This window comes from Streptomyces sp. NPDC098781 (assembly GCF_044759995.1).
GTDB lineage: Bacteria > Actinomycetota > Actinomycetes > Streptomycetales > Streptomycetaceae > Streptomyces.
Genome location: NZ_JBIWAK010000005.1, coordinates 54587 through 112257, shown reverse-complemented (window position 1 = coordinate 112257; position 57671 = coordinate 54587). Strand labels below are relative to the sequence as shown.

Here is a 57671-nt window from a genome sequence, read left to right as displayed (position 1 = left end):
CGGCCCAGTCGATGAACACCGAACCGAGGACGCCGATCAGCAGCAGCGAGATCAGCGTGCCGAGCACCGCGACCGAGGTACGGGCCGATAGGCCGTGGCACAGATAGAGGGCGATCAGCATGATGGCGCTCGATCCCACCACCGCCACGACCAGCGGGTTCGAACCCTGGAGGATCGCGGGCAGGATGAAGAGAGTGAGCACCATGAAGCTGATGGCCAGCGAGATCAGCGCCATGAGGCCCCGCAGCCGTCCGACGACCACGACGGCGAGTGCGAAGATCCCGGCGAGGACGGTCAACGGAACGCGCCGGTTCACGTCGGTGACCGAGTACTGAAGGTCCTTGGGCGCGGAGGGCTCGTAGGCGACCACGACCTCCTGGCCCTCGTGCAACTGCCGCGACTGGTCCGGCTGCACGATCTCGTTGAACGTACGGCCCTTGTCCTTGCCGGTGTCGACGCGGATCGTCGCCTTCTTGCAGGTGCCGCTCTCCTGTTGCGCGGCGGAGGAACCCTCGGCGGTTGAGGTGTCGCCGGTCGGAGGCACTGCCGCGCCGCCGCCCGCCTCCTTGCAGCTCAGCTCGACCACCTTGGTGACCGTGGCTTGCTGTGTCTGCCGGTCGAAGCCGACGCCGGTGCGTTCGTGCCCCGGGGCACCGCCCGGCCACAGCACCACGAGTCCCACCACCACCGCCGCCGCGAACGGGATCAGAACCGCAGCGATGACTTTGCGCAGATGCCGGGAGACAGGAGCGGCGGGACCGTGGGCGTGACCGTGTGAGTGCCCATCTCCGTGTCCGTGCCCATTCCCCTGCCCGGGGCCGCCACCGTCGCCACCGCCGCCATGCGGCCCGCCTGATCCGCCGCCGGAGCCTGGCCCGTGCCCATGGTCACCCCCGGCGTCGCGATCGGGCTGGTCACCCGGGCCCTGCCTCGCCGAGCCACCAGAGCCCGGCCCATAGCCCGACCCGTAGCCCCCTGAGCCACCCGGACCCGACCCATAACCGTCTGAGCCACCAGAGCCCGACCCATAGCCGTGCGGGCCACCCGAGCGCGGCCCGTAACTTTGCGGACCACCGGAGCCGGGTCCGCCCCCGGAGCCAGGTCCGCCCCCGTACCCCCTGCCAGCTCCGCCCCGGTGGTCCTGCATTCCTGCCGGCCGGGGAATGGGGCCGGTGCCCTGCTCGTCCCAGCCGTCGTTTCCACGCGCGCGATCGTCCTGGCCGCCACCCGCTGGGCCACGGCCGTAACTACCGCCGAATCCGCCTCCGGGGACCCCTGAACCCCGCCCATCCGCACGGCCGTTGCCCTGCACGGGTCCGTTCCCGGGGCCGCTGCGGGGGCCGTTTCCGGCGCCCGAACCGCGACGCGGCTCAGGCGGTGGGTACGGAGGTTCATGCGTCGTGGTCACCGACCGATCATCGCAAGAACGACTGGGGCCCCCTGTTCACCGCGCCCGAATTGACGCTAGCGTGGAGCCACCTTTGTACACGCGGGAGCTCGGAGCACCGGGCTGAGAGGGCGCTGACCTCCGTCCCAGCGATGTTTCACATGAAACATCACCCATCGCGAGTGATGTTTCACACGAAACGTCTGCGGACGGATACGGCTGCGTCGACCGCCGAACCTGTTACCGGGTAATGCCGGCGTAGGGAGTAGGTCTCATGACCATCAAGGACGCGCGCACGCCTGCCTCCAGCCAGGACGAACAGCCCATTCAGGGCGAAAAGTCCACGGAGGCCGGGAAGTCCATCGGCTGGCACAAGGCGTATGTCGAGGGCTCCCGCCCCGATCTGCGGGTGCCGGTCCGCCAGGTGCACCTCACCAACGGGCAGTCGGTCACGCTGTACGACACATCCGGCCCGTACACCGATCCGCTCACCGAGACCGACGTCCGCAGGGGGCTGCCCCCGTTGCGGGAGAACTGGATCATCACCCGCGGCGACACCGAGGAGTACGCGGGCCGTCCCGTCCGTCCGGAGGACGACGGGATCAAGCACACCTCGCCGCGTGGCGGCAATCTGCGCAACCTCGACGCCGTCTTCCCTGGGCGGCCCCGGCTGCCCCGCCGCGGCCGAGAAGGTCAGGCGGTCACACAGCTCGCCTATGCGCGCCGCGGCGAGATCACGCCCGAGATGGAGTTCGTGGCCATCCGGGAGAACGTTTCTCCCGAAGTGGTCCGTGAGGAGATCGCCGCGGGCCGGGCCGTGCTGCCCGCGAACGTCAACCACCCGGAGATCGAGCCGATGATCATCGGCAAGCGGTTCCTGGTGAAGGTCAACGCCAACATCGGCAACTCCGCGGTCACCTCCTCCATCGAGGAGGAGGTCGAGAAGATGACCTGGGCGACCCGTTGGGGCGCGGACACGGTCATGGACCTGTCGACCGGCCGCAACATCCACACCACCCGTGAGTGGGTGCTGCGCAACTCCCCCGTCCCGATCGGCACGGTGCCGCTCTACCAGGCCCTGGAGAAGGTCGACGGCAGGGCCGAGGAACTGACCTGGGAGATCTACAAGGACACGGTCATCGAGCAGGCCGAGCAGGGCGTGGACTACATGACGGTCCACGCGGGCGTGCGGCTGCCGTACGTACCGCTCACCGCCAACCGCAAGACCGGCATCGTCTCGCGCGGCGGCTCGATCATGGCGGCGTGGTGCCTGGCGCACCACAAGGAGTCGTTCCTGTACGAGAACTTCGAGGAACTCTGCGAGATCCTCGCCGCGTACGACGTCACGTACTCCCTGGGCGACGGCCTGCGGCCTGGTTCGATCGCGGACGCCAACGACGAGGCGCAGTTCGCGGAACTGCGGACTCTCGGGGAACTGAACCAGATCGCCAAGCGTTTCAACGTACAGACCATGATCGAGGGCCCGGGTCACGTCCCGATGCACAAGATCAAGGAGAACATCGACCTTCAGCAGGAGATCTGCGATGAAGCTCCGTTCTATACGCTCGGCCCGCTGACCACCGACGTCGCGCCCGCGTACGACCACATCACCTCGGGCATCGGTGCCGCGATGATCGCCTGGTGGGGCACGGCGATGCTCTGCTACGTCACTCCCAAGGAGCACTTGGGCCTGCCCAACCGTGACGACGTCAAGACCGGCGTCATCACCTACAAGATCGCCGCCCATGCCGCCGACCTCGCCAAGGGGCACCCCGGCGCGCAGGGCTGGGACGACGCGCTGTCCGACGCCCGCTTCGAGTTCCGGTGGGAGGACCAGTTCAACCTCGCCCTGGACCCGGACACGGCACGGGAGTTCCACGACGAGACGCTTCCGGCCGAGCCCGCGAAGACGGCTCACTTCTGCTCGATGTGCGGGCCGAAGTTCTGCTCGATGAAGATTAGCCAAAGCATCACAGAGCGGTTCGGCGGTACGGCGGCTGCGGGGGCGACGGCTGAAGAGGTCGCTGAGGGGATGCTCCAGAAGTCGAAGGAGTTCGCGCAGGCGGGCAACAGGGTTTACCTACCCCTCGCGGACTGAGAGGCGACTGGGTGGCTCCGATGGTGAGCGGAGCCACCCAGCCCTCGCTCGTTCTGGGCTTGTGCTGCTCTGCGAAGGACAGCAGGTCGGCTCGTTCTGAAATCCGGCTTGGTGCGTAGCGGTGAGCTCTCGTACGGTCGTGCGCGTGATGAGCATGGTCATTGGCGAGCCGCGCAGGCTCGGGGTTCCCGGACCTGAGGCGAGACTGAGGTTCGAGACGGAACTCCACGAACTGGGGGCGGCGCCGCGGCGGAGGCTGCTGGTGCTCGATGGGAAGCCCGCGTTCGAGCTCTCCATGTGGTGTGGGACGTGTCAGTTCCTGTTCCAGCGGCTCGAGGGTGCCAGCCAGACGCTGTCGTTGGAGGGCATGCGGGAACGCCTCGCCGGCCAGGTCTCAGACCTGGACGACGGCATCCTGGGTGCGTTTGGCTCCCTGCTGCCGGAAGGCGACTACCTTCCCTTGCTGCTCCGTGTCGAGCCACGGTTGGTCACTCCGGGGCAGGAGGGCGACTACTTCAGCACCGAGCAGGTGGCCACTTGGGGGCCTGACCAGTTCTGGGGCCTTCCGGAGCACCCTCGCACGCCGTACTACCGCACGTTCGAGACAGCGGTGGACGACACCGCGCATCTCTATGAGTTCGTCGTACCCATGGTTCCTCCGCTGTGGAACGACCGGGAACGGGTGGCGGAGTACGTCGAGCGGATGCGGGGAGGAACTGTGCCGACGGCAGTCGCGGTTTCGACGCTGGATCTGTGCCGGCCTGCGGTGAGCCTCCACTCGACCGACGAGTACGAGCACTGGGGGCTGACGCATTTCCTGCTCGACGGCCATCACAAGCTGGAGGCGGCAGCATCGGCCGGACGTCCCGTGCAGCTCCTGTCGCTGTTGGCCGTGGGCGAGAGCCTGTCCGGTCCCGATGATCACCACAGGTTGGCGGCCTTGCGATCACAACCCAGCCTGAGCCGTGCTGTTCGGCCGGCGCGGTGACGTGGGTCAGCTTCCGCGTGCCGCCGCGCGCTTTGACCGTCGTAGGCGGCGTGTGGGCACCGATCCACAGATCGATGAAGATCTCCCGGGACATTCGTCGCCACCACGGCGGATCCGCCCAGGAGATCGAGCAGGGCATGGCCGAGAAGTCGAAGGAGTTCGCCGCAGCGGGCAACCGGGTCTGTCTGCCGATCGCGGACTGAATGCACATACGGGTGGCTCCGGCGCTGTACGGAGTCACCCGGCGCCCGCTGGCCCCTCGTCTCGACCGGCGTAGGGCGTGCGGTGCCGACGGCAGACGTGCTGTCCCGAAGTCGGGCGCGGGGCCCGGCTGTTCGGCTTGCGCCTCCCCGGGAGGTTTCCCGGGGTTCCGTCGAGGAGGAGGCCCGCTGGGCCTGCTCACGGCGGGGGCGCAAGCCGAGGGGCTACTCCGGCTGGTGTTCTGGCCCTCCGAAGTCCGGGCTGGTGTAGTCCGGGCTGCTGAAGCTCGGGCGCGGGCCCGTGGCGGAGCCGTCGCCGGGGCTGCTGAAACCGGGACGGTCGTAGCCGAGGTTCGGGATACGGCCGGCCGGTGCGGACGGTGGCGTGCGGTGCAGGGCCGCCGCCGTGCCGGGGTCGGCGAGCGCCTCCCGTAGGAAGGGCAGGACGCCGCGCTCCAGCAGGGCTTCGTGCCAGGCTTCCCTGGCCCGGGCCACCTCTCCGCTCAGTTCGCCGTACGGCCCGGAATCGAAGGCCGGACGGTTGCGCAGGGCGGTGAGCAGGAGCCCCACGGCGGCGAGCAGGATCGCGGCCGCCGCGATGGCGCCGAACACCCATCCGGTGGTCAGCATCGTCTGGGCGAACGCGGGCTCGGGGTCGAACATCTTCAGGATGTAACCGACGAGCAGGAAGATCGCCGCGGCGGTGCCGGCGAGGACGGGTGCGAGGACGGCGAGCACGGCGACGACTCCGGGGCCGGCCGTCTCGGCGACTTCTCCCATGGTGGTGGCGAGCCCCATCGCGCCCGATCCCGACTCGGTGGAGCCGGACTCGCGGGTGGAGGACGGGGTGGACGGCGCCGGCCGGCGCAGTTCCTCGCGGACCTTCACGTAGTGCTGGTACTCGGTCGCGGCGGCCGCCGTGATGAGTGCGGTGGCGTTCAGCGCCATGGTGCGCAGCTGTTCGGGGTTGAGCCGCTGTCCCACAGCGGCCAGTTCCGGGCGGTGTGGTGCGGAGCGCAGCGCCTCGTCGAGGATCCGCTCGTACTCTTGGCGGTCCTCGCTGTGCAGGTGCTGCGGAACGCTGTTCATGTGCATCCCCCGATGCTCCGTAGGGCTTGGGGCTCGCATGCCAACGAGCCGTCGGGCAGAAACGGAGGGGAGCCTGCTACGGATAAGCCGATGGTAGAGCGGTGACGGCACACGGTGACAGGGGGTTTGCCAAAATTGGGCCCTGGCCTGCGCCGTCCTCCGTCGCTGCGAGATGGGGGGACGTCTGCCCGGTGAACGGTCAGTTATCCAGCGGAAGTTGCTGCACCAGCAGCTTTCCGGCCATGGTCACGCCGCCGTCCATCGCGATGGCGAGGCCTTCCGCGTAGAGGTGCGGTCCCTCGACCAGCGGCCCCGCGTTGTCCTCGCTCTCCTCGGAGCCGACCTCGCCCAGCAGATACGGAATGGGGCTGTGGCCGTGAACGATGCGGGTGCCGCCGTACGTATCGAGCAGGGAGCGCACATGGTCGGCGCCGCCCTCGTCGCGGAAGGAGAAGCGCTTGGTGAACTTGCGGAAGAGATCCCAGCACTCGTCGGCGTCGTTGCGTGTGAGCGTCTCGCGGACGGTGTCGTTGACCGCCTCGATCGAGTCGCCGTAGTCGAGATAGGCGGTGGTGTCGGAGTGCACGAGCAGATGGCCGTCGACCTCTTCCATGGCGTCCAGCCGGGACATCCACTGGAGGTGGTGGTCCTGGAGGCGGTCCATGTCGGTCTTCTGGCCGCCGTTGAGCAGCCAGGCCGCCTGGAAGGTGGCGGTGCCGGCGCCGGAGTTGACGGGCGTGTCGCCGAACCGCTTGGCGCCGATCAGCAGCAGTTCGTGGTTGCCCATCAGGGCCTTGCAGTAGCCGCCGGCCGCGGCGGCCTCCGCCGACAGCCGCATCACGAGGTCGATGACGCCGATGCCGTCGGGGCCCCGGTCTGTGAAGTCGCCGAGGAACCACAGCCGGGCGGTGCCCGCGCACCAGCTCCCCGCCGCGTCGATGAGGCCCTTCTCCTGGAGAGCGGCCATCAGCTCGTCGAGATAGCCGTGCACATCGCCGACGACGAACAGCGGACCGGTGCCGTGCGTGGACTGCTGGGCCGGCAGGGTGGCGGGGTCGACCTGGACCTGGACCGTGTCGCCGCGGTTGATCACCGGCAGGTCGCGCTGGGTGGGCGTGTACCCCTCGGGATAGGTGTCGTCGAGGGGCGGGGCGACCTCGCCGGCGTGTGTGCTGTGGGCGTACGGACCGGTCTCGTGGACGTATGCGGGCACCCGGAAGTCGCGCAACGTCGCCGTGCGCTCCACCTCGGGTCCCTGACCGGCCCCCTGAGTCATCAGACCCCTCCACCATCGCGCCGCATCTGCACCGCATCGGACTGCCTGGTCGCAGCGGCCCGCGGTGTCGTGGGCCCATCATAGGAATGCCGATCGCGCCATGTGATGACCCAGGGGTGGTGAATCGGAGCAGGACTGCTGTTCACCGCGGCTTTCGCCCCGATTGGTCAGGGCTTCGACCACTCGACGACCTGGCCCGGCCGGCCCCCCGACCAGCCGTTGCCGGGCGTCGCCGCGCTGCTACCGGTCCTCAGGAGACCGTGGCGGGCTGACGGTCGTACGCGGCGGACGTCGCTGGGACGAGGTACGCACGATCAGCTCGGTCGGTATCACCTGCTCGACCGGCTGGTCCGACTCGACGCCCTCGATGGCGTCGATGAGGAGCTGGACCACAGCCGTGCCGATCCGGCGCGGCTTCAGGGAGAGCGTGGTGATGGGCGGCTCGGTGTTGGCGTACACCGTCGACTCGCTGCAACACACCAGAAGCAGGTCGTCCGGTACGCGCAGACCGTAGCGGCGGGCGGCGGCGAGCAGGTCGGTGCCGTTCGGGTCGAAGAGGCCGTAGACCGCGTCGGGGCGGTCGGGGCGGGCGAGCAGCCGGTCGGCGGCGACGGCGCCCGCGCACGGGTCGTGCGCCGGGTAGGCCTCGTACACCGGGTCCTGTCCGACGCGTTCGCACCAGCGCAGGTACGCCGTGGTGGACAGATGGGTGTACGTGTCCGTCGTGGTGCCCGTCAGCAGGCCGATCCGGCGGGCGCCGGCGTCGGCCAGATGGTCGAGGATGCCCATCACGGCGGCCTCGTGGTCGTTGTCGACCCAGGCGGTGACCGGGAGCGAACCGGCGGGGCGGCCGTCGGAGACGACCGGGAGCCCCTGTCTGACCAGTTCGCTGACGACCGGGTCCTGGTCGGACGGGTCGATGACGACCGTGCCGTCGAGGGCGACGTTGGACCAGACGTCGTGGCGCGAGGTGGCGGGGAGGATCACGAGGGCGTAGCCGCGGGCGAGCGCGGCCGAGGTGGCGGCGCGGGCCATCTCCGCGAAGTACGCGAACTCGGTGAAGGTGAAAGGTTCATCCCCGTAGGTCGTCACGGTCAGGCCGATGAGTCCCGACTTGCCGGTGCGGAGTGTGCGGGCGGCGGCCGAGGGCCGGTAGCCCAGCCGGTCGGCGACCTCGCGGACATGGCGTCGGGTGGCGTCCGGGAGCCGGCCCTTCCCGTTGAGGGCGTCGGAGACGGTCGTGATGGAGACCCCGGCGGCGGCCGCCACGTCTCTGATGCCCGCCCGACCGGGCCGACTGCCTCGACGTGAGGTTTCCGCGCGGCTCACCTGGTGCTTCCCTGCTGCTGTCATGGCGAGCCGATAGTAGGGCTCATGCGGTGGGGTAGTGCGGACGCATATGCAGTCGTTGACAGGCACGTTTCTGCAAGGTCATTGGGTGTCAAACTCCTTTGAAACAAAGGGAGTTGAACGATCCAATAGTAGGACGTGACTTGTCGACGCGCATGGGCCTGCCAAGTGTCCGATGTTTCGAAGAGGTCTCAACTCACCTTCACGGGTGATGCGCGCTACGGCGTGAGCCACCGGCGCGTAGATATATGTGTGGCGCGCCCCCCAATTCGCACGCCTTCGTACGACGATGCCCCTGATGCGGGTGTGACAGCTGAGGTCAGCGGGCGGACAGGCGGCGGCCGTGCGCATCGGACCTTCCTCACCTGTACGCATCGGCGCCGAATCCTCATAAGGTGAGAAGTATTGGAGCCGGCGGTGGTGATGGCCGCCGGTGGTCGCGAGGAGGACTGCGGTGAGCGAGACGAGCCCCAAGCTGCGCGCCGAGCTGGAGGGTATCCCCACCTACAAGCCGGGCAAGCCCGCCGCGGCCGGTGGCCCTGTGGCCTACAAGCTGTCCTCCAACGAGAACCCCTATCCGCCGCTGCCCGGCGTGATGGAGACCGTGACGGCGGTCGCCTCGTCCTTCAATCGCTACCCCGACATGATGTGCACGGGGCTGATGAACGAACTGTCCGAGCGCTTCGGCGTTCCCCTCTCCCACCTGGCCACGGGCACCGGCTCGGTCGGCGTCGCCCAGCAGCTGCTCCAGGCCACCGCCGGACCCGGTGACGAGGTCATCTACCCCTGGCGGTCCTTCGAGGCGTACCCGATCATCACGCAGATCAGCGGAGCCACATCGGTCAAGATCCCGCTGACGTCGGGCGAGGAGCACGACCTGGACGCGATGGCCGCCGCGATCACCGACCGCACCAGGCTGATCTTCGTCTGCAACCCCAACAACCCGACCGGCACGGTCGTGAAGCGGGCCGAGCTGGAGCGGTTCCTCGACCGGGTGCCCAGCGATGTCCTGGTGGTGCTCGACGAGGCGTATCGCGAGTTCATCCGCGATCCCGAGGTGCCGGACGGGGTGGAGTTCTACCGCAAGCGGCCGAATGTCTGCGTCCTGCGGACGTTCTCCAAGGCGTACGGCCTCGCCGGCCTCCGTGTCGGCTTCGCGATCGCCCATGAGCCGGTCGCGGCGGCCCTGCGGAAGACGGCCGTGCCCTTCGGGGTGAGCCAGCTCGCGCAGGAGGCGGCCATTGCCTCGCTGCGTGCCGAGGACGAACTGCTCGGCCGGGTCGGGACGTTGGTGTGTGAGCGCAACCGCGTGGTCGACGGGTTGCGCGCACAGGGCTGGACCGTGCCCGAGACCCAGGCCAACTTCGTGTGGCTGCGGCTGGGGGAGCGCACCGTCACCTTCGCGGAGGCGTGTGAGCAGGCGGGCGTCGTGATCCGGCCGTTCCCGGGTGAGGGTGTGCGGGTCACGGTCGGAGAGGCCGAGGCGAACGACATCTTCCTGAAGGTGGCGGAAGGGTTCCGCAGGGAGTTCTAGCGCTTCGTGGGCGCGCGCGTGAGTGTCGAGGGCACCGAGACACCCAAGGGCGCTCAGGCGTCCACGAGCTCCACGCGCACGGGGTCGCCGTCGCGAACCGTTGCCAGGAGGCGCGGGTCGCCGTCGATGCGGCCCAGGACGTTGCACGGACTCGCGAGGCGGCATTCTCCCTCGCCTCGCGAGATCGGCGTGGGTCCATAGGGGAGCGCGAGCGCATCGCCGTCGGTCCAGAAGGCCACCGTGCCGGGTTCGACGACCTGGCGGGCGTCCGTTTCACGTGAAACGGACACTCCCGTGTCGAAGTACACCTCCTCGCCCCAAGTGTGGGCGGTGGAGCTGAGCGGCAGAGCCTTGATCAGTGCCTCCGTCGTTGGAGTGGTGTCGAGCGACGCGGTGAGGTGGCCCGAGGGCCAGGAGATCCGTATCTGGAGCGATGTCGGTGTCTGCATGCTGGTGATTCAACAATATGTTGAAGTCCGCGCCAAGGGGTTGAATCTAATCGAGGGACCCCCCTTGGGGCCCGGAGAAGGTGTGCTGCATAATTGCTTGTGAATGTGAACGCTTTCACAAGCGTAGGTAAGGAGCGGCGACGTGGACCTGGCTTTGGCGCCGGAGACCTTGGCGCGATGGCAGTTCGGCATCACCACCGTCTACCACTTCCTGTTCGTCCCCCTGACGATCTCGCTGGCCGCCCTCACGGCCGGGTTGCAGACCGCCTGGGTACGCACGGAAAAGGAGAAGTACCTCAGGGCCACGAAGTTCTGGGGCAAGCTCTTCCTGATCAACATCGCGATGGGTGTCGTCACCGGCATCGTGCAGGAGTTCCAGTTCGGCATGAACTGGTCGGACTACTCCCGCTTCGTCGGTGACGTCTTCGGCGCTCCGCTCGCCTTCGAGGCACTGATCGCCTTCTTCTTCGAGTCCACCTTCATCGGCCTGTGGATCTTCGGCTGGGACAAGCTTCCGAAGAAGATCCACCTGGCCTGTATGTGGATGGTCTCCATCGGCACGATCCTGTCGGCGTACTTCATCCTGGCGGCCAACTCCTGGATGCAGCACCCCGTCGGCTACAGGATCAACGAGGCCAAGGGGCGGGCCGAGCTCACCGACTTCTGGCTTGTGCTGACCCAGAACACGGCGCTCGCCCAGGCCTTCCACACCCTCTCGGCGGCCTTCCTCACCGGCGGCGCGTTCATGGTCGGCATCTCGGCCTTCCATCTGCTGCGCAAGAAGCACATCCGGGAGATGAAGACCTCGCTGCGGCTCGGTCTGGTCACCGTGGCGATCGGCGGCCTGCTCACCGCGGTCAGCGGTGACACGCTCGGCAAGATCATGTACGAGCAGCAGCCGATGAAGATGGCCGCGGCCGAGGCACTGTGGGACGGCGAGGAGCCGGCGCCCTTCTCGGTCTTCGCCGTCGGCGATGTCGACAAGGGCCACAACAAGGTCGCCATAGAGATCCCGGGTCTGCTCTCCTTCCTGGCCAAGGACGACTTCAGTTCGTATGTGCCGGGCATCAACGACGTCAACAAGGCCGAGCAGGAGAAGTACGGGCCCGGCGACTACCGGCCCAACATCCCCGTCGCCTACTGGGGCTTCCGCTGGATGATCGGCTTCGGCATGACGTCGTTCGCCATCGGCCTGGTCGGACTCTGGCTGACCCGCAAGAAGTTCATGCTGCCGCAGCATCTGCGGGTCGGTGACGACGAGGTGCCGCATCTTGTGCTGCTCCCGAAGAAGGCGCTCGGCCCCAAGCTGACCAAGTGGTACTGGCGGATCGCCATCTGGACCCTGGCCTTCCCGCTGATCGCCAACTCCTGGGGCTGGATCTTCACCGAGATGGGCCGTCAGCCCTGGGTCGTCTACGGCGTCCTGCGCACCCGTGACGCGGTCTCCCCCGGTGTCTCCCAGGGCGAGGTTCTCACCTCGATGATCGTCTTCACCACGCTGTACGCCGTCCTCGCCGTAGTCGAGGTCAAGCTCCTGGCGAAGTACGTCAAGGCCGGCCCGCCCGAGCTGACGGAGGCCGACCTGAACCCGCCCAAGAAGATCGGCGGCGACTCCGATGACGCCGACAAGCCGATGGCCTTCTCGTACTAGGCCGAGGGAGCTGCTCAGTCATGGAACTTCACGACGTCTGGTTCGTCCTGATCGCCGTCCTGTGGACCGGCTACTTCTTCCTGGAGGGCTTCGACTTCGGGGTCGGGGTGCTCACCAAGCTGCTCGCCCGTAACCGGCCCGAGCGGCGGGTGCTGATCAACACCATCGGCCCGGTCTGGGATGGCAACGAGGTGTGGCTGCTGTCGGCGGGCGGTGCCACCTTCGCCGCCTTCCCCGAGTGGTACGCCACGCTCTTCTCCGGCTTCTATCTGCCGCTGCTGCTCATCCTGGTCTGCCTGATCGTCCGGGGCGTGGCCTTCGAGTACCGGGCGAAGCGCCCCGAGGAGAAGTGGCAGAGCAACTGGGAGCAGGCCATCTTCTGGTGCTCGCTGCTCCCGGCGTTTCTGTGGGGCGTGGCCTTCGGCAACATCGTGCGGGGCGTCAAGCTCGACCAGGACCATGAGTACGTCGGCAGTGTCCTCGACCTGCTCAACCCGTACGCGCTCCTCGGCGGACTGGTGACGCTGACGCTGTTCACCCTCCACGGGACGGTGTTCACCGCGCTCAAGACCGTCGGGGAGATTCGGGAACGAGCACGGAAGTTGGCACTGTGGGTCGGTCTCACCACGGCCGTGCTGGCGTTGATCTTCCTGCTCTGGACCCAGGTCGAGAACGGTGACGGCCAGAGCCTGGTCGCGCTCGTGGTGGCCGTGGCCGCGCTGGTGGCCGCGCTGGTGGCGAACCAGGCCGGGCGCGAGGGATGGGCGTTCGCCTTCTCCGGTGTCACCATCGTGGCCGCCGTGGCGATGCTCTTCCTGACGCTCTTCCCCAACGTCATGCCGTCCTCGCTCAATGACGACTGGAGCCTCACGGTCACCAACGCCTCGTCGAGTCCTTACACCCTGAAGATCATGACCTGGTGCGCGGTGATCGCCACGCCGGTCGTCATGATCTACCAGGGCTGGACCTACTGGGTGTTCCGCAAGCGGATCGGTACGCAGCACATCGCTGCGGACGCCACCGGGAAATCCGCGCACTGAGTCCGCCGCGGCGGGGTGGTTCACGACGTTTCACGTGAAACACCCCGCACTGGACCGAAGGGCCTGTTTCACGTGAAACCGATCGATCCGCGTCTCCTCCGATACGCCCGCGCCACCCGGCTCTTCCTGATCGCGGTCGTCGGCCTGGGCGCCGTCGGTGCGGTGCTGGTCATCGCCCAGGCGATGCTCATCGCGGAGGCCGTGGTGGGCGCGTTCCAGCACGGGATGACCGCCGCTGAACTGCGCACTCCCCTGCTGCTGTTGGCCGCTGTCGCCGTCGGTCGCGCGGTGGTCGCCTGGCTCACCGAACTCGCCGCACATCGCGCGAGCGCGGCGGTGAAGTCCGAGCTGCGGGATCGGCTGCTGGAGCGGGCGGCCGAGCTGGGGCCAGGCTGGCTGAGCGGACAGCGGACCGGATCGTTGGTTGCCCTGGCCACCCGGGGGGTCGACGCGCTCGACGACTACTTCTCCCGCTATCTGCCGCAGCTGGGACTCGCGGTCGTCGTGCCGGTGGCGGTGCTGGCGCGGATCGTGACCGAGGACTGGGTGTCGGCGGCCATCATCGTCGCAACCCTGCCGCTCATTCCGATCTTCATGATGCTGATCGGCTGGGCCACGCAGTCCCGGATGGATCGTCAGTGGCAGCTGCTGTCCAGGCTGTCCGGTCATTTCCTGGACGTGGTCGCGGGCCTGCCGACCCTGAAGGTGTTCGGACGGGCCAAGGCGCAGGCCGAGTCGATCCGGCGGATCACCGGCGAGTACCGCCGGGCCACCATGCGGACCCTGCGGATCGCCTTCATCTCCTCCTTCGCGCTGGAGCTGCTCTCGACACTGTCGGTGGCACTGGTCGCCGTGACGATCGGCATGCGGCTCGTCCACGGCGAGATGCATCTGTACGACGGCCTGGTCGTCCTCGTGCTGGCGCCCGAGGCCTATCTGCCGCTGCGGCAGGTGGGTGCGCAGTACCACGCCGCGGCAGAAGGGCTGTCCGCCGCCGAGGAGATCTTCGAGGTTCTGGAGACCCCCGTGCCCGCGTCGGGCACGGCGCCGGTGCGGACCGGCACCGTTTCCTTCGAAGCGGTCTCGGTCCGCTATCCCGGCCGGACCACCGACGCCGTTACGGACGCGTCCCTCACCGTCGAATCCGGTGAGACGGTCGCCCTCGTGGGGCCGAGCGGCGCGGGCAAGTCGACGCTGCTGAACGTGCTGTTGGGCTTTGTGCGCCCCGCCGAGGGACGCGTCCTGGTCGGGGGAACCGATCTGGCCGAGCTCGACCTGGCGGAGTGGCGCTCGCGTATCGCCTGGGTGCCCCAGCGGCCCCATCTTTACGCGGCGACCATCGCCGAGAACGTACGGCTGGCGCGGCCCGAAGCGGACGACGACGCCGTGCGACGGGCGTTGGCGGATGCCGGAGCCCTGGAGTTCGTGGACGCGCTGCCCGAGGGCGTCGACACCGAGCTGGGCGAGGACGGAGCCGGACTGTCGGCGGGGCAGCGGCAGCGGCTCGCGCTGGCCCGGGCGTTCCTCGCGGACCGGCCGGTGCTGCTGCTCGACGAGCCGACGGCCGCGCTCGACGGGGCCACCGAGGCCGAGGTCGTGGAGGCCGTGCGAAGGCTGGCGGTGGGGCGGACGGTACTGCTGGTCGTGCACCGCCCGGCGTTGCTGGGGGTGGCGGACCGGGTGGTGCGACTCGCCGAGGCCGCGGCTCCTGTCCGGCCGGATGAGCTGCCCAGCACGTCCCCCGAGCGCTCGGCCGAGGGTGCCGTACACGACGGTTCCGGCGCGCTGGACGCCGAGGCCGTGCCGCTCGCAACGGACCGTCGCGGTGTTCTCGCCCGGGTCCGCGCCATGTCCGGTCCGCATCGTGGCCGGCTCGTCCTGGCCCTGCTGCTCGGCAGCCTCGCGCTCGGCAGCGCGGTCGGGCTCATGGCCACCTCCGGGTGGCTCATCTCGCGGGCCTCGCAGCAGCCGCCCGTGCTGTACCTGATGGTGGCCGTGACGGCGACACGGGCGTTCGGCATCGGGCGGGCCGTGTTCCGATACGCCGAGCGGCTCGTGTCGCACGACGCGGTGCTGCGGATGCTGGCCGACACCAGGGTCGCCGTGTACCGGCGACTGGAGCGGCTGGCGCCGGCCGGACTGCGCCGTACACGTCGGGGCGATCTGCTGTCGCGGCTCGTCGCCGATGTGGACGCCCTCCAGGACTACTGGCTGCGGTGGCTGTTGCCCGCGGCGTCCGCGACCGCCGTCTCGGCGGGAGCCGTGGGCTTCACCGCCTGGCTGCTGCCCGAGGCAGGCGCCGTGCTCGCGGTCGGGCTGCTCGCGGCGGGCGTCGGAGTCCCGCTCGTCACGGGCACCGTTGCCCGCCGGGCCGAGCGCAGGCTCGCGCCCGCCCGAGGAGTGCTGGCGACGCGGGTTACGGATCTCCTCAGCGGTACCGCCGAGTTGACCGTGGCCGGTGCCCTGTCCAGCCGTACGGCCGAGGCGCGGCGGGCCGACGGAGCGCTCACTCGGATCGCCTCGCGGGCGGCCACCGCGACCGCCCTCGGCGACGGACTCATCGCGCTGATCTCCGGGCTCACGGTCGCCGGCGCCGCCCTCGTGGGGGCTCAGGCGGTTGCCGACGGTCGGCTGGGCGGGGTGACGATGGCCGTCGTCGTGCTCACCCCGCTGGCCGCTTTCGAGGCCGTGCTGGGGCTGCCGCTCGCCGTGCAGTACCGCCAGCGGGTGCGCAAGAGCGCCGAGCGGGTGCACGAGGTGCTGGACGCGCCCGAGCCCGTGCGGGAACCGGAGCGGCCCCGGCAGGCGCCCGCGTCACCTTTCCCGGTCGCCGTCAGGGGCCTGAGCGCCCGGCACGCCGGTCAGGACCGGGACGCGCTCGACGGCTTGGACCTGACCTTGGCGGAGGGGCGCCGGATCGCTGTCGTGGGACCGTCCGGATCCGGCAAGACGACGCTGGCGCAGGTACTGCTGCGGTTTCTGGACGCGGACGGGGGTTCGTACACGCTGGGCGGCGTGGACGCGGTCGCGCTGGACGGCGACGAGGTGCGGCGGTTCGTGGGGCTGTGCGCGCAAGACGCGCATCTCTTCGACAGTTCCGTGCGCGAGAACCTGCTCCTCGCCAAACGGGAGGCGACCGAGGACGAACTGCGCGACGCGCTGCGGCGTGCCCGGCTGCTCGACTGGGCCGACGGCCTGCCCGACGGGCTGGACACGCTCGTGGGCGAGCACGGGGCACGGCTGTCGGGCGGGCAGCGGCAGCGGCTCGCGCTTGCCCGCGCACTGCTCGCCGACTTCCCCGTCCTGGTGCTCGACGAGCCCGCCGAGCACCTCGATCTGCCCACCGCCGACGCCCTCACCGCCGATCTGCTGGCCGCCACCGAGGGCCGTACGACCCTGCTGATCACGCACCGGCTGGCCGGGCTGGAGGCAGTGGACGAGGTGGTCGTGCTGGACGAGGGGCATGTGGTGCAGCGGGGGACGTTCACGGACCTGGCCGCTGTGGACGGGCCGCTGCGGGGGATGCTGGAGCGGGAGGCCGCGGCGGATCTGCTCGTGGGCGCGCCCTAGCGGCCAAGGCCAAAGCCAGGGACAAGGCCAGGGACAAGGCCAGGGACAAGGCCAGGGCCAAGGCCAGGGCCAGGGACAAGTCCGGGGTCAGGGTCAGGGTCAGGGCCAACGACCGGGCTCCCGCATCGGTGGCCCGGCACGGCCCCGCCGCCGCTCGCGTCAACGTCCGTACTGACCCGTCCGCAGCAACGCGTCCCCCAGGCGTACGACCTGAACAGGACGACGCTCCCGTTCAGGGGCCAGGATCGCTGATATGCGCTCATATCGCCTTCGCCGCCTGGTCGTTCCGGCGCTGTTGTGTGCGCTCGTCCCGCTCATGGCCCAGCCGGCCGGAGCCGTCGGTGACAGCAAGGGCGCCCCGGGCAACGGCACCGGTACCGGCGGTGACATGGGCCTCAGCGCCCAGGTGGCGCAGCTGTACGAGGACGCGGCCAAAGCGACCGCGCGGTACGAGACGGGCCGGCAGGAGGCCGAGGGGCAGCGGGCGCAGGCGCAGCGGATCGAGTCGTTGCTCGACCGTGAGCGGCGGGAGATCGGCGTGCTGCGCGAGGACCTGGGCCGGATCGCGCGCGCCCAGTACCGCACCAGCGGCGGGATGCCGCTCACCGCGCAGATCATCCTCGCGACGAGCCCGGAACAGCTGATGCGCGGTCAGCATGTCTTCTCGCAGACGAATCTGGCCGTCAACAACGCCATCGAGAAGAGCCGTCGCGCGGAGCAGCAGCTCGCCAAGGACGAGGCCAAGGCCGACGCGGCCTGGCAGAAGCTGGAGAAGCGCAACGCCGACCTCGCCGAGCTGAAGAGGGGTGTCGAGCAGAAGCTCGAAGAGGTGCGGTGGGAGTTGCAGGGACAGGCCGACGCCTCCGTGGCCGCCGGTTCCTGCCCCGGTGCCGTCCGACTCGACCAGAAGCAGAAGGAGTTCAGCAGCGCGTGGGTCCCGCCGGTGGCGTCGTACGAGCTGTCCGCCGGGTTCGGCAGCGGGGGATCGCGCTGGGCGAACCGGCACACCGGGCAGGACTTCGCGGTGCCGATCGGCACACCGGTGCGGGCGGTCGGGGACGGGCGCGTGGTCAAGGTGGCGTGCGCAGGAGCCTTCGGCATGGAGGTCGTCGTACGACACACGGACGGCTACTACACGCAGTACGCGCATCTGGCGTCCGTCGCCGTCGATCAGGGTGAGCAGGTGGACACCGGGCAGTGGATCGGTCAATCGGGCACGACCGGTAACTCCACCGGACCGCATCTGCACTTCGAGGCGCGGATCACGGCGGAGTTGGGATCAGGTGTGGATCCGGTGCCTTGGCTGTCGGAGCGGGGAGTGGAGCTCGGGTAGATCCGGGTCGACCGGACCTAGTAGTGCTCGGCCAGCAACCGCTCGATCACGATCGCCACGCCGTCCTCGTTGTTGGCGACCGTCCGGCCCGACGCGGCGGCGATCACATCCGGGTGAGCGTTGCCCATCGCGTACGACTGGCCCGCCCACGTCAGCATCTCGACGTCGTTCGGCATGTCACCGAAGGCCACGACCTCCTCGTGCGAGATCCCGCGCTCGGCGCAGCACAGGGCGAGCGTGCTGGCCTTGGAGACGTCGGGGCCGCTGATCTCCAGCAGGGCGCTGGGGCTGGACCGGGTGACATTGGCGCGCTCGCCGATGGCCAGACGGGCCAGGGTGAGGAAGGCGTCGGGGTCGACGGTGGGGTGGTAGGCGAGGATCTTGAGCACGGGCTCGCCGGCGCCCGGAGCGTCCGGTGCCAGGAGGGCCTCGGCCGGCGCGAGCTCGTCCGGGACCTCCATGTGCAGCTTGGGATAGTCCGGCTCCTGGTAGAAGCCGTACGTCTGCTCCACCGCGTAGACCGTGCCGGGCGCCGCGTCCCGCAGCAGCCGTACGGCGTCCAGCGCGTTCTCCCGGGCCAGCTCGCGCACCTTCACGAAGCGATGGGCGCCGGGGCCGCCGTGCAGGTCGACCACCGCGGCGCCGTTGCCGCAGATCGCGAGGCCGTGACCATGGACGTGGTCGCTGACGACATCCATCCAGCGCGCCGGGCGGCCGGTGACGAAGAACACCTCGACGCCCGCCTTCTCGGCGGCGGCCAGCGCGGCGACCGTGCGCGGGGAGACGGACTTGTCGTCCCGCAACAGGGTGCCGTCGAGGTCGGTGGCGATGAGCCGGGGGCGCACCGCGGCGGCCGGGTTCTGGGGCTGTCGAGTCGCTGAGGTCACCGGCTCATTCTCCTGCATATGCCTGCACGGTCGGGCGGCGGTCCGCACATCTGAGGCGGCACCTGAGGAGATACCGCCCCTGACGGCGTCCCGCCCGTGCTGCCACGCCGGACGGGCGAGGGTCGGCCGCCGGGCTCACCGCAGCTGTGCCACCGCATCCATCGCGATCTGCTCGAAGACCTTCTGCTCGGCCACGAAGTCGGAGTCGGGGATCGGCCAGTGGATCACGATCTCGGTGAATCCGAGTTCCTGATGGCGCCCCGCGAAGTCCACGAAGGCGTCGAGGGACTCCAGCGGACGGCCGCGGTCCGGGGTGAATCCGGTGAGCAGCACCTTGTCGACCTCGGCCGCGTCCCGGCCGATCGCGGCACAGGCGTCGGCCAGCTTCTCGACCTGTCCGCGAATGGCTTGAACCGACTGTTCGGAGGTGCCGTTCTCATACAGCTTGGGGTCCCCCGTGGTCACCCAGGCCTGTCCGTACTGCGCCGCCAGCCGAAGCCCGCGCGGTCCGGTCGCGGCGACCGCGAAGGGCAGCCGGGGGCGCTGGGCACAGCCCGGGATGTTGCGCGCCTCGTGCGCCGCGTAGAAGTCACCCTCGTACGACACCGAGTCCTCGGTCAGCAGCCGGTCCAGCAGCGCGACGAACTCGCCGAACCGGTCGGCACGCTCACGCGGGGTCCAGGGCTCCTGGCCGAGCGCGGTGGCGTCGAAGCCGGTACCGCCGGCGCCGATGCCCAGCGTGACGCGCCCGCCCGAGATGTCGTCGAGGGAGATCAGTTCCTTGGCCAGGGTCACCGGATGCCGGAAGTTCGGCGAGGTGACGAGCGTGCCCAGCCGCACCTGGTCGGTGACGGCCGCGGCGGCGGTGAGCGTCGGCACGGCACCGAACCACGGGCCGTCCCGGAAGGTGCGCCAGGACAGGTGGTCGTAGGTGTACGCGGCGTGGAAGCCGAGCTGCTCCGCGCGCTGCCATGCCTCGCGGCCCCCCTCGGACCAGCGGCGATACGGGAGGATCACGGTGCTCAGGCGCAGACTCATGCATCGAGCCTAAGCGGCCGAACGGGTTTCACGTGAAACGGTCACCGCACGCGGCTGCTCAGCCACGGAGTGAGGGTGACCATCGGCATGAACTCCTTGTGCGTCCGGTCCCCCGGCAGCGGCACGATCAGGAAGTAGCCCGGCGGAAAGCGGCGCGCCCTGACGTGGGCCAGGCCGTCGAGGACGGAGCGCAGGAAGGCGGGCACGTCATCGCGCGGGACATCGGGGCACTCGACCCCCTCGATGGTGATCATCGCGTCGTCCTCCGGGTAGAGCCGCACGCTCACCCGGGGCGAGCCGCCCAGCTCGACATAGGCCTCGTGGGGCAGTGAGCCGTCCGGGTCCGCGGTCACGCCTACGCCGGCGGCGCTGCGCCGGGAGGTCTGGTCGGCGCCGATGTCATGGCTCACCTCGATCTCGCGGCCGTACTCCGCGGCGATGGCGCGCAGCGCTGTGACGGCGGATTCCGTGGTGGGAAATTGGTCCATACCACTGATCATGCCGGACGGCAGGTCAGTGCGACTCGGGAAAGCGCAGATATTCCGGGGGAACGGCCTTCGTCAGCCACACGCCGTTCGCGCTGACGTGGAAGACATGGCCGTCTCGGTGCATCGCACCGGCGTCCACGGAGAGCACCACCGGTCGGCCACGCCGGGCGCCGACCCGTGTCGCGGTCTCACGGTCCGCCGACAGGTGTACGTCGTGCCTGTTCATGGGCCTGAGGCCCTCGCTGCGAATGGCGTCCAGACTGCGCGCCACGGTGCCGTGGTAGAGGTACGGCGGCGGGGTCGCCGGGGGCAGTCCGAGCTCGACGTCGATGCTGTGGCCCTGGCTGGCGCGGATCCGGGTGCCCTCGATCGCGAAGCGCTGCTTGTCGTTGCAGGCGACCACGTGGTCCAGCTCGTCCCGGGTGAACCGGAATCCGTGCCCGGCCGCGGCGGCGATCAGCGTGTCGATCTCGACCCAGCCGCCCTCGTCGAGGATCAGCCCGATCCGCTCGGGCTGGTGGCGCAGGTGCTTCGAGAGATACTTGGACACCTTCACGGTGCGTCTTTCGTCCATGCCACCAGCCTGCCGGGCGCGACACGAATCACGCGAATGATTTCGCTCCCGATGTTTGATCCACAAGCAAGTGCGGTTATCCACAGGGGAATTGGCGCTTCTGTGGACAACGAGCGGTCGTTTCAAGGGGTTTCGTCAAGATCAGCTGACGGTCTGTGGGTTCCGGCGAGCCGGTCCAAGGCCCGTGCACGCACTTCCCGTTCCGCGGCCAGCGCGATGAACTCCGCGGCCCGCTCCGGACCAACCAAGGCCTCCACGGCCGTCATCGTCTCCGACGGTATCGTCACGTTTCGCATGATTTCGTGCGTATTCGCTCCCTCGCCCGTGCCCAGCCGGTGGCGCAGATGCCGCACGGCCAACAGGCGCATGGCGCGCGCCAGTTCCGCGTCCACCGTGTGCTGGGCGAGCGGGCGCAGGCGTCGTACGAGAGAGGCCGCTTCGGCCGCCTCCGCGTCCGTCGGGCGGTGCGGTCCTTCGAGGTAGCGGGCGAAGACGTGCTCGGTGGTGAACTCCAGGAAACGGGAGGCGATGTGCTCGACCTGCCCCCTCAACTCCCGCAGATGGCCCGAGATCGCGGACAGTGGCACCCCGGCGGAGTTCAACTCCACCGCGACGGCGAGCTCTTGGGGGCTCGGCACCAGGAAGGACTCCTCGTCGCCGGGCACCGGCTCCAGCACCCCGAGTTCCACGGCCTCGGCCACCGCCGCGTCGTCCGGGGAGCCGCCGAAGCGTTCGTCCAGCTCGGCGCGCGAGATCCGGACCGCCTTCTCGTCCGTCCAGGGCCCGTCCACCTCGGCGGCCAGGCCGAGCACCCCGCCCAGGCCTCGGCCGGCGTCCCAGGCCTCCAGGAGTTCCTTGATGGAGGCCAGGGTGTAGCCGCGGTCGAGGAGGTCGGCGATCTGGCGCAGGCGGTCGAGGTGGGCGTCCGAGTAGACGTTGGCGCGGCCCCGGCGCTCCGGGCGGGGGAGCAGCCCCCGGTCCTGGTAGGCGCGGATGGTGCGGACGGTGGCACCGCTGAGGTGCGCGAGGTCCTCGATCCGGTAGGCGGCCGGAGCCGGGCCGGCGGCCGCCCCCTGTCGGCCCGCGCTGTCCTCACTCATATCGGCGGCTCGCCCTCACAGCGGTGGTTCCAGCCGCGCGATCCTGCGCAGCGCCTTCGGCGTGAACCTCGACATCAGATAGGCCCCGCGCGCCTCCGGCGTCACCGGAACGACCGCCTCACCGCGCACCACCGCCCGCAGGATCGCGTCGGCGACCTTCTCCGGCGGGTAGTTCCGCAGCCCGTACAGCCGCGCGGACTTCTTCTGGCGCCGCTTCTCCTCCTCGGTGTCGACCCCGGCGAAGTGCGCGGTCGAGGTGATGTTGGTGTTGACGAAGCCCGGGCATATCGCGGTGACGCCGATGCCCTGCCCCGCCAGCTCCGCGCGCAGGCACTCGCTCAGCATCAGGACGGCCGCCTTGGACGTGCTGTAGGCGGGCAGCGCCTTCGAGGGCTGGTACGCCGCCGCCGACGCGGTGTTGACGATGTGGCCGCCCTGTCCGCGCTCGGCCATCTGCCTGCCGAAGAGCCGGCAGCCGTGGATGACGCCCCACAGATTGACGTCGAGGACCTTCTTCCAGTCCTCCGGTGTGGTGTCGAAGAAGGAGCCCGACAGCCCGATCCCGGCGTTGTTCACCAGGACGTCCACCACGCCGTACTCCTCGGCGACCTTGGCCGCGAGCTTCTCCATGGCCTGCTCGTCGGCGACGTCGACCGTCTCCGCCCAGGCCTCGGGAGCGCCGATCAGCCGGGACATCTCGGCCGTGCGGGACGCCGACTCGGTGTCCCGGTCGACGGCCACCACGCGCGCGCCGGCCTCCGCGAAGGCGTACGCCGTGGCCCGTCCGATGCCGCTGCCCGCACCCGTGACCAGGACGAGCTGTCCGCCGAAGCGGTCGGCGTACTTCCCGTTCGCCGTCACTCCCTCCGGGCGCCCGCCCTCCACGGAGGTCACGAACTCGGTGATCCATGCCGCCAGCTGGTCGGGACGGGTGCGCGGAACCCAGTGCTTGGCCGGGAGGGTGCGCCGGGTCAGCTGCGGAACCCAGCGCTCCAGCTCGTCGTAGAGCCGCTCCGACAGGAACGCGTCCTCCAGGGGCGTGATGAGCTGCACGGGCGCGTGTGCGTAGGCGTCGGCGCGCGGCCGGGTCAGCCGGGGCCGTACGTTGTCGCGGTACAGCCATGCCCCGTGCGCCGCGTCCGCCGCCAGGGACGAGGTCGGGTAACCGCCGCTGGGGGCCTTCTCCAGGCGCTCCAGGATGCGCGGCCAGTGCTTGCCGAGGGGGCCGCGCCAGGCCAGCTCGGGCAGTACCGGTGTGTGCAGCGCGTAGACGTACCAGGACTTGACGCCCTGGCCGAGGAGTTGGGCGACCCGGCGCGGAGTGGGGCGCTTCAGGCGCCGGTCGATCCAGTGGCCGAAGTGGTCGAGGGACGGTCCCGACATCGACGTGAAGGACGCGATGCGGCCCTCGGTGCGCCGCACGGTGGTGAACTCCCAGGACTGCACCGAGCCCCAGTCGTGCCCCACGAGATGCACCGGCCGGTCCGGACTGACCGCGTCCATGACGGCCAGGAAGTCGTCCGTCAGCTTCTCCAGCGTGAACCCGCCCCGCAGCGGCTTGGGCGCCGTCGACCGGCCGTGGCCGCGGACGTCGTACAGCACCACGTGGAAGCGGTCGGCCAGTCGCGGGGCGACCTCGGACCACACCTCCTTGCTGTCCGGGTAGCCGTGCACCAGGATCACCGTCGGCTGGCCGGGATCGCCCAGTTCCGCGACGCACAGCTCGACGCCGCCCGTCCGTACGACGCGCTCACGCGCACCCTGAAGCGTCACCGTCACTTCTCCTCCGCCCAGCGCCGCACATGCGGCAGATCGTCGTCCAGCCAGAAGGCGCTCTGCTCGGGGTCCGCGGAGTCGGTGACGACCAGGATCTCCTCGAACTTCGCGCCCGTACCCCGGAATCCGAGGTGGGGTTCGACCGCCCACAGGCCCGGCTGGGGCGGATGGTCGGAGAAGCGGTACGGCGACCACAGCGGGGACCAGCCGTCGCGGTGACCGTGCAGCGCGTCGCTCGCCAGGCCCTTCAGGGACTGGGTGCCGAACCCGAACACATGCGGCGACCAGCGGCGCTGCGCGACCCGGTCGACCTTGTGCGCGATCACGCCGAAGGGATAGGCCCGGTGCCGGTTGGCGTAGCCCTGGCGGACCATGAGGCGGTCCACGTCCTCGTAGATCTCCCTGAGCGGACGCCGTTCGCGCACCTCGCGCAGGATCAGCTCCCGGTGCGCCTCCAGGTCGGCCATCAGCTTGTCCTGGACCGGGTTGATGCCGAGCGAGCCGGAATAGCCGATGTCGGCGGTGCAGCCGTCGTACACGGGAGCCATGTCCAGGATGAACGGCATCCCGGGCTCCAGGCGGCGGTTCGTGGGGAAGAACTGCAAGGGGATCCGGAAGTTCACGAACGCCGTGCGGTCCCCGAACCAGGCGAAGGGCAGATGGAACCAGTCGCGCACCCCGCGCTCGCGCAGCCACTCCCGCTGCATGCGCGCCGCCTCGCGCTCGGTGACGCCCGGCTCCAGCCGCGCCGCGACGGCCTCGGCGCATTCGTACGCCAGCCGCTGGACCCTTCTGAACCCCTGCAACTCCGCGGATGCCACCGAGCGCTCGCCTGAAACCGCCGTAGTCATGCCACCGCCCCACCTGTCCACATCGACTGCGGTACGTGTCCGTAACTTGACACCGGTGAATGTGACAGTTGTTAGAGGCGGCGTCAATAGGGCTGCCGAAGGCTGTGGAAAACCCCCACGATGTGGAAAACCGGGGCGTTGCCGTTCGACCTCAGGGTGACCCCTAGGGCCCCGTAGTCCTGGAGGTTGACTTCAAGACAGCTCTGCGGGGTGACGACCGGCGTGGCCGGTATCACTACGTTCGTAGCGTGACTGTGATCGCGACCGAAAGCCTGAGCAAGCGGTTCCCGAGGGTGACCGCGCTTGACCGGCTGACCATGGACATCGGGCCCGGGGTGACCGGACTCGTCGGGGCCAATGGAGCCGGCAAGTCCACCATGATCAAGATTCTGCTGGGTCTGTCCCCCGCCACCGAGGGCCGTGCCGAAGTGCTCGGACTCGACGTCGCCACCAAGGGCGCCGCCATCCGCGAGCGGGTCGGGTACATGCCGGAGCACGACTGTCTGCCGCCCGACGTCTCGGCCACCGAGTTCGTCGTGCACATGGCCCGTATGTCCGGACTGCCGCCCGCCGCCGCGCGCGAGCGCACCGCGGACACGCTGCGCCACGTCGGTCTGTACGAGGAGCGCTACCGCCCCATCGGCGGCTACTCGACCGGCATGAAGCAGCGCGTGAAGCTGGCGCAGGCCCTGGTGCACGACCCGCAGCTGGTGTTCCTGGACGAGCCGACCAACGGCCTCGACCCGGTCGGCCGCGACGAGATGCTCGGCCTCATCCGCCGGATCCACACCGACTTCGGCATCTCGGTCCTGGTCACCTCCCACCTGCTGGGCGAGTTGGAGCGCACCTGCGACCACGTCGTCGTCATCGACGGCGGCAAGCTCCTGCGCTCCAGCTCCACCACCGACTTCACCCAGACCACGACGACCCTCGCCATCGAGGTCACCGACACCGACGACCACCCGGACGGCACCCGCGCGGTGCGCGACGCGCTCCACGCGCGCGGGATCGAGGTCCTCGACGGCAGCGGCGGCCTCCCCGGCGCCGGCCACATCCTGCTGCTCACCGCTCAGGGCGAGGAGACCTACGACCTGGTCCGTGACGTGGTCGCCGACCTCGGCCTCGGCCTGGTGCGCATGGAACAGCGCCGGCACCACATCGCGGAGGTCTTCACCGACGGCGAGCAGGGCAGCGAGCAGAGCACCGACGCACAGCGGAAGGAGGCGGTCGGCCATGGCGGTTGAGCAGCCCGTAGCCACGCAGCCGGGTGACCAGACCCGGATCCACAACATCGGGTACCGCAACTACGACGGCCCTCGCCTCGGCCGCTCCTACGCCACCCGCTCGCTCTACTCGCAGTCCTTGCGCGGCTCCTACGGCCTCGGCCGCTCGGTGAAGTCGAAGGTGCTGCCGATGCTGCTGTTCGTGGTGATGTGCGTGCCCGCGGCCATCATGGTCGCCGTCGCGGTCGCCACCAAGGCCAACGACCTGCCCGTCGACTACACGCGCTACGCCATCATCATGCAGGCCGTGATCAGCCTGTACGTCGCCTCGCAGGCACCCCAGTCCGTCTCGCGCGACCTGCGCTTCAAGACCGTGCCGCTGTACTTCTCGCGGCCGATCGAGACCGCCGACTACGTCCGGGCGAAGTACGCGGCGCTGGCCTCCGCCCTGTTCATCCTCACCGCGGCCCCGCTGCTGGTGCTCTACGTAGGCGCGCTGCTGGCCAAGCTCGACTTCGCCGACCAGACCAAGGGATTCGCGCAGGGACTCGTGTCCGTCGCACTGCTCTCGCTGCTGTTCGCCGGCATCGGCCTGGTCATCGCGTCGGTCACGCCACGCCGCGGCTTCGGCATCGCCGCCGTGATCGCCGTGATGACCATCTCCTACGGAGCCGTCTCCACGCTCCAGGCCATCGCCGACGCGCAGTCCATCAACGGCGGGGGCAGCGCCGACGCCATCGCCTGGATCGGCCTCTTCTCGCCGGTCACGCTCATCGACGGCGTGCAGTCCGCCTTCCTGGGCGCGAGCTCCGCCTTCCCTGGAGGGGTGGGCCCGAGCAGCGGTGAAGGCCTCGTCTACGTCCTCGTCAGCCTGGGCCTGATCGCCGCAAGCTACGGCCTCCTGATGCGCCGCTACAAGAAGGTGGGACTGTGACCACGCTCCAGATCGACCACGTCTCCCGCTGGTTCGGCAACGTGGTCGCCGTCAACGACATCACCATGACGATCGGCCCCGGCGTCACCGGCCTCCTCGGCCCGAACGGCGCCGGAAAGTCCACCCTCATCAACATGATGGGCGGCTTCCTGGCCCCCTCCACCGGCACCGTCACCCTCGACGGGCAGCCGGTCTGGCGCAACGAGGCGATCTACCAGCACATCGGCATCGTCCCCGAGCGCGAGGCGATGTACGACTTCCTCACCGGCCGCGAGTTCGTGGTCGCCAACGCCGAGTTGCACGGGCTGGGCGCCAAGGCCGCCCAGAAGGCGCTGGCCACGGTCGAGATGGAGTACGCCCAGGACCGCAAGATCCAGACGTACTCCAAGGGCATGCGCCAGCGCGTGAAGATGGCGAGCGCCCTGGTCCACAACCCTTCGCTGCTCCTGCTCGACGAGCCCTTCAACGGCATGGACCCGCGTCAGCGCATGCAGCTGATGGACCTGCTGCGGAGGATGGGCGACGAGGGCCGCACGGTGCTGTTCTCCTCGCACATCCTCGAAGAGGTCGAGCAACTCGCCTGGCACATCGAGGTCGTCGTCGCCGGGCGGCACGCGGCCAGCGGTGACTTCCGCAAGATCCGCCGCCTGATGACCGACCGACCGCACCGCTACCTGGTGCGCTCCAGCGACGACCGCGCCCTCGCGGCCGCGCTGATCGCCGACCCGTCGACGTCCGGCATCGAGGTCGACCTCACCGAGGGCGCGCTGCACATCCAGGCCGTCGACTTCGGCCGCTTCACCACGCTGCTGCCGAGGGTGGCGCGCGACCAGGGCATCCGACTGCTCACGGTCTCGCCGTCCGACGAGTCCCTCGAGTCCGTGTTCTCGTATCTGGTCGCGGCGTAGGAGGCCGAAGATGTACGACCCCACAGTCGCCAGGCTCACCTATCGAGCCCTGCTCGGCCGTCGCCGGGCCCTCATCCTGGGGGCGCTGCCCCTGCTGCTCATCGCGATCTCCGTCGTGGTGCGCGCTCTCGCGGGCGCCGACGACCAGACCGCGTCCGACCTGCTCGGCGGGCTGGCGCTCGCCACCATGGTGCCGATCATCGGCGTCATCGCCGGCACCGGCGCGATCGGGCCGGAGATCGACGACGGCTCGGTCGTGTACCTGCTGTCCAAGCCGGTGAAGCGGCCCACGATCATCTTCACCAAGCTGATCGTGGCGATCGCCGTGACGATGGTGTTCTCGGCACTACCCACCTTCATCGCCGGGTTCATCCTGAACGGCAACGGCCAGCAGATCGCCGTCGCCTACACGGTCGCCGCGCTGGTCGCCTCCATCGCGTACGCCGCGATCTTCCTGCTGCTCGGCACGGTGTCCCGGCACGCGGTGGTGTTCGGGCTGGTCTACGCCCTCGTCTGGGAGGCCCTGTTCGGCTCCCTGGTGTCGGGCGCGCGCACGCTGAGCGTTCAGCAGTGGTCGCTGGCGGTGGCGCAGAAGGTGGCCGGCGGGGACATGGTCACGTCGGACGTGACCCTGCCCACGGCGACCGTGCTGTTGGCCGTCGTCACCGTCCTCGCGACCTGGTACGCGGGACAGAAGCTGCGGTCGCTGACGCTCGCCGGTGAGGAGTAGGGGCGCAGGTGAGAAATAAGGGAGCGGGCTCTTCACGGGGCCCGCTCTTGACGGGGGCTTCACGACGGCGCGGGCAAACTGGGAAGAGGCCGATGTCCGGCTGAGAGGCCGATGTTCGGCTGAGAGGGCTGAGAGGAACGGGGATGGCCGACGAGTGGGACGACCTCGTCCTGGACGAGGACTTCATACGGTCCGCCGAGACGTCCGAGCCGTCCGCCCGGGCCCGGATGCTGGCCGCCCCCTGGCGCCGTGAGAGGCCCGAGCCCCAGCCGTGGCGTTCGGACGAGCCGCCCGCAGGGTGGTTCTTCAGCAAGGGGCGCCGCCGCAGGTGGCGGCGCCGTTGATCCCCGTACGGCCGCTTTATTAGGTGGCGTCCAACTCCGCGTACATGCACCATGGTTGTGTCGAAGACGCCGGTCGAGGCCGGCGCCATGGTCCGGGAGAGGAGTTGGGCGATGTCCATGCACGGCAGTACGTCCAGCTCCCGTCAGGGCAGTCTGCGGCGGGCTCCGGTGTAGTTACCCCACCGTCGAGCCCGCTCCGCATACGGAGCTGCCCGGGGCGGCCGCTTCGAGCACGCGATGTCGCTCTCGCGTGGGTCGCCCACCCGGAGGATTGGCCGAGTGGTAAGGCACTGGCTTGCTAAGCCATGGTCGGGTTGCAAAGCCCGCGCACGTTCGATCCGTGCATCCTCCGCGAGACGTTGCCACTGGGGCTTGGCCGTATTGCAGGGCTGGGGTGCCTTCGAGATGCACCCGGCGTTGCAGGGCTGGGTGCCTTCGAGATGCACCCGGCGTCGCAGGGCTGGGGTGCCTTCGAGTTGCACTCGGCGTTGCAGGCCGTGCCCACCCGTTCCGCCCTGCGGAACGATTGCCCACGGTGGTGGCGAATGCGGCTGCCCGCCGCGGTCGCGTGTACGGCCGCTCATGGTGGTGGCGCATACGGCCCGCCCTCAGCCCGGCGCGAGAGTCGGAGGCCGGGGCCTGCTGAAAGGTTTCCCGGCGCCGTGCAGCCCGGCGTCAGGCGGCCAGCAACCGCTCCAGTACCACCGCGATCCCGTCCTCCTCGTTCGAGGACGTCACCTCGTCCGCCACCGTCCGGAGTTCTTCGTGGGCGTTGGCCATGGCCACCCCGTGCGCCGCCCAGGCGAACATCGGGATGTCGTTGGGCATGTCACCGAAGGCGATCGTGTCCGCCGCCTTCATCCCCAGACGGCGGGCCGCCAGGGACAGACCGGTCGCCTTGGACAGGCCCAGGGGGAGGAGTTCCACGATGCCCTCGCCCGCCATGGCCACGGTGACGAAGCCACCCGCGGCCTTGCGCGCGGCCTTCGCCAACTCGTCGTCCGTCAGGTCGGGATGCTGTATGTAGATCTTGTTCAGCGGGGCCGTCCACAGATCCGAGGCGTCCGTGAACGGAGTCGACGGCAGCGTGCCCGTGACCGCGTAACCGGGGCCGACCAGCACCGCGCCGTCCAGGCCGTCACGGCTGGCCGCGAGGTACAGCGGGCCGACCTCCGCCTCGATCTTGGCCAGCGCCACGCCCGCCAGTTGCCGGTCCAGGGTCACCGAGGTCAGCAGGCGGTGCTCGCCGGCGTGGTACACCTGCGCGCCCTGGCCGCAGACGGCGAGGCCCTGGTAGCCGAGGTCGTCGAGGATGTGCCGGGTCCACGGCACCGCGCGGCCCGTGACGACGATGTGCGCGGCCCCCGCCTCGGTGGCCGCGGCGAGGGCGTCACGGGTGCGCCGCGAGACCGACTCGTCGGAGCGCAGGAGCGTTCCGTCGAGGTCGGTCGCGATCAGCCTGTAGGGGAAGCCGGTGCTCACTTCGCGATCGGCTCCAGGACCTCCCGGCCCCCCAGGTACGGGCGCAGCACCTCGGGAACGCGGACGGAGCCGTCGGCCTGCTGGTGGTTCTCCAGGATCGCCACGATGGTCCGCGGTACGGCGCACAGCGTGCCGTTGAGCGTGGACAGCGGCTGCACCTTCTTGCCGTCGCGCATGCGGACGGCGAGGCGGCGCGCCTGGAAGCCGTCGCAGTTGGACGCCGAGGTCAGCTCGCGGTACTTGCCCTGGGTCGGGATCCACGCCTCGCAGTCGTACTTGCGGGACGCCGAGGCGCCCAGGTCGCCCGAGGCCACGTCGATGACCTGGAAGGGCAGCTCAAGGCCGGTGAGCCACTGCTTCTCCCAGTCCAGCAGCCGCTTGTGCTCGCTCTCCGCGTCCTCGGGGGCGACGTAGGAGAACATCTCGACCTTGTCGAACTGGTGCACGCGGAAGATGCCGCGCGTGTCCTTGCCGTAGGTGCCGGCCTCGCGGCGGAAGCACGGCGAGAAGCCGGCGTAGCGCAGCGGCAGCTTCTCGGCGTCGAGGATCTCGTCCATGTGGTACGCGGCGAGCGGGACCTCGGAGGTGCCGACCAGGTAGTAGTCGTCCTTCTCCAGGTGGTACACGTTCTCCGAGGCCTGGCCGAGGAAGCCGGTGCCCTCCATGGCGCGCGGGCGGACCAGCGCCGGGGTGAGCATCGGGATGAACCCGGCCTCGGTGGCCTGGGCGATCGCGGCGTTGACCAGCGCCAGTTCCAGCAGGGCGCCGACACCGGTGAGGTAGTAGAAGCGGGAGCCGGACACCTTGGCGCCGCGCTCGACGTCGATGGCGCCCAGCGCCTCGCCGAGCTCCAGGTGGTCCTTGGGCTCGAAGCCCTCGGCGCCGAAGTCACGGATGGTGCCGTGCGTCTCCAGGACGACGAAGTCCTCCTCGCCGCCGACGGGCACGTCGGGGTGGACGAGGTTGCCGAGGCCGAGCGCGAGACGCTTGGTCTCCTCGTCCGCCTCGTTCTGCTCGGCGTCGGCCGCCTTCACGTCGGCGGCCAGCTGGCTCGCCTTCTTCAGCAGCTCGGCCTTCTCGTCCGCGGAGGCCTTGGGGATGAGCTTGCCGAGTTGCTTCTGCTCGGCACGCAGCTCGTCGAAGCGGACGCCGGACGACCTGCGCCGCTCGTCGGCAGACAGGAGGGCGTCGACGAGCGCGACGTCCTCTCCACGGGCGCGCTGGGAGGCGCGCACTCGGTCGGGGTCCTCACGGAGCAGGCGAAGGTCAATCACGCGCCCAAGGCTACCGGGGAGGGGTGACAGCCCACGACTCACTATTCCGAACTGCGGCTTACGTTGCGTTATGGGGGAATTGCGAATCGTGTCAATAAAAAGCGTCTCACTCCCTGGGACGGGGCAAGCGCGAGGCGCCCGGTTGACCGGAATCCCTTGTGGAGAACGGGACTTGGGTCGCGGTTGTCCACAGGGATCCCCAGCCCTCGAAGAGTTATCCACAGGGTGTGTGGATGGACTGTGGACTTCGGAATTGATCACTCCGTAACCCATTGATCAAGTAGAGGATTCCCAGGACAAACCCTCCCCATCCGCACTTTCGAGTGGAAAGTGGTCGCCCCAAAGGATTGCCCAAAGGAAAAGAGTGGACGAAGGGTGACTTGCATCCCGGTGGACGTCGAGACGGCCTGGAGAGCGATTTGTCGACAGACTCGCCTTCCGCTGTCGACTTGTCCCCAGGTCGAGATGAGTACCTGTGGATAACTCCTGTGGATAACGACGATCGGCTGGTAGGACCGGCGCTCAGAACCGTCCGTCCTGGCACCGCGCCACCCAGTCCGCCGCCGACACGAACGCCGCGTCCGACGTCCCCAGACGCGGCGGCTCCACATCCTCCGGCTTCATGTCAGCTCGCGGATACGAGCCCAGGAAGCGCACCTCCAGGCAGATCCGCTTGAGCCCCATCAGCGCCTCGGCGACCCTGCGGTCGGAGATATGGCCCTCGGCGTCGATGCAGAAGCAGTAGTTGCCGATGCCCGCGCCGGTCGGCCGGGACTGGAGCAGCATCAGGTTGATGCCACGCGTGGCGAACTCACCCAGAAGATCGCGCAGTCCACCGGGGTGGTCGTCACGCTGCCACAGCACGACGGATGTCTTGTCCGCGCCGGACGGCGCCGCCGGCCGAGCGGGCCGGCCCACCAGCACAAAGCGGGTCTGCGCGTTCTCCGCGTCGTGGATGCCGGTCTCCAGGGCCTCCAGGCCGTACAGCGCGGCGGCGAACTCGCCGGCGAAGGCCGCGTCGTACTGGCCTTCCTGCACCAGGCGGGCGGCATCCGCGTTCGAGGCCGCCGACTCCCAGTGGGCGTCGGGGAGGTTGTTCCTGAGCCAGTTGCGCACCTGCGGCTGGGCGGCCGGGTGCGCGGAGACCGTCTTGATGTCCGACAGCTTCGTGCCCGGCCGGACCAGCAGCGCGAAGGTGATCGACAGCAGCACCTCGCGGTAGATCATGAGCGGCGCGCCGGCGACCAGCTCGTCGAGGGTGGTGGTGATCCCGCCCTCGACGGAGTTCTCGATCGGCACGAACGCCGCTTCGGCCTCGCCGACGCGCACCGCGTCCAGCGCGGACTGCACGGACACGTAGGGGATCAGCTCCCGGGTCGCGGCCTCGGGAAGCGTGCGCAGGGCGGCCTCGGTGAAGGTGCCCTCGGGGCCGAGATAGGCATAGCTCGCTGGCATGACCTCACCCTAATGGGCCTTGCCAAACCCGGCGCACGCCTCTTCGCCGTGTCACCCCTCCAACAGCCGCTGCCCCACGTATTCCCCTTCGGCGGCCCCACCCGGCACCGCGAACAGGCCGCTCGCCTCGTGGCGGATGTACTTGGACAGCGCGTCGCCCCGGTCGAGCTTGCGCTGGATCGTGACGAAGCCACGCAGCGGGTCGGCCTGCCAGCAGATGAACAGCAGGCCGGCATCGGGCACCCCGTCCGCGTCGATGCCGTCGTGGTAGGAGAAGGGGCGCCGCAGCATCGCCGCCCCGCCGTTCTGGTCGGGCCTGGTGATGCGTGCGTGCGCGTTGATGGGGACGACCAGATTCCCTGCCTTGTCCGTCTTCTCCAGGTCCATCTCGGTCGTCTCGGTGCCTCCCGACAGCGGCGCCCCGTCGGACTTGCGGCGTCCGATGACGTCCTCCTGCGCCTTGAGCGAGAGCTGCTCCCAGTCGTCGAGGAGCATGCGGATCCGGCGTACGACGGCGTAGGAGCCGTTCGCCATCCAGTCCGGGTCCTTGGAACCCGACGCCGGGACGAAGATCCGCTGGTCGAAGTCGGCGTCCGTCGGCTTCGGATTGCGCGTGCCGTCCATCTGGCCCATCAGATTGCGGGCCGTCATGGGGTGGGCGGTGGCGCCGGGTGAACGGTTGAAGCCGTTCATCTGCCAGCGCACCTTGGCGGCCTTGCCCGCGTCCCGCTGGATCGCGCGCAGGGCGTGGAACGCGACCAGGGCGTCGTCGGCGCCGATCTGCACCCACAGATCACCGTTGCTGCGTGCCTTGTCGAGCTGGTCGGAGGAGAAGTCGGGCAGGGGGTCGAGCGAGACCGGGCGCTGCTTCTCCAGTCCGGTCCGCCCGAAGAAGCTGTGCCCGAAGCCGAAGGTGATCGTCAGCGACGAGGGTCCGGCGTCCCGGGCGACATCCGTGTCGTCCTGCTGGGCCGCCTCGCCCGCCATCAGCCGCCGAGCCGTCTCCGACCAGCGGCGCAGCAACGCCGCCGCCTCCTTGCGGCCCGCTCCGGCCGCCAGGTCGAAGGCGACGAGGTGGCCGCGCGCATGGAGTGCCTGGAGGATGCCGGGCTGATGTTTCCCGTGAAACATCGCCTGATCGGCCCCCAGCGAGGTGAGCGGCGTCGCCGCGGCCGGCCGGGCGGCGTACCCCACGGCACCGCCCGCCGCACCGAGCACCAGCCCGCTGGCACCGGCGGTGCCGAGCAGCAGACGCCGTGAAATGCCCGGCCGCTCGGCAGCGTCTGCCCGAGGAGCGCTCTTGACGGCGGCCTCTCCGTTGAGCGATTTCTCGGAGGTGCGGGCCTCCGGAATGGACTGGTCAGCCATGGTTCAGCCGATCTGCGCGTTCTTGGACACGGTGGCCTGGTCGATGTCGGAGGTCCGCACGGTCACGGCGATCTTCCAGTCGCCCGCCACCGGGATCTGCACTCCGCTCGCCGACCAGTGTCCGGTGGCGATGTGGTCGGGGACGACGGGCAAGGGCCCGATGTCCTGGGACTCCAGGGTGAAGGCGATCTTCACCTCGGGGATGTCGAAGGCACGGCCGTTGGGCCGCTGCACATACACATGCATCTCGTTGCCGCCCACACGAGCCGGATCGAGGTCGACCCGGACCACGCCCTTGCCGTCCTCGCCTCCGGTGTCGAAGGACATGTCCAGGGTCAGCGCCCCGGCGGCCGACGCGTCGGCGGACGCGGCCGCCTTGGCCGCCTTGGCCTGTTCCTCCGTACGACCCGGTTCGGTCGACGTCAGCAAGGTGGTGACGGCGAGCAGCACGACCGCGACGCCCGCCTCGGCCAGCACCGAGCGGCGCAGCCCGAACCGGTTCGGGTCGGCGTCCCGCCGCTGCTTCTGGCGCGCGGTGTCGATCGCGGCCTGTTGCCGGGCGAGCTGCGCGGCGCGCTCGGAGTCGCCGTCGTTCTCGCCGGCCGCGTCGCCGCCGGTCCGCTTCTTCCCGGACACGGCGGCCGAGACGCCCTTCTTGCCGGACACGGGGGCGGCGGAGGCACCCTTCTTGCCGGAGCCGGAGCCGGAGCCGGAGCCGGAGCCGGAGCCGCCCTTCCCGACCGACCCGGACCCGGACCCGGACGACGAGCCGGCCCGCGCACCGGCGGGCTCCTTCTCGCCCTTGTCGGCGTCCCGCTCCTCCCGAGGCTTCACCACGCGCGTCTCCGCAAGCCGTGCCGTCCACCGCCGTGAGACCCACGCGACGCCCACCAGCAGCACCACAAGCCCGATCTTGACCAGCAGCAACTGCCCGTATCGCGTGTCGGTGAACGCCGACCACGAGCCGAGCTGCCGCCATGACTGGTAGATCCCGGTCGCGACCAGCGTCAGCACGCTGCCGAAGGCGACGCGCGAGAACCGCCGTACCGCCGACGCCTCGATGGGTGTGTCCGCGGGCGCCCGGTACAGGGCGACGAGTAGTGCGGCGAGCCCCCCGAGCCAGCTCCCGACGGCCAGCAGATGGAGGATGTCGACCGGCATCGCGATCCCGGCCTGGAGCCCGGTCGACGCGTGCTCGGACATCGCCCAGCTGGCCGCGAGCCCCGCAGCGACGACCGCCCCGCCGATGGCGAGCCCGAAGGTGAGGTCCCGCTTCTCCTCGTCCTCCCGCTTCTCGTACGCCCCGAACAGCACCGCGATGAACAGTGCGGCGGCGGCGAGCAGCAGCAGGCGGGACACCAGGGCCGCACCCGTCTTGGTCTGGAGCACCTGCCCGAGCAGCTCCAGGTCGAAGATGTCGCCGACCTTCCCGCTGCTGGTGTACGAGCCCCGCAGAAGCAGCAGGCCGAGCGTGGCGGCGGTCAGGGCCAGCCATCCGGAGACGGTCAGCCGTTGCAGCGCCCGCACACCCGCCCCGCGCTGCCAGCAGGCGAGCACGAAGGCCGCGCCGCCGACCATGACGATGAACCCGGCGTACGACACATAGCGCCCGACGTCGTAGAGCGCACCGACGACTCCGCCGCCCGCGGTCTGGCCGGAGACGGAGACGGTGGTCCCCGAGGGGGCACCGATGGAGAAGGTGTAGGCGCCGGCGACGGGATGGCTGTCCTCGGACACCACCTGGTAGGTGACCGTGTACGTGCCGTCGGGCAGGCCGGGCTTGAGTTGCACGGCGTACGTCGTGCCGCTGACGTTGGCCGGGGCACCCTTGTCGATGCGCTCGCCCTTGGGGTCGAGCACGCGAAGGGAGTCGTCGGACAGGGCCACCTTCTCGGAGAAGGTCAGCGAGACCTGCGCCGGGGCCTTGTCCACCACCGCCCCCTGCTGGGGGTCGCTGCCCGTCAGCGCGGCGTGCGCGGAGACGGGCCCGGCGCCGGCGAGCAGGAGACCGGTGGCGGCCAGGAACAGCAGCACCAGGGTCCGGACGCGGGGGGCGATGGTCTGGGTCAAGGCGATCTCTCCCTCAGTGTCCGGTCTTCGGGGTGTACGTCGCCGACTTCACCGGCATCCGGACGGTGACGGTGCCGGATTCGGCGAAGCGGAGTTTCAGGGTCACCGTCTCGCCCTGCTTCGGCTTGCGCTTCAGCTTCTCGAACATCAGGTGGTTGCCCCCGCTCTTGAACACGAGTTGACCGTGGGCGGGGACCGGGAGGTCGCCGGCCTCCTGCATCGAGGAGTCGACGGTCTCGTGGGCGGTCACTTCGCCGACGTCACTGGTGACCGCCGTCAACTCGTCCTCAGCCCCGCCCTTGTTGGTGACCGTCAGGTAGCCGGCCGCCATGGAGTCCGAGACGGGCTGGGGCATGTAGGCGCCGCTGACGGACACTTCGGCCTCGGAGTCCTCGGAGCCGCAGCCCGCCAGGACCAGGGCACCGGTCATCACCGCGGCCACCGGGGCGAACCGCCTCACGGCTTCTGCCCCTTGATCAGCTTGGGGAGGTCCTTGGTGTAGTCGTCGACGGTGGCGTCCTCGGTGTAGAGGACGTACCCGGCGTCGGTCTTCGGCGAGAACGCCACGACCTGGGTGCCGTGCGTGGAGACCGTCTTGCCGTTCTTGTCCTTGTGCGGCGGGTCGATGGAGATGCCGAGGGTGCGGGCGCCGGCCTGGATGGTGTCGAAGTCGCCGGTCAGGCCCACGACCTGCGCGTCGATGCCCTTGAGCCACTTGCCGAGCGCGGGCGCGGTGTCGCGCTGCGGGTCGGTGGTGACGAACACGATGCTCAGCTCGTCCTGCTGGGCCTTGGGCAGCTGCTTCTTGGCGACGGCGATGTTGTTCATCGTCAGCGGGCAGACGTCGGGGCAGTTGGTGTAGCCGAAGTAGATCAGCGTCGGCTTGCCCTGGGTCTCCTTGCGGAGGTCGTACTTCTTGCCGTTCGTGTCGGTGAGGACCAGGTCCGGCTTCTCGAACGGCTTGTCGAGCACGATGGCCGCCTTGTCCGAGCCGGCTTCCTCGGAGACCACGGTCACCGGCGAGGCGCTGTCGTCACCGTTGCCGCAGGCGGACAGGGTCAGGGCCGCGGCGGCGAGCAGGGCAGCCGCGGCGAAGGTCTTCTTACGGGTCTTCGTGTGCATGGAAAGGTGTCCCAAGGGTGAGAGCTCCGGCGCGCACCGGGGGTGTGCCCCGGCGCGCGCCGTGAACCGGAGGTGGCGTCAGGCGTCGCTGCGCCGACGGCCGGCGAGCACGCCGTACGCGACACCGACCACGCCGACGACGATGCCGACCACGCCGAGGACCCGGGCGGTGGTGTCGCTGCTGTCGGCGGGCTCGGCGGCCTCGGTCTTGGCGGAGGCGGCCTCGGCGTCCTCGGAGTCGGACGCCTTGTCCGAGGACGACGAGGAGCCGTGGTGGCCCTCCTCGGCGGCGGACAGCGCGAGCACCGGCGCCGGGTTCTCGGGCTCGTCCTGGCCCTCCTGCGGGACCTCGATCCAGCGCACGACCTCCTTGTTGGAGTACGTCTGGACGGCCTTGAAGACGAGCTGGTCGGCGTCCTCGGGGAGCTGGCCGACGGAGACCGGGAACTTCTCGAAGTAGCCCGGCTCGATGCCCTTGCCGTCGGCGGTCCAGGTGATCTTGGAGACCGCCTCGGAGATCTTCTCGCCGTGCATCTCGATCGGCTTGTCGAGCTTGGCCTTGGTGACCTCGATCTTCCAGCCGGGCATGGGCTCCGGCATCGCGGAGGCCAGCGGGTGGTCCGTCGGGAAAGTCACTTCGAGCTTGGTGGTCGAGGCGTTGTCGCGCTCGTTGGGCACCTTGAAGTCGACGACCGCGTAGCCGCCCTTGGCGGCGGTGCCCTCCGGCTGAACGCTGACGTGGGCGAAGGCGGGGACGGACAGGGCGAGCACGGTCGTGCCGGCGAGGACGCCTGCGGCGGCGAGACGAGAGACCTTCATGCGGAGCACTCCACTGTGAGTGAGTTCGGGGATTCCTGTGGTGTAGAGGAGTACGCGTGCGCAGGGGTGCCCGATCACGCGGGATCGGTGGGAAAAGAACCGTCCCTCGGACGAACACGGGGGCACGCGCGTGTGCCGCACGACGGCGGCCCTCGACCCCACGCAGTGGAGTGGCGGTCGCGTCGTGTCAGGCGGCGAGGCCGAGCACGGCGGCCACCGGCGGGCCCCGCCTGATCACCGTGTGCTTCAGCGCGACGGTGCGTGGACCGGGCCGCCCGAGCGGCTCGGCGGCCAGGAAGCGCGGGCCCGCCTCGGGTGCGCCCGGCAGCCCGGCACGCAGGGCGCGCACCAGCGCGAGCGCCCCGCGCAGGGAACGTACGAGAGCCCCCTCGGCGACCGAGTGCGCCGACGGCGCGGACATCTCGACGATCCGCAGCAGGGCCAGGTCACCGCGGCGCAGCAGCCATCCCGCGGCGACCGCGGCGAGCACATGGGCCAGCAGCATCGGCAGGGAAGGCAACAGCGCGGCGGAGGAGTCGGTGGCGGCGGACACCGCGTCCGCCGACCCGTGCGAGGCGTGCGCCCCCGTGCCCGTGCCGGGGCTGGGGGCGATCCGCGCCTCGGTGAGGATCCGCTGGGCCTGTGCGGGGCTGATGGCCGCCACTGAGGTGCCGCACACGAGCCGGACGGCCTGCTCGACGAGCGCGGCGTCGGACGCGGCGGCCGAGGACGAGGCCCCGGCGCTCGTCGCCCCGTGCTGCCCCAGCCCGAACAGCGTGTGCAGGACGGTCTGGCCGACCGCGAGCAGTGCCGCGATCCCGGGCAGTGAGCGTTCGCGTCCCGTGAACGGCACGGTGACGAGCAGGACGCCGAGGAACCCCGCACCCATCGTCCACAGCGGGATCGTGGCGCAGGAGCCCAGCACATGCCCGATCCCGGCCAGCACGACGCAGACCGCGGCGAACACCGCGGCCCGCAGGATCCGGAGATCGCTTCCGGAGCGCACCGTGCGCGGGTGGGGGGCAGTCATGGCGGGCTCATCATCGCACTGGCCTTATGGCCGAGATACGGCAGGTCCACAAGACGAGGTACGAGCGGAAGATCACCTTCTGGTGTGGGCTGCCCCCACATACACCGATTCCCTCGTGGGCGCATCGACCATATGGGCGGCATCACGTCAATGATGTGCTTACGGACGGGCACTCGCGGCAATACGTAACGGTATGTCGAGCCGCGGCCAGGAGGCTGGAGCATGAGCATCTGGTGGTCACTCCATCTGCGCCGTGAAGCCGCGAGCGTTCCCCTCGCCCGGCGCCTGTTGCTCGGCACCATGGAGACGGCGGGCGTCGACCCGGACGTCTCGTACGACCTCTCCGTCGCCCTCAGCGAGGCCTGTGCCAACGCCGTCGAGCACGGCGGCGCCACCACACCCGACGGCTCACCGCAGGCGTACCGCGTCACGGCGTACCTGGACGGCGAGAAGTGCCACATCGAAGTCACCGACTCGGGCCCGGGCTTCACGAGCTCCCATCGCGCCCCCCGCCCGGCGTCCCACGACGCCGAGGACGGCCGCGGCCTGTGCCTCATCAGCGAACTCGCCGACCACGTCCAGATCGGCAACAAGCCCGGCTTGGGCGGCGCGGTGGTCAGCTTCGACAAGATCCTCAAGTGGCGTGAGGACGCGCCGTTGATGGCGGTGTAACGGCCGTCGGAGGGGGTCGGGCCGCTGCCCCCGACGTCGAACCGAAGCCGCCGGCTTCAGTTTCCTCAGCAATCACAGCCCCCACACAGCGCCACCTGAACCTTCTGACGGGTGGCGTCCCTAACTTCCCGGTCATGACGGGAAACCACAAGGACAACTCGATCACCCGGCGCCGCGCGATCGCGGTGACCGGAGGGACGGTCGCGGCGGGCGGGCTCGCCGTCGCCGGTTACCAGGCGGCCTTCGCCGACACCAGCGGCACGGTCACGGACGCCGTGGCGACGGCCTCCGCGAGCTCCGGCTGTATGACGCTGATGTCGAGCGTCACCGAGGGCCCCTACTACCTCGACGGCGCCCTGGTGCGAAAGGACATCACCGAGGGCAAGAGCGGCGTCCCGCTGACGCTGCGGCTCACGGTCGTCGACGCCACCGACGGCTGTACGCCGGTCAAGGGCGCCGCCGTCGAGATCTGGCACTGCGACGCCTGGGGCTACTACTCCGGCTACACCACGGCCAACCCCGGGGGCTCCGCGCCCGCCGAGAGCGAGGACGGCTCGACCGCGAACGACAGCACCTATCTGCGCGGTTACCAGATCGCCAACGCCAACGGGGTCGTCAAGTTCGAGACGATCTTCCCGGGTTGGTACACCCCACGCACCTGCCACATCCACCTGAAGGTGCACACCGGCGGCCAGAAGGAGGACGGCACCTACGAGGGCGGCAAGGTCAACTACACCGGCCAGCTGTTCTTCGACGACGCGATCGCCGAGGAGATCTTCACGCTGGAGCCGTACTCGAAACACTCCGGCAGCTACACCACCCTCGACAACGACATGGTCTACGACGGCGGCGGCGCCTCCAGCGGCATGCTCGCCCTGGAGGCCGTGCACAAGAAGAACCCCGCGAAGGGCTACAAGGGCTTCCTCACCGTCGCCATCGACCCCGACGCCGAGAACACGGGGGCGGGCAGCGGCGGAGGAGGCGGCACGCCACCCAGCGGCGCCCCGAGCGACGCGCCCAGCGGCACCCCGTCGGCCTCGGCCACCTCGTAAGGCATGAGCAGCCGCGAGGACGAGGCGCTGGCGCAGGCCGCCGTGACCGCGCTGACCGGGCAGCTGGCCCTGGCCCCCAAGCCGGGCCTGCCCGACCCGCGCGACCTCGGGGCCCGCGTCTCCCGCCGGGACCACCGCATGCTGCGCTGGTCGGCGAAGTCGCTCACGCCCGGCCTCACGGCGATGGCAGCCGCCGCCCGCCGCACGGGCGAGCCGACACCCGGGCTCCGTACGGAACTCGGCGCGATCGGCAGGTGCACCGAGCACTCGGTGCACCTCGCGGGCGGCGGTCACCGCGGCGCCCTGTGGGCACTCGGCCTGCTGGTCGCCGCGGCCGCGCTGAACCCCCGGGCCGGTGCGCGGGACGTCGCCGCGACCGCCAAGCGCATCGCCGCGCACACCGACAAACGCGCCCCGCGCAAGCCCTCCCGGGGCTCCTCGGTGTCCGCGAAGTACGGCGCCGCAGGGGCACGCGGCGAGGCACGGGCCGGGTTCCCGCACGTCCGGCGGGCGTTGGACGCGCTCACCGGGGCCCGCGCGGCCGGCGCCGCCGAGGAACGGGCCCGCCTGGACGCCCTGCTCACCGTGATGTCCACCCTTCAGGACACCGAACTGCTCTACACCGCGGGCCCGATCGGCCTGCGGCACGTGCAGGCGGGCGCCCGCGCGGTCCTGGAGGCGGGCGGCACGTCCACGGAGGCCGGCGCGCGGGCCCTGACGGCTCTCGACGCCGACCTGCACGCGCGCGCGTGGAGTCCACGGGGGAGTGCGGGCCTGCTCGCGGGGGCGCTGTTCCTCGACTCCCTGCCGGTCAGGCCACGAGCGCGGACCGCTTGACCGTACGCCGCCCACGGGTGCCGGCGGCCCACCGAGCCGCCGGCCCCATCGCGCACGAGGCGCCCAGCGTCACCGCGCCCAGCGCCAGCCACCCCGGCGTCCCCCACTCCACCAGCAGCGAGGTCAGGACGAGCGGCCCCAGCGTCCGTGCCACGGTCACCCCCGTGCCGAAGAACCCCTGGTACTCGCCCACCCGGTCCGCGGGCGCCAGCTCGAAGGACAGCTGCCAGGACCCCGCCGACTGCCCCATCTCGGCGAAGACCTGCAACACCGCCCCGGCGACCAGCACCCCGGCCGCCACCCACGGCGAGACGCCCGCCGACAGCGCGAACACCGCGCACGCCGCCAGCATCACCCACCCCGACCGCCGCACCGCGCGCGTGGCGGACGCGAGCCCGGTGACGCCGCGAGCCATCCGCACCTGGAAGGCCATCACGGCCACGGTGTTGAGCACGAACAGCGCGGACACCAGCCAGGCCGGCGCGTCCGTCCGCTCGGCGATCCACAGCGGCAGCCCCAGGCTGAGCAGGGGCATCCGCAGCAGCAGGACGGAGTTGAGGAAGGTGATCAGGACGTACGGCCGGTCCCGCAGCACACCGAGGGACCCCGGCGCGCGCACCGCGACGGGCTTCACGGCGGGCAGCCGCACCAGCACCCCGGCACACACGACGAAGCTCACCGCGTCCAGCGCGAACACGGCGAGATACGCCTCCCGGGTCCCGGCGTTCAAGGCCAGCCCGCCCAGCCCCGCCCCGACCGCCAGCCCGGCGTTGAGCGTGGCCTGGAGGTGGGCGAGCAGCCCGGTCCGGTCCCCGGCGGACACCAGCCCGGCCAGCAGCGCCTGCCGGGCCGCGGCCAGCCCCGACTGGGCGGTCGCGTACGCGCACGCCGCCACGACGAAGGGCACGAAACCACGTACGACCAGGAAGGACGCCACCGTCAGCGCCGTCACCAGCGCGAGCAGCACCGCCGTGCCTCGTGGCCCGCGCCGGTCGGCGAGCCGTCCGAGCGGCACTCCCGCCAGCGAGCCGACGGCCCAGGCGACGGTCAGTCCGAGCCCTACGCGCGCGGGAGCGAGGCCGACGACATGGGTGAAGTACAGCGCCGACGTCACGTAGTAGGCGCCGTCGCCGATCGAGTTGGCCAACTGGGCCGAGGCCAGGACGCGTTGCGGTCCCGCGGGCGGAAGGAGAGGGGTGCTCATGCCGACGACGCTAGAGCTCCTGTGGGTCCATCGGCAGACCCAATACCGATGCGTCCCAGTGGCCCAATTCAGGCCCCGTCGAGGACCTTGCCCAGCACCTCCAACGCCTCCGGATACACCCGCTCCCGAGGCGTCCCGTACCCCACGACCAGCCCTTGCGGCCGCCCCGCGCCGCCGGTCGCCGTATGCCAGTGCTCGCCCAGGTGCCCCACCGCGAGCCCTTCCTCCCCGGCCCGCGCCAGCACCGCCGCCTCGTCGTCGACCTCCACCAGCGCGTGCAGCCCGGCCGCGATCCCGCGCACACGCCGACGCGCCCCCAGCCGATCGAGGAGCAGGTCCCGGCGCCTCCGGTACCGCAACCGGCACGCCCGCACATGACGGTCGTACGCGTGGCTGTCGATCAGCTCGGCGAGCGCCAACTGGCCGATGGACTCGGTGTGATGGTCGCTGTGCAGCTTGGCGTCGGCGACGGCGTCGACCAGGTCCGGCGGCAGCACCATCCAGCCGAGCCGCAGCGCGGGCCCGAGCGTCTTCGAGGCCGTGCCCAGATACGCCACCTGCCCCGGCGCCATGCCTTGCAGCGCGCCCACGGGCTGGCGGTCGTAGCGGAACTCCCCGTCGTAGTCGTCCTCGACGATCAGCCCGCCACGCGCGCGTGCCCGGTCGGTCAGCGCCCGGCGCCGCTCCGGGTGCAGGGTCACACCGGTCGGATACTGATGCGCCGGCGTGACGACGAAGGCGTCACAGTCCCCCGATTCCCGCGCGCACGCCCCCCGTTCGTCGACCGGAAGGGGCACGACGACACCACCGCCCCGCCGTACGACCTCCCGGTGGAACGGCAGCCCGGGGTCCTCCATGGCGAAGACGCCACCTTCCAGCACGCGCGTGAGCAGTGCCAGCCCCTGCACATACCCGGAGACGATCACGATCCGCTCCGGCGGCGCGATCACCCCGCGCGCCCGCCCCAGATATCCCGACAGCGCGGTCCGCAGCTCGATACGCCCGCGCGGATCGCCGTAGTCGTACGCCATCGACGGCGCCGTGGCGACGGCCCTGCGCAAGGCCCGCAGCCAGGCCGCCGCCGGAAACGCCCCCACATCCGGGCTCCCCGGCCGCAGATCGAAACGCGGCACGCGCGCGCGTGCGCGGGCCTGAGGCGGTACGGCGTCGACCGGCGGCAGGGCGGCGACCTGCGTACCGGCCCCCTGCCGGGCGGTGAGGTACCCCTCGGCGACGAGCTGGTCGTAGGCCGCCTTGACGGTGTTCCGGGAAACCCCGAGCTCCTCGGCGAGCCGCCGAGTGGCGGGCAACCGCGCCCCGGGCGCCAGCCGCCCGTCCCGCACGGCATCACGCAGCGCGCGCTCGATGCCGCCACGGCGCCCATCAGCGGCGGCAAGCTCTATGTGCAGGTCCACACCAACCCCCTCAGGGGCGCGGGGAACTGCGCGACAAGCCCCCGACAACCCGCAGACAGCATTGATGGCCGGACACCCCTTCGGTATCCGGCCATCAAAGCGACATCAGCCCTTCAGAGAAGCCATCCAGGACTCGACCTCATCCGACCGCCGAGGCAGCCCAGCGCTCAGGTTCCGGTTGCCGTCGACCGTCACCAGGATGTCGTCCTCGATCCGCACCCCGATCCCCCGGTACTCCTCCGGCACGGTCAGGTCGTCGGCCTGGAAGTACAGCCCCGGCTCGACGGTCAGCACCATGCCCGCCTCCAGCGTGCCGTCGACGTACGACTCCACGCGCGCGGCGGCGCAGTCGTGCACGTCCATGCCGAGCATGTGCCCGGTCCCGTGCAGCGTCCACCGCCGCTGGAGCCCGAGCTCCAGCACCCGCTCGACCGGCCCCTCGACGAGGCCCCACTCGACCAGCTTCTCGGCGAGCACCCGCTGCGAGGCGTCGTGGAAGTCCCGGTACTTCGCGCCCGGCTTCACCGCCGCGATCCCGGCCTCCTGGGCCTCGTACACCGCGTCGTAGATCTTCTTCTGGATCTCGCTGTAGCGGCCGTTGATCGGCAGCGTGCGCGTGACGTCGGCGGTGTAGTACGTGTGCGTCTCGACGCCCGCGTCGAGCAGCAGCAGCTCACCGGAGCGGACAGGTCCGTCGTTGCGCACCCAGTGCAGCGTGCACGCGTGCGGTCCGGCAGCGCAGATGGAGCCGTAGCCGATGTCGTTGCCCTCCACGCGCGCGCGGAGGAAGAACGTGCCCTCGATGTAGCGCTCGGAGGTCGCCTCGGCCTTGTCGAGGACCTTCACCACGTCCTCGAAGCCGCGAACGGTGGAGTCGACGGCCTTCTGGAGCTCGCCGATCTCGAAGTCGTCCTTGACCAGCCGCGCCTCGGACAGGAAGACCCGCAGCTCCTCGTCCCGCTCGGCGGTGACCTTGTCGTTCAGCGCGGCCTCGATGCCGGCGTCGAAGCCCCGCACGACCCGGACCGGGCCGGTGGCCTCGCGCAGCTTGTCGGCCAGCTCGCGCACGTCGGAGGCCGGGATGCCGTACAGCGTGCCCGCCTCGGTGAGCGAGTGCCGGCGGCCGACCCACAGCTCGCCCTGGCCGGAGAGCCAGAACTCGCCGTTCTCCCGGTCGGAGCGGGGCAGGAGGTAGATCGTCGCCTCGTGGCCGTCCGCGACCGGCTCCAGGACGAGCACTCCGTCCTCGGTCTGGTTGCCGGTGAGGTACGCGTACTCGACCGACGCGCGGAAGGCGTACTCGGTGTCGTTCGAGCGGGTCTTCAGGTTGCCCGCGGGGATCACCAGACGCTCACCCGGGAACCGCGCCGACAGCGCGGCGCGCCGTGCGGCGGTCTCGGCGGCCTGGGCGATCGGCTCCAGGTCACGCAGCTCGGTGTCGGCCCATCCGGACTTCATGTTCTCGGCGAGCTCGTCGGACACGCCCGGGTACAGGCCGTTCTTGCGCTGCTTGATCGGCTCTTCGGTCTCTTCCGGGGTCTCCGGGAGCTCGTCGGCCACGGTCATCCTCCTCGATACGGCACTGGACCCCGTCCATCGTACGGTCGCACCGGGCGGTGCCCAGGAGGAAAGGGCTGGTCGCCGGCGCTGCTATGGCGCAGGCCACGTGCCTGTTATGGGGAGTGACCGAGGGGCCACGGCCCGCTACTCGAAGCGGGCCGCCAGCAGGACGACGTCCTCGTCGCTGTCCGTCCGGTCCACCCCGTCCGGCAGCACGGTCCGCAGGACGTGGTCGACGACGGCGTCCGGGTCGTGCCGGATCGCCCTCGGCACCCCGGCCGCCGCGGCGTGCAGCCGGGCGAACGCGCGGTCGGTGGGGTCGCCGGTGCGGTGCAGCAGCCCGTCGGTGTACAGCAGAACTGTCTCTCCGGCTTCGGCGGTCAGCTCCACACTCGGCGCCTCCCAGCAGGCCAGCATGCCGAGCGGCGCGGACACGGAGGTCTCCACGAACTCCGTGCGCCGGTCACCGATCAGCAGCGGCGGGGAGTGCCCGGCGCCGGCCAGCGTGATCTTGCGCAGCGCGGGCTCGCAGTAGGCGAACAGAGCGGTGGCGGAACGCGCGGGCTCGGTGAGCCGGAGCAGCAGCTCCAGGTCGGACAGGACCGCGACCGGGTCCTCGCCCTCCATCACGGCGTACGCCCGCAGGCTCGCCCTCAGCCGGCCCATCGCCGCGACCGCGCTGGGTCCGGACCCGGTCACCGAGCCGACCGCCAGGCCGAGCGCGGCGTCCGGCAGCGGCAGCGCGTCGTACCAGTCGCCGCCCCCGCGCGGGCCGGTGCGATGCCGTACGGCCAACTGGACACCGGCCACCCGGGGCAGCCGGGAGGGCAGCAGTTCCTCGGCCATCGTCCGCATGCACGCGCGCGTGCGCTCGACTTCGAGGAGCCGGGCCAGGTGCTCGGTGGCGTAACGCGTGTACAGGCCGATGAGATGGCGCTGGCGCTCGCCCGGTTCGGCGGGCTCGTCGTACAGCCATACGGCGGCGCCGAGGCGGCCGGCGTCCTCGGTGGCCAGGGGGACGGCGTAGCTGGCGGCGTAGCCGAGGCGGGCGGCGACCTCGCGGTGGCGGGGGTCGAGTCCGTCCTCGGAGAGCAGGTCGGGCTGGGCGATCTCGCCGTCGCCACCGGGCAGACCGTCGAGGATCCTGCCGTACGACATCGCGCTGCGCGGGACGGTCTCGATGTGCCCGAGGTCCGCGCGGGCGAGGCCCAGACCGATGGTGGTGTCGGGGCCGAGCCCGTCCGCCGGTTCCAGTACGACGAGACCGCGCCGGGCCCCGACGAGTGCGGATCCGGCGCGCAGCAGTTCCTCCAGGGCCTCGGCGAGCGCGCTCGTACGGGCCAGGCGTTCGGTGAGTTCGTGGAGTGTCGTCAGGTCCGAGACCCAGCCGGCCAGTCGGTCCTGTAGCAGCGCGCCCGGTGCGTTCGGCGGGGCTGTCGCGGGGCTGCCGGAGGTCGCGGGCGCGGGCGCGACAGTGTGTGCGGGTGAGGGAACCGTCGAATCGATTCCGGCCACTTTCGGAGGGTGAGGGGCGTTCATGGCGTCCGGCTTTCCGACCGGTGCGTATTGCTCAAAAGCATCGCAAACCCCCATGTCATTCTGCGCCGCTAGCAGTGTCTCCACATGTACACGCACTCGTAAGGGGATGTCCAGCATTGTCCTGCTGGGATTCCTGGTGTCCGTGGGCCGGGAGAGTACTTCTCGGGAACCTCTTGCGTAATGGCAAAGTTGGCTTAAAACTGCCTCAGGGAACGGGCTATTGCGGTCGACTGGTTTCGCTCGACGGAGCGTCACAGCGGTCGTGATGGGTACGTACTCGGTGAAGGCCAGGGGCGGTTGCGAACCGCCCGGAACCTGGTGACGGACCCGGGCGTCTTAGCCACTGACGATCGTGCCCCATCCTCCCGTGGCGGAGGCGAAGAGAAATACGCGCGACGGCAAAACGCCAGACTTCGCCACCCCACGCCACGCCCATGCTTTTGGTAGACGCAGTATGGACGAGGCTGCCGCGGAAGCAGCCCACGCTCGGCCCATAGGGGTTCCCCTTGCTCAAGGCAGGGGTGTGATGCGCCAACAGGTACGCACAGTGAAGTGATCGACACATGGTGTGATGTGGACCACGGTGTTGCCAGCGGTGCAACGGAAAGGAACGAGCGCTCATGCGCGAGATCCTCGGAAGGCGACGCAGGCTCCTGCGCGGCGACGGGAAGTCTGAGCAGATCAGCGCGGCCCTGACCTTCGCGGCCCAATGGCAGTGGCCCGTACTCCCGGGAGTGACGACGCACCCGCAGGGGCACTCCCGCTGCGGCTGCCCCGACCCGGAGTGCACGGTTCCAGGTGCCCACCCCTTCGACCCCGGCCTCCTCGCGGCCACCACCGACGAGCGCATGGTGCGCTGGTGGTGGGGCAACCGGCCGACGGCGCCGATCATCCTCGCCACCGGTGGCAAGGCTCCCTGCGCGGTGAGCCTCCCCGCCCTGCCGGCCGCGCACGCCCTGACCGCGCTCGACCGCATGGGCATGCGCCTCGGCCCGGTCGTCGCCTCGCCCGCCCGGTGGTCGATCCTGGTGAAGCCGTACTCCATGGAACAACTCGGCGAGCTGCTGTACGCCAAGGACTTCGTCCCCGGCTCCCTCCGCTTCCACGGCGAGGGCGGCTACATCGCCCTGCCCCCCTCCGAGACGGGCCAGGGCTCGATCAGCTGGCAGCGCGCCCCGCTGCCCGGATCGGCCTCCCCGTGGGTGCCCGACGTGGAGGCCGTGGTCGACGCCGTCGTCGAGGCGCTCACTCGTACGGGTGTGAGCGCACCCGAGTTGTAGGGCCGAACGGCGCGCGCGGAACGGTGCACACGCACACGGTCGTTATCTTCCGGATATGCCGCGTCATTCCAGGGGAAAAAGGGCAGCGTCGTCACATCGCCGCGGGCCCACCCAGCGAAGAGTCCGTCTGATCGCCCTCGCGTCCGTCGCGGCGGCCGCGATCGCCCTGCCACTGGCCTGGGCGGCCGCCGGCCAGGTCGTCGAGGCGGGCCGCGCCGCCGTGGACACACCGGTACGGTCCACTCCGCACACCCTGAAGGACGATGCCGTACGTCCCTCCCTCCGCGGTGACGCCAAGGCCCCCTCGGCCGCACCGTCCGACTCCGCGGCGCTGCTCGACCTGGGACTCGCCACCGCCGTGCGCTGCGGTCCCGAACTCACCTCGCCCGAGGGCGTCGAGGCGCAGACCTGTGTGCTCACCCAGGGCGAGAACACCTGGGCGCGCACCTACTTCCGCAACGCGACCGGCGGTGCGCTGGACTCCGTACTGAGCCTCATGGGGCCCGGTGGACGCACGGTGCAGATGCGCTGTGCGGTGGGCGCGGAGGACGAGCCGGGGACGTGCGAGACGCCCCGGGAGCGCACACGGGCGGGGCTGGACGCCTACACGGCGGTCACGGAGTTCGCCGAGCGGGCCGGGAACGGGGCGCTGCTGCTGCGCTCCGCGAGCAACTCCGCGCCGGACAATTCCGGCGCGCCCACGCGCCGTTGACGACCGACGTCATTCCGTAAAGAACCGCGCACATGAAAAGACCCGGTTGCTGGCGACGGGGGATGCACCAGCAACCGGGCTAATGGAACGGTAACAAGAGATCGGCGGTTCGCAAATTCGATCCGGGCTTTCCAGTCACGGATTCCCTTGCTCCGCAGGGGAGTTGTGATCGGATTCACCTCTCCGAGCGGGTCGGTCCTGCTGAACGGCCGTTCAGCGGGACCCGATCTCCGCACCGCCCGGCTAGCTCAGCGTGACCTGCCGGTTGGTGAGGCCGCCACGCGCGCGGCGCTCATCCGGGGTGAGCGGAGCGTCCGTCGCCAGGGCCGCGGTCAGACGCTCGGCGAACTCGGCGGCCGGCTTCTCCACGTCCTCCGCGCCGACACCGCTCGGCAGGTCCCACACCGGCACGGTGAGGCCGTGAGCGCGGAAGGAGCCCACGAGGCGGGTGCCCTCGCCGAGGCTCGACCTGCCCGCCGCGTGCAGCCGCGCGAGGGCGTCCAGAAGCTGCTCCTCGGGGTGCGGCATGACCCAGCGCAGGTGGTTCTTGTCCGGCGTCTCGCACCAGTAGGCCGCGTCCACGCCGGTCAGCTTCACGGTCGGGATGGCCGCGGCGTTGGCCCGCTCCAGGGAGGCGGCCACTTCCGGAGTGGCGTTCTCCGCGTCCGGGACCCAGAACTCGAAGCCCGGGTGCACAACTGGCTCGAAGGCGCCTTCGGGGTCGAGCAGATCCTGGAGCCGGGGACCGTCGGCCGGGGCGCGGCGGCCCTGGACCGGGGTGCCGGGCTGTGCGGCGAGGGCCTGCTGGAGGGTGTCGGCGAGGTCGCGGCTGATGTCGCCGGACGCCGTGTCGTTCTGGAGGCCGAGCAGCACCGAGCCGTCGTCGCGGCGCAGGGCGGGCCAGGCCATCGGCAGCACCGTGGCCAGCGTGACCGACGGGACGCCTTCGGGGAGGCCGCCCTTCAGCGGCAGCTCGACCGTGGCGGCGGGCACCAGCTCGCGCAGGGCCACCCAGTCGCACTCGCCCGGCAGTCCCTCGAACGGGCGCTGCACCAGCTCGGTCACCGCGTGCGCGGCGGCCCGGCCGTGACAGGCCTTGTAGCGCCGGCCGCTGCCGCAGGGGCAGGGCTCGCGTGCGCCGACGACCGGGATCTCGTCGTCGCTGAGCTGCGGGCGCTTGGCCTGGGTCTGGGGTCGCTTCTTGGCCATCGTGACTTGTCTCCCGGTTACGGCTGGTCTCGTACTGGCGCGAGCCTAGCCGTTCACGTGATGGCCGACGGGAGGCTGTGGACAACCCATCGGGTCGTGCCGGGGAGCCTGTGGACAACCCCGCGCCGCCGGTCCCGGAGCGAAAGCCTCCGCCGGAACCGGAGTCGTCAGTCCATGTCGTCGAAGGCGTCCGCGAAGTCGAGGCCGGATATCGCGCCCACCGACGGGGCGGTGACGCGCGTAGCGAAGTCGTCCCGGCGGTGCCCGGCGTCGGGATCGTGCACCTGGTCGTGGACCACGACCCAGACCGTCACCTCGCCCCGGGCGTCGTCCCGGACGCCCCAGTCCTCGGCGAGCGCGGTGATGATGTTCAGCCCGCGGCCGCCGTGGGCGGTGACCGAGGGCGTGGCGGGAGCGGGGCGGGTGGGTCCGCCGCCGTCCGTCACCTCCACGGTGAGCCTGCCGCCGGTGTCCACACGCCAGGCGGCGCGGACGTCGCCGTCCCCGGACAGCGCGTCACCCAGCGGCCGGCCGTGTTTGCACGCGTTGCTCAAGAGTTCGGAAAGAATCAATACGGCATCGTCGATGACCGATTCCGCCACGCCGCCCCGGCGCAGTTGCGAGCGCATACGATGCCTCGCCTTCCCCACGCCCGCAGGACCATGGGGTACGGCCATGCTCGACGACGTGGGCACCTCCTGTGCCACCACCAACGCCACCCCCGAGACCTCCTTTGCCCCACGCCACGGTGTGGATGCCCCATTGGCCTGTACCGGAAACCGGCCAATCACTGTCCGGTGACGCATTCACCTCGATCGAATACGGACCGAACGCGCCGGAGCACTCCCTGTAATCGAGATGGCTGGAATTTTTCGGTGTGGCCGAGAGTGGAGAATGGGGCTGAAGGGCGGGCCGGGTCAAGAGGTTGTGCAGGGGTTCAAGGGGTTTTAGGGGTTTCCCTGTGCGGCGTCTCGCACGGAGGCTTCCCGTACGCGCGCGTGCGGGTCAGCGGCCGAGTCGGCGCAGCACCGCGCGCGGGCGGTTGGTGATGATGGCGTCGACGCCCAACTCGACGCAGAGGTCGACGTCCTCGGGCTCGTTCACGGTCCAGACGTGCACCTGGTGACCGGCGTCCTTGAGGCGCTCCACGTAGACCGGGTGGTTGCGCACGATCCGGATCGAGGGCCCCGCGATGCGGACACCCGCGGGCAGCCGTCCGTCCCGCAGTCGCGGTGAGACGAACTGCATCAGGGAGACCGTCGGCAGCGTCGGCGAGGCGGCATGCACGCGATGCAGCGAGCGGGCCGAGAAGCTCATGACGCGCACCGAGGACTCCTCCGCCGACGCGGGGGCGTCGAGCCCGAAACGCTTCAGCAGAAGCAGCAGCCGCTCCTCGACCTGCCCCGCCCACCGCGTCGGATGCTTGGTCTCGATCGCCAACTCCACCCGCCGCCCCGCGTCCGCGACCAGCTCCAGCAGCCGCTCCAGGGTCAGTACGGAGGTGTCCTCGGGGTCCTCCGGCCGGAACTCCCAGTCGGGCTCCTCGGTGCGGTTCTTCCACGAGTCACGGTTCTTGCGGGACCCGAAGTCCAGGGCGGCGAGCTCGGCGAGCTCCAGGGCCGAGACCGCGCCGCGTCCGTTGGACGTACGGTTGACGCGGCGGTCGTGCACGCAGACGAGATGGCCGTCCGCGGTGAGACGTACATCGCACTCGAGGGCGTCCGCACCGTCCTCGATCGCCTTCTTGTACGCGGCCAGTGTGTGCTCGGGAGCGTCTTCCGAGGCTCCGCGGTGGGCGACGACTTGGATCTGTTGCTGCCGTGCGTGGGTCACCGCGTCATGGTGCCACCGGACCGGGGTAGACGTGCGACCGGAGCAGTTACCAGAGGGTTGGGATTGCGCCCGTTTAATCGCACATGCCCTATATAAAGAGTGGCCGTGGACGCACAGCGACGGCTTATGGTGCTCTGACGGCCCATGGGAAAAGCTGACGGCATACAAACGACATGCACAGCTGAAGCGCGCCGGCCATGAACAGACGTGAACGGGCGTGACCGAGTGCGACCGACAACCCCAGCCGTGGATCTATAGGAGAGAAGCTGTGAGCACCGAGAACGAGGGCGCCGCGGTACCCCCGGCCCCGTCCGCACCCCCCGTGCCGACGGATGCTCCTGCTGCTCAGGCCCCCCAGGAGCAGCCGGCTCCGCAGGCCGACGCCGCGCCGACCACCCCGCTCCCGCCCGCGCCGAGCGGTGACCCCTCGACCTCGAACGGCACACAGCCGTACGCCGCGCAGGCGGCCGGCGGGTCGCAGCAGCCCGGCCACGGGTCGGGGCCGTACGCCTCGAACGGCGCTCAGCCCCCGGCGTCCAACGGCGCTCAGCCGCCCGCCTCCCAGGGTTCGGCGCCCGACGCCTCCTGGCCGCCCCCGCCGCCGCCCGCCACCCCGCCGTACGCCGACGGTGGCGCCGGCATGGGCGGGGCCGGTATGGGAGACGCGGGTGGCGGCGGCTCCGAGTGGGGTGCCACCTACCAGCCCGCGCCGAAGCCCGGCCGTGGGCGCGGTGGGCTGCTCGCCGCGGTCCTGATCGCCGCGCTGGTCGCGGGCGGCCTGGGTGGCGGCCTCGGCTACACCCTGGCCAAGAACGACGACAACACCTCCTCGACGACCGTCTCCGCCTCCGACAGCGGAGGCTCCCTCAAGCGCGACCCGGCCACCGTGGCGGGCGTGGCGGGCAAGGCGCTGCCCAGCACGGTCACGATCCAGGCCGAGAGCAGCAGCGGCGAGGGCGGCACCGGCACCGGCTTCGTCTTCGACACCGAGGGCCACATCGTCACCAACAACCATGTGGTGGCCGAAGCGGTGGACGGCGGCAAGCTGACGGCCACGTTCCCGAACGGCAAGAAGTACGACGCCGAGGTCGTCGGCCACGCGCAGGGCTACGACGTGGCGGTCATCAAGCTCAAGAGCGCCCCGTCGGACCTCAAGCCGCTCACCCTGGGCGACTCCGACAAGGTCGCCGTCGGCGACTCCACGATCGCGATCGGCGCCCCCTTCGGTCTGTCCAACACGGTCACCACGGGCATCATCAGCGCCAAGAACCGCCCCGTGGCCTCCAGTGACGGCACCGGCAGCAACGCCTCCTACATGAGCGCCCTCCAGACGGACGCCTCGATCAACCCGGGCAACTCCGGCGGCCCGCTGCTGGACGCGCAGGGCAACGTCATCGGCATCAACTCCGCGATCCAGTCCGCCGCGAACGGCCTGGGCGGCACCAGCCAGTCCGGTTCGATCGGCCTGGGCTTCGCCATCCCGATCAACCAGGCCAAGTACGTCGCCCAGCAGCTGATCAAGACCGGCAAGCCGGTCTACGCCAAGATCGGCGCCTCCGTCTCCCTGGAGGACACCAGCGACGGCGCCAAGATCACAGAGCAGGGTGCCAGTGGCTCCGACGCGGTCGAGGCGGGCGGCCCCGCCGCGGACGCCGGGCTCAAGCCGGGCGACGTCATCACCCAGCTCGACGACCGGGTGATCGACTCCGGCCCGACCCTGATCGGCGAGATCTGGACCCACCAGCCCGGCGACAAGGTCACGATCACCTACGAACGGGACGGCAAGTCCCGCACGGTCGAGCTCACCCTGGGTGCCCGCACGGGCGACAGCTGACGCGACGGCCACGCGCGCGTGGAGCCGGTTCCCACCGGAGCCGCGCCCCCGCGCGCGTGCCTGTTCGGCTCTGACTTGAGCCGCGCACACGCGCGCGTGTCCCGTCCGGCTCCGGACCGGCCGGACCTCCGGCCTCGTATCGCGGGTGCGTTGACCATGTCCATGCACTCGAATGGACTATCGTGCCTTCTCGGCCTGGACTGTTCGCGAATGGGAAGCGGAGCCGCGGACGGGAAGCGGAGAAGGGGACGGTCTCGCGGTGACCGATCAGGGGCGGCTCGTCGCCGGCCGGTACCTGCTGGTGGAGCGGGTGGGCAGCGGCGGCATGGGCACGGTGTGGCGTGCCGAGGACCGGCTGCTGGGCCGTCATGTCGCTCTGAAGAAGCTGCACATCCCCCCGCACCTCCAGGACGACGAGGTCCAGACCCTCCACGAGCGCACCCGCCGTGAGGCCCGCAGCGCCGCCCGGATCACCCATCCCAACGTGATCGTGGTGCACGACGTGCTCGACGACGAGGGCCTGCCCTGCATCGTCATGGAGTATGTGCCGTCGGTCACCTTGAGCGACGTACTGAAGCGGCGGGGCGCGCTGCCGACCGAGGAGGCCGCCCGGATCGGCCGCGCCATGGCCTCCGCCCTGCGCGCCGCCCATGCCGCCGGGGTCCTGCACCGGGACGTGAAGCCGGCCAACGTCCTGCTGGGCGACGACGGCCGGATCGTCCTCACCGACTTCGGGATCGCCATGGAGTCGGGCACCTCCTCGCTGACCAAGCCCGGTGAACTGATCGGCTCCATCGGATACCTGGCGCCCGAACGGCTGCGCGGCGCCCGCCTCGGGACCAGCCCCGCCAGTGATCTGTGGGCTCTGGGGGCGACGCTGTACCAGGCGGTCGAGGGCCGGGACCCGTTCCGCCGCGCCACCGCGATCGAGACCGCGTACGCCATCGCCACCGACCCGTACGACCCGCCGCGCGACGCCGGAAGGCTGGGCCCGGTGATCGAGGGGCTGCTGGTCAAGGATCCCGAGCAGCGCATGGACGTCCACGAGGTCGAACGCCGCCTGGCCGACCTCACCGGCACCCGAACCGAGCGTCTGGACCCGCCCACCCGCCCGGAACGGTCCGACGACCTCGCGCCTCCCGCACGAAAAGGCGGCACGGGCCGTCGCCGTAAGGTCGTGCTGTCGGCCCTCGCGGTGACACTGGCCGCTTGCCTGGCGGGCGGGGCGGTGTGGTGGGCCAACGGTAGGACGGACGGGCGGGATGGACATGCATCCGGCTCGTCAGGCACGTCAGGCTCGTCCGGCTCCGAGGTGACCGGCACTCCTGATCCGAGCTCGAGTTCCGGCTTCGAAGTGCCGCCGGTGCCCGCCGGCTACCACCTGGCCGAGCCGGACACCGGCATCTCGGTGCCGGTGCGGGACGGCTGGACCCGCGACACGCTGTCCGGCGGCGAGGTCGTCTACGTGGACCCGTCGGAGCGGGTGGGCCTGAGGGTCAACGTCATCGAGTTCGCCGGCACCGATCCGCTGAGCCACTGGCGGGAAACGGAAGAGGAACAGACGGCGCGCGACAACCCCGGCTATGAGCGGGTACGGATGGCCGAGACGACTTTCCGTGGCCGGCCCGCCGGGTACTGGGAGTTCACCTTCGACGGCAGGGCACGCAAGTACCGGGCCGCGGAACTGGCCTTCGCGAGCACCGACGGCACCCAGTACGTGATCTACCTGTCGGCGCCGGACGCGGAGTGGCACAAGTACCGGCCGGTTTTCGACAAGGCGGTCAATGGGGTGCGGTTGGGTGGGGGCGCCGGCGGGTGACGTCGGTGGTTGACGCCGGTAGGTGAGTGGGACCGGTTGGTCAGTCGCGGTCAGTGGCGGTCAGTCGCCTTCGGCCGCGGTCAGGCGCAGCAGTCGCAGCCGGGACGGCAGACGCATGCGCCGTCCGCGACGGCTTCTACGGATTGGCTGCCCGGGGTCGTCACCGCTTGGGGTGCTTGGCGTGCTTGGGGCGCGCAACAGCACGGTGCTGACAGCACAACGGAATCCTGAATTCAGGGGATCGTGGAGGGTTGCGGGGTTGGTGACCGGGTCGATGATCGCCGGAGACTCCTTGAAGAGGGCTTCCAAGCCCGCGCCCATGCCCCCGCAGGGACCACGCCCCCACGACCCACGATGAGCCCGGTACGCTGTACCCGCTCCGCCCCAGGTGGACGTGAGCGAGGTGGGTTGCCCGAGCGGCCTAAGGGAACGGTCTTGAAAACCGTCGTGGCAGCGATGTCACCGTGGGTTCAAATCCCACACCCACCGCAGCAGGTCAGAGGACCGCAGGTCAGAAGGGGTGTAGCTCGCCAGAGCGGCACCCCTTCGGCATGACCTTGTCTCACCTTGTTCCGGCCGTGTCCCACGGTTGACCAGGGCGTGCGGCCAACCTGCGGCCAAGAATCACGCCCCCTCGGCCTCGCCCTCGTGCTCAGCCAACCCCTGCTCGATCAGGGCGTTGATCTTGTCCTCCTCGCCGTCCAGCACCTTGGCGTAGTAGCGCTGGAGTACGGCGACGCTCTGGCCCGCGCGCCGGGCGGTCTCGGCGAGGCTCACCCCGGAACGGAGCCAGAACGACACACAGGCGTGCCGCAGGTCGTACGGAATGTGAGCGAGCGGCGAGGCTACCTGCGCAGGGCTGAGGGCTTTTTTCCGTGCCTCCTTCCACACAGCGCCATACTCCTGCGACCGGATCGGGCCGCCGCGCACAGCGCTGAACAGTCGGCCATCCGCCGGGACCCCGAACGCGGCCAGGTGATCCCGCAGCAAGGCCACCAGCACCGGCGGGATCGGCACGGGCCGGATCGCGCGCCGGGCCCGATGCTTCAGCTGCCGTTCCTCGTATGGCTTGCCGTCGTCCGTCCAGGCGGAACCCACTTGCGGCCGTGCGCCGGCAAGCATGAGCCGACCCCATCCCTCCGTCGGAAGTTCGCACTGTTCGGCACTGAGCATGGAGACTTCCTCCGGCCGCATCGCCGCGTAGTAGATGCAGGCGAAGAACGCGACCAGGTGAGTACCGCGGGGACCTTGCGCACGGACCGCGTCC

At 70.3% G+C, this 57671-nt stretch carries 49 protein-coding genes, 2 tRNA genes and 1 riboswitch (2 of these 52 running past the window's edge); of the genes, 22 read left to right on the top strand and 29 right to left on the bottom strand.

What is annotated here, in order from left to right:
* Positions 1-1147, bottom strand: partial view of a YibE/F family protein gene (locus ACIQWG_RS21290; protein WP_404098012.1) — the 5' portion only. The gene continues 539 nt to the left of window position 1, outside the view; 1147 of the gene's 1686 nt are visible here — the first part of the coding sequence; the start codon lies at positions 1145-1147; the stop codon falls past the left edge of the window.
* Between the two features lie 332 nt (positions 1148-1479).
* A riboswitch (TPP riboswitch) is annotated at positions 1480-1669 on the top strand.
* On the opposite strand from ACIQWG_RS21290, the gene thiC reads away from it, so the two are divergent.
* The 3 genes from thiC (at position 1662) to ACIQWG_RS21275 (ending at position 4676) form a co-directional block, all read left to right on the top strand.
* Complete coding sequence (thiC, locus tag ACIQWG_RS21285) at positions 1662-3485, top strand: phosphomethylpyrimidine synthase ThiC (RefSeq protein WP_404098010.1); 1824 nt, start codon at positions 1662-1664, stop codon at positions 3483-3485. Its footprint overlaps the riboswitch before it by 8 nt.
* 148 nt (positions 3486-3633) lie before the next feature.
* Positions 3634-4473, top strand: a complete 840-nt coding sequence (locus ACIQWG_RS21280; RefSeq protein ID WP_404099378.1) for a hypothetical protein — start codon at positions 3634-3636, stop codon at positions 4471-4473.
* 74 nt (positions 4474-4547) lie between these two features.
* The gene (locus tag ACIQWG_RS21275; protein ID WP_404099449.1) at positions 4548-4676 is read left to right on the top strand and encodes a hypothetical protein; all 129 of its coding nucleotides are present in this window, start codon (positions 4548-4550) and stop codon (positions 4674-4676) included.
* A 222-nt stretch (positions 4677-4898) separates the two neighbouring features.
* Here ACIQWG_RS21275 and ACIQWG_RS21270 read toward each other — a convergent pair whose 3' ends face one another.
* The 3 genes from ACIQWG_RS21270 to ACIQWG_RS21260 all read right to left on the bottom strand — a co-directional run bounded on the left by ACIQWG_RS21270 (position 4899) and on the right by ACIQWG_RS21260 (position 8391).
* Positions 4899-5768 carry a hypothetical protein gene (locus ACIQWG_RS21270; RefSeq protein WP_404098007.1) on the bottom strand — a complete coding sequence of 290 codons (870 nt, stop codon included), beginning with the start codon at positions 5766-5768 and terminating at the stop codon, positions 4899-4901.
* A gap of 193 nt (positions 5769-5961) precedes the next feature.
* Positions 5962-7038, bottom strand: coding sequence for a metallophosphoesterase (locus ACIQWG_RS21265; protein ID WP_404098005.1), 1077 nt, complete (start codon positions 7036-7038; stop codon positions 5962-5964).
* Between the two features lie 240 nt (positions 7039-7278).
* Positions 7279-8391, bottom strand: a complete 1113-nt coding sequence (locus ACIQWG_RS21260) for a LacI family DNA-binding transcriptional regulator (protein WP_093746605.1) — start codon at positions 8389-8391, stop codon at positions 7279-7281.
* Between the two features lie 451 nt (positions 8392-8842).
* Between ACIQWG_RS21260 and hisC the strand changes: the two genes are divergently transcribed.
* Positions 8843-9922: a histidinol-phosphate transaminase gene (gene hisC, locus ACIQWG_RS21255; RefSeq protein WP_404098001.1), complete on the top strand. Its 1080-nt coding sequence runs from the start codon at positions 8843-8845 to the stop codon at positions 9920-9922.
* A gap of 53 nt (positions 9923-9975) precedes the next feature.
* Here hisC and ACIQWG_RS21250 read toward each other — a convergent pair whose 3' ends face one another.
* A complete protein-coding gene (locus tag ACIQWG_RS21250; protein WP_404097998.1) occupies positions 9976-10371 on the bottom strand; it encodes a cyclophilin-like fold protein in 396 nt (131 codons plus the stop codon).
* Between the two features lie 142 nt (positions 10372-10513).
* Between ACIQWG_RS21250 and ACIQWG_RS21245 the strand changes: the two genes are divergently transcribed.
* The 4 genes from ACIQWG_RS21245 to ACIQWG_RS21230 all read left to right on the top strand — a co-directional run bounded on the left by ACIQWG_RS21245 (position 10514) and on the right by ACIQWG_RS21230 (position 17965).
* Positions 10514-12022 carry a cytochrome ubiquinol oxidase subunit I gene (locus tag ACIQWG_RS21245; RefSeq protein ID WP_404097996.1) on the top strand — a complete coding sequence of 503 codons (1509 nt, stop codon included), beginning with the start codon at positions 10514-10516 and terminating at the stop codon, positions 12020-12022.
* 20 nt (positions 12023-12042) lie between these two features.
* A complete protein-coding gene (gene cydB, locus ACIQWG_RS21240; protein WP_404097993.1) occupies positions 12043-13062 on the top strand; it encodes a cytochrome d ubiquinol oxidase subunit II in 1020 nt (339 codons plus the stop codon).
* A gap of 72 nt (positions 13063-13134) precedes the next feature.
* On the top strand, positions 13135-16632 hold the full coding sequence (gene cydD / locus ACIQWG_RS21235) for a thiol reductant ABC exporter subunit CydD (protein WP_404097990.1): 3498 nt from the start codon (positions 13135-13137) through the stop codon (positions 16630-16632).
* Positions 16633-16885: 253 nt separating this feature from the next.
* Positions 16886-17965, top strand: coding sequence for a M23 family metallopeptidase (locus tag ACIQWG_RS21230; protein WP_404097987.1), 1080 nt, complete (start codon positions 16886-16888; stop codon positions 17963-17965).
* A 17-nt stretch (positions 17966-17982) separates the two neighbouring features.
* Here the strand turns inward: ACIQWG_RS21230 and ACIQWG_RS21225 are convergent, their stop codons facing one another.
* The 7 genes from ACIQWG_RS21225 to ACIQWG_RS21195 all read right to left on the bottom strand — a co-directional run bounded on the left by ACIQWG_RS21225 (position 17983) and on the right by ACIQWG_RS21195 (position 24679).
* Positions 17983-18852, bottom strand: coding sequence for an HAD hydrolase family protein (locus ACIQWG_RS21225; protein ID WP_404097984.1), 870 nt, complete (start codon positions 18850-18852; stop codon positions 17983-17985).
* A gap of 135 nt (positions 18853-18987) precedes the next feature.
* Positions 18988-19890 carry an LLM class flavin-dependent oxidoreductase gene (locus tag ACIQWG_RS21220; protein WP_404097982.1) on the bottom strand — a complete coding sequence of 301 codons (903 nt, stop codon included), beginning with the start codon at positions 19888-19890 and terminating at the stop codon, positions 18988-18990.
* A gap of 41 nt (positions 19891-19931) precedes the next feature.
* Positions 19932-20378, bottom strand: coding sequence for a hypothetical protein (locus ACIQWG_RS21215; RefSeq protein ID WP_404097979.1), 447 nt, complete (start codon positions 20376-20378; stop codon positions 19932-19934).
* Between the two features lie 25 nt (positions 20379-20403).
* A complete protein-coding gene (locus ACIQWG_RS21210) occupies positions 20404-20952 on the bottom strand; it encodes an RNA 2'-phosphotransferase (RefSeq protein WP_404097977.1) in 549 nt (182 codons plus the stop codon).
* Positions 20953-21074: 122 nt separating this feature from the next.
* Entirely contained in the window at positions 21075-22052 is a 978-nt protein-coding gene (locus tag ACIQWG_RS21205) for a MerR family transcriptional regulator (protein WP_404097974.1), read from the bottom strand.
* 15 nt (positions 22053-22067) lie between these two features.
* The gene (locus tag ACIQWG_RS21200; RefSeq protein WP_404097972.1) at positions 22068-23825 is read right to left on the bottom strand and encodes an SDR family oxidoreductase; all 1758 of its coding nucleotides are present in this window, start codon (positions 23823-23825) and stop codon (positions 22068-22070) included.
* Between the two features lie 2 nt (positions 23826-23827).
* Complete coding sequence (locus tag ACIQWG_RS21195; RefSeq protein WP_404097969.1) at positions 23828-24679, bottom strand: M24 family metallopeptidase; 852 nt, start codon at positions 24677-24679, stop codon at positions 23828-23830.
* A gap of 254 nt (positions 24680-24933) precedes the next feature.
* Between ACIQWG_RS21195 and ACIQWG_RS21190 the strand changes: the two genes are divergently transcribed.
* From ACIQWG_RS21190 to ACIQWG_RS21165, 6 genes are all read left to right on the top strand, one after another.
* On the top strand, positions 24934-25923 hold the full coding sequence (locus tag ACIQWG_RS21190; RefSeq protein WP_404099376.1) for an ABC transporter ATP-binding protein: 990 nt from the start codon (positions 24934-24936) through the stop codon (positions 25921-25923).
* Positions 25913-26836, top strand: coding sequence for an ABC transporter permease (locus tag ACIQWG_RS21185; protein ID WP_404097966.1), 924 nt, complete (start codon positions 25913-25915; stop codon positions 26834-26836). Before ACIQWG_RS21190 ends, ACIQWG_RS21185 begins: the two co-directional genes overlap by 11 nt.
* Entirely contained in the window at positions 26833-27744 is a 912-nt protein-coding gene (locus ACIQWG_RS21180) for an ABC transporter ATP-binding protein (protein ID WP_404097963.1), read from the top strand. Before ACIQWG_RS21185 ends, ACIQWG_RS21180 begins: the two co-directional genes overlap by 4 nt.
* Before the next feature lie 10 nt (positions 27745-27754).
* Positions 27755-28474, top strand: a complete 720-nt coding sequence (locus ACIQWG_RS21175; RefSeq protein WP_404097961.1) for an ABC transporter permease subunit — start codon at positions 27755-27757, stop codon at positions 28472-28474.
* A gap of 143 nt (positions 28475-28617) precedes the next feature.
* Entirely contained in the window at positions 28618-28818 is a 201-nt protein-coding gene (locus ACIQWG_RS21170) for a hypothetical protein (protein WP_404097958.1), read from the top strand.
* A 265-nt stretch (positions 28819-29083) separates the two neighbouring features.
* Positions 29084-29170: transfer RNA gene (locus tag ACIQWG_RS21165), tRNA-Ser, on the top strand.
* Positions 29171-29493: 323 nt separating this feature from the next.
* Here ACIQWG_RS21165 and ACIQWG_RS21160 read toward each other — a convergent pair.
* The 9 genes from ACIQWG_RS21160 to ACIQWG_RS21120 form a co-directional block, all read right to left on the bottom strand.
* Complete coding sequence (locus tag ACIQWG_RS21160) at positions 29494-30300, bottom strand: HAD family hydrolase (RefSeq protein WP_404097956.1); 807 nt, start codon at positions 30298-30300, stop codon at positions 29494-29496.
* The gene (serS, locus tag ACIQWG_RS21155) at positions 30297-31574 is read right to left on the bottom strand and encodes a serine--tRNA ligase (RefSeq protein WP_404097954.1); all 1278 of its coding nucleotides are present in this window, start codon (positions 31572-31574) and stop codon (positions 30297-30299) included. The genes ACIQWG_RS21160 and serS overlap by 4 nt, the downstream gene beginning before the upstream one ends.
* A 522-nt stretch (positions 31575-32096) precedes the next feature.
* Positions 32097-33029 carry a prephenate dehydratase gene (pheA, locus tag ACIQWG_RS21150; RefSeq protein WP_404097951.1) on the bottom strand — a complete coding sequence of 311 codons (933 nt, stop codon included), beginning with the start codon at positions 33027-33029 and terminating at the stop codon, positions 32097-32099.
* Positions 33030-33080: 51 nt separating this feature from the next.
* Entirely contained in the window at positions 33081-34397 is a 1317-nt protein-coding gene (gene efeB, locus ACIQWG_RS21145) for an iron uptake transporter deferrochelatase/peroxidase subunit (RefSeq protein ID WP_404097949.1), read from the bottom strand.
* A 3-nt stretch (positions 34398-34400) separates the two neighbouring features.
* Positions 34401-36467, bottom strand: coding sequence for a copper resistance CopC/CopD family protein (locus ACIQWG_RS21140; RefSeq protein WP_404097946.1), 2067 nt, complete (start codon positions 36465-36467; stop codon positions 34401-34403).
* Between the two features lie 13 nt (positions 36468-36480).
* A complete protein-coding gene (locus tag ACIQWG_RS21135; protein ID WP_404097944.1) occupies positions 36481-36927 on the bottom strand; it encodes a copper chaperone PCu(A)C in 447 nt (148 codons plus the stop codon).
* The gene (locus ACIQWG_RS21130; protein WP_404097941.1) at positions 36924-37589 is read right to left on the bottom strand and encodes an SCO family protein; all 666 of its coding nucleotides are present in this window, start codon (positions 37587-37589) and stop codon (positions 36924-36926) included. Before ACIQWG_RS21130 ends, ACIQWG_RS21135 begins: the two co-directional genes overlap by 4 nt.
* A 78-nt stretch (positions 37590-37667) precedes the next feature.
* A complete protein-coding gene (locus tag ACIQWG_RS21125; RefSeq protein ID WP_404097939.1) occupies positions 37668-38408 on the bottom strand; it encodes a YcnI family protein in 741 nt (246 codons plus the stop codon).
* A 187-nt stretch (positions 38409-38595) separates the two neighbouring features.
* Positions 38596-39438, bottom strand: coding sequence for a hypothetical protein (locus ACIQWG_RS21120; RefSeq protein WP_404097938.1), 843 nt, complete (start codon positions 39436-39438; stop codon positions 38596-38598).
* Positions 39439-39660: 222 nt separating this feature from the next.
* On the opposite strand from ACIQWG_RS21120, the gene ACIQWG_RS21115 reads away from it, so the two are divergent.
* From ACIQWG_RS21115 to ACIQWG_RS21105, 3 genes are all read left to right on the top strand, one after another.
* Positions 39661-40110 carry an ATP-binding protein gene (locus ACIQWG_RS21115; RefSeq protein WP_404097935.1) on the top strand — a complete coding sequence of 150 codons (450 nt, stop codon included), beginning with the start codon at positions 39661-39663 and terminating at the stop codon, positions 40108-40110.
* A 134-nt stretch (positions 40111-40244) separates the two neighbouring features.
* A complete protein-coding gene (locus ACIQWG_RS21110; RefSeq protein WP_404097933.1) occupies positions 40245-41162 on the top strand; it encodes an intradiol ring-cleavage dioxygenase in 918 nt (305 codons plus the stop codon).
* Between the two features lie 3 nt (positions 41163-41165).
* Positions 41166-41999: a triphosphoribosyl-dephospho-CoA synthase gene (locus tag ACIQWG_RS21105; RefSeq protein WP_404097930.1), complete on the top strand. Its 834-nt coding sequence runs from the start codon at positions 41166-41168 to the stop codon at positions 41997-41999.
* On the opposite strand, the gene ACIQWG_RS21100 is transcribed toward ACIQWG_RS21105, so the two are convergent.
* From ACIQWG_RS21100 to ACIQWG_RS21085, 4 genes are all read right to left on the bottom strand, one after another.
* Complete coding sequence (locus tag ACIQWG_RS21100; RefSeq protein WP_404097927.1) at positions 41974-43203, bottom strand: MFS transporter; 1230 nt, start codon at positions 43201-43203, stop codon at positions 41974-41976. The genes ACIQWG_RS21105 and ACIQWG_RS21100 overlap by 26 nt on opposite strands.
* A gap of 68 nt (positions 43204-43271) precedes the next feature.
* The gene (locus ACIQWG_RS21095; protein WP_404097924.1) at positions 43272-44618 is read right to left on the bottom strand and encodes a PLP-dependent aminotransferase family protein; all 1347 of its coding nucleotides are present in this window, start codon (positions 44616-44618) and stop codon (positions 43272-43274) included.
* Positions 44619-44723: 105 nt separating this feature from the next.
* Positions 44724-46184: an aminopeptidase P family protein gene (locus tag ACIQWG_RS21090; protein WP_404097923.1), complete on the bottom strand. Its 1461-nt coding sequence runs from the start codon at positions 46182-46184 to the stop codon at positions 44724-44726.
* Between the two features lie 138 nt (positions 46185-46322).
* Complete coding sequence (locus tag ACIQWG_RS21085; RefSeq protein ID WP_404097922.1) at positions 46323-47834, bottom strand: PP2C family protein-serine/threonine phosphatase; 1512 nt, start codon at positions 47832-47834, stop codon at positions 46323-46325.
* 503 nt (positions 47835-48337) lie between these two features.
* On the opposite strand from ACIQWG_RS21085, the gene ACIQWG_RS21080 reads away from it, so the two are divergent.
* Positions 48338-48997, top strand: a complete 660-nt coding sequence (locus ACIQWG_RS21080; protein ID WP_404097921.1) for a bifunctional DNA primase/polymerase — start codon at positions 48338-48340, stop codon at positions 48995-48997.
* A gap of 55 nt (positions 48998-49052) precedes the next feature.
* On the top strand, positions 49053-49709 hold the full coding sequence (locus ACIQWG_RS21075; RefSeq protein WP_404097918.1) for a hypothetical protein: 657 nt from the start codon (positions 49053-49055) through the stop codon (positions 49707-49709).
* Between the two features lie 243 nt (positions 49710-49952).
* On the opposite strand, the gene ACIQWG_RS21070 is transcribed toward ACIQWG_RS21075, so the two are convergent.
* From ACIQWG_RS21070 to ACIQWG_RS21060, 3 genes are all read right to left on the bottom strand, one after another.
* A complete protein-coding gene (locus ACIQWG_RS21070) occupies positions 49953-50918 on the bottom strand; it encodes a DUF5926 family protein (protein ID WP_404097915.1) in 966 nt (321 codons plus the stop codon).
* Positions 50919-51085: 167 nt separating this feature from the next.
* Entirely contained in the window at positions 51086-51724 is a 639-nt protein-coding gene (locus tag ACIQWG_RS21065; protein ID WP_404097914.1) for an ATP-binding protein, read from the bottom strand.
* A 199-nt stretch (positions 51725-51923) separates the two neighbouring features.
* A complete protein-coding gene (locus tag ACIQWG_RS21060) occupies positions 51924-52751 on the bottom strand; it encodes a glycerophosphodiester phosphodiesterase (protein WP_404097911.1) in 828 nt (275 codons plus the stop codon).
* A 268-nt stretch (positions 52752-53019) separates the two neighbouring features.
* Between ACIQWG_RS21060 and ACIQWG_RS21055 the strand changes: the two genes are divergently transcribed.
* The 3 genes from ACIQWG_RS21055 to ACIQWG_RS21045 all read left to right on the top strand — a co-directional run bounded on the left by ACIQWG_RS21055 (position 53020) and on the right by ACIQWG_RS21045 (position 56893).
* Positions 53020-54585, top strand: coding sequence for a S1C family serine protease (locus tag ACIQWG_RS21055; RefSeq protein WP_404097909.1), 1566 nt, complete (start codon positions 53020-53022; stop codon positions 54583-54585).
* Between the two features lie 259 nt (positions 54586-54844).
* Positions 54845-56404: a serine/threonine-protein kinase gene (locus ACIQWG_RS21050; protein ID WP_404097907.1), complete on the top strand. Its 1560-nt coding sequence runs from the start codon at positions 54845-54847 to the stop codon at positions 56402-56404.
* Positions 56405-56806: 402 nt separating this feature from the next.
* Positions 56807-56893 (top strand) — tRNA-Ser (locus ACIQWG_RS21045).
* A gap of 135 nt (positions 56894-57028) precedes the next feature.
* Here the strand turns inward: ACIQWG_RS21045 and ACIQWG_RS21040 are convergent.
* On the bottom strand, positions 57029-57671 hold the 3' end of the coding sequence (locus ACIQWG_RS21040) for a tyrosine-type recombinase/integrase (RefSeq protein WP_404097904.1). Its footprint extends 734 nt past the window's final position; only the last 643 of its 1377 coding nucleotides appear in the window; its start codon lies off the right edge, out of view — the gene reads right to left on this strand; it ends in the stop codon at positions 57029-57031.

Coding starts and splice junctions, on each gene's coding strand:
- ACIQWG_RS21265 (WP_404098005.1), bottom strand. CDS start 7,038: ATGACTCAGGGGGCCGGTCAGGGACCCGAGGTGGAGCGCACGGCGACG.
- ACIQWG_RS21250 (WP_404097998.1), bottom strand. CDS start 10,371: ATGCAGACACCGACATCGCTCCAGATACGGATCTCCTGGCCCTCGGGC.
- ACIQWG_RS21125 (WP_404097939.1), bottom strand. CDS start 38,408: ATGAAGGTCTCTCGTCTCGCCGCCGCAGGCGTCCTCGCCGGCACGACC.
- ACIQWG_RS21080 (WP_404097921.1), top strand. CDS start 48,338: ATGCGCGAGATCCTCGGAAGGCGACGCAGGCTCCTGCGCGGCGACGGG.
- ACIQWG_RS21195 (WP_404097969.1), bottom strand. CDS start 24,679: ATGACTACGGCGGTTTCAGGCGAGCGCTCGGTGGCATCCGCGGAGTTG.
- ACIQWG_RS21110 (WP_404097933.1), top strand. CDS start 40,245: ATGACGGGAAACCACAAGGACAACTCGATCACCCGGCGCCGCGCGATC.
- ACIQWG_RS21260 (WP_093746605.1), bottom strand. CDS start 8,391: ATGACAGCAGCAGGGAAGCACCAGGTGAGCCGCGCGGAAACCTCACGT.
- ACIQWG_RS21280 (WP_404099378.1), top strand. CDS start 3,634: ATGAGCATGGTCATTGGCGAGCCGCGCAGGCTCGGGGTTCCCGGACCT.
- ACIQWG_RS21185 (WP_404097966.1), top strand. CDS start 25,913: ATGGCGGTTGAGCAGCCCGTAGCCACGCAGCCGGGTGACCAGACCCGG.
- ACIQWG_RS21275 (WP_404099449.1), top strand. CDS start 4,548: ATGAAGATCTCCCGGGACATTCGTCGCCACCACGGCGGATCCGCCCAG.
- ACIQWG_RS21075 (WP_404097918.1), top strand. CDS start 49,053: ATGCCGCGTCATTCCAGGGGAAAAAGGGCAGCGTCGTCACATCGCCGC.
- thiC (WP_404098010.1), top strand. CDS start 1,662: ATGACCATCAAGGACGCGCGCACGCCTGCCTCCAGCCAGGACGAACAG.
- ACIQWG_RS21090 (WP_404097923.1), bottom strand. CDS start 46,184: ATGACCGTGGCCGACGAGCTCCCGGAGACCCCGGAAGAGACCGAAGAG.
- cydB (WP_404097993.1), top strand. CDS start 12,043: ATGGAACTTCACGACGTCTGGTTCGTCCTGATCGCCGTCCTGTGGACC.
- ACIQWG_RS21175 (WP_404097961.1), top strand. CDS start 27,755: ATGTACGACCCCACAGTCGCCAGGCTCACCTATCGAGCCCTGCTCGGC.
- ACIQWG_RS21170 (WP_404097958.1), top strand. CDS start 28,618: ATGGCCGACGAGTGGGACGACCTCGTCCTGGACGAGGACTTCATACGG.
- ACIQWG_RS21105 (WP_404097930.1), top strand. CDS start 41,166: ATGAGCAGCCGCGAGGACGAGGCGCTGGCGCAGGCCGCCGTGACCGCG.
- ACIQWG_RS21065 (WP_404097914.1), bottom strand. CDS start 51,724: ATGCGTCACCGGACAGTGATTGGCCGGTTTCCGGTACAGGCCAATGGG.
- ACIQWG_RS21120 (WP_404097938.1), bottom strand. CDS start 39,438: ATGACTGCCCCCCACCCGCGCACGGTGCGCTCCGGAAGCGATCTCCGG.
- ACIQWG_RS21210 (WP_404097977.1), bottom strand. CDS start 20,952: ATGGACGAAAGACGCACCGTGAAGGTGTCCAAGTATCTCTCGAAGCAC.
- ACIQWG_RS21205 (WP_404097974.1), bottom strand. CDS start 22,052: ATGAGTGAGGACAGCGCGGGCCGACAGGGGGCGGCCGCCGGCCCGGCT.
- ACIQWG_RS21070 (WP_404097915.1), bottom strand. CDS start 50,918: ATGGCCAAGAAGCGACCCCAGACCCAGGCCAAGCGCCCGCAGCTCAGC.
- ACIQWG_RS21215 (WP_404097979.1), bottom strand. CDS start 20,378: ATGGACCAATTTCCCACCACGGAATCCGCCGTCACAGCGCTGCGCGCC.
- ACIQWG_RS21230 (WP_404097987.1), top strand. CDS start 16,886: ATGCGCTCATATCGCCTTCGCCGCCTGGTCGTTCCGGCGCTGTTGTGT.
- efeB (WP_404097949.1), bottom strand. CDS start 34,397: ATGGCTGACCAGTCCATTCCGGAGGCCCGCACCTCCGAGAAATCGCTC.
- ACIQWG_RS21220 (WP_404097982.1), bottom strand. CDS start 19,890: ATGAGTCTGCGCCTGAGCACCGTGATCCTCCCGTATCGCCGCTGGTCC.
- ACIQWG_RS21085 (WP_404097922.1), bottom strand. CDS start 47,834: ATGCTGGACATCCCCTTACGAGTGCGTGTACATGTGGAGACACTGCTA.
- pheA (WP_404097951.1), bottom strand. CDS start 33,029: ATGCCAGCGAGCTATGCCTATCTCGGCCCCGAGGGCACCTTCACCGAG.
- ACIQWG_RS21130 (WP_404097941.1), bottom strand. CDS start 37,589: ATGCACACGAAGACCCGTAAGAAGACCTTCGCCGCGGCTGCCCTGCTC.
- ACIQWG_RS21115 (WP_404097935.1), top strand. CDS start 39,661: ATGAGCATCTGGTGGTCACTCCATCTGCGCCGTGAAGCCGCGAGCGTT.
- ACIQWG_RS21270 (WP_404098007.1), bottom strand. CDS start 5,768: ATGCACATGAACAGCGTTCCGCAGCACCTGCACAGCGAGGACCGCCAA.
- ACIQWG_RS21100 (WP_404097927.1), bottom strand. CDS start 43,203: ATGAGCACCCCTCTCCTTCCGCCCGCGGGACCGCAACGCGTCCTGGCC.